This is a genomic window from Streptomyces sp. Sge12 (assembly GCF_002080455.1).
Classification (GTDB): domain Bacteria; phylum Actinomycetota; class Actinomycetes; order Streptomycetales; family Streptomycetaceae; genus Streptomyces.
This window is the reverse complement of sequence record NZ_CP020555.1, coordinates 5949066-6005667: the sequence shown is the minus strand read 5'-3', so window position 1 is coordinate 6005667 and position 56602 is coordinate 5949066. Positions and strand designations below refer to the sequence as shown.

At 73.3% G+C, this 56602-nt stretch carries 53 protein-coding genes and 1 riboswitch (2 of these 54 only partly in view); of the genes, 23 read left to right on the top strand and 30 right to left on the bottom strand.

Annotated elements, in window-relative coordinates; translation table 11 throughout:
• Positions 1–31, bottom strand: partial view of a sterol desaturase family protein gene (locus B6R96_RS26940; RefSeq protein WP_081525277.1) — the start only. Its footprint begins 941 nt before the window's first position; 31 of the gene's 972 nt are visible here — the first part of the coding sequence; its start codon is at positions 29–31; its stop codon lies beyond the left edge, outside the window.
• Between the two features lie 115 nt (positions 32–146).
• On the opposite strand from B6R96_RS26940, the gene B6R96_RS26935 reads away from it, so the two are divergent.
• Entirely contained in the window at positions 147–3203 is a 3057-nt protein-coding gene (locus B6R96_RS26935; protein ID WP_081523876.1) for an NACHT domain-containing protein, read from the top strand.
• 22 nt (positions 3204–3225) lie between these two features.
• Here the strand turns inward: B6R96_RS26935 and B6R96_RS26930 are convergent, their stop codons facing one another.
• From B6R96_RS26930 to B6R96_RS26915, 4 genes are read right to left on the bottom strand one after another with little or no spacing between them, the layout of a single operon-like run.
• Positions 3226–4449 (bottom strand): amidohydrolase family protein, encoded by a 1224-nt coding sequence (locus tag B6R96_RS26930; protein WP_081523875.1) that lies wholly within the window; start codon positions 4447–4449, stop codon positions 3226–3228.
• Positions 4446–5738, bottom strand: coding sequence for an amidohydrolase family protein (locus B6R96_RS26925; RefSeq protein ID WP_081523874.1), 1293 nt, complete (start codon positions 5736–5738; stop codon positions 4446–4448). Before B6R96_RS26925 ends, B6R96_RS26930 begins: the two co-directional genes overlap by 4 nt.
• 10 nt (positions 5739–5748) lie before the next feature.
• The gene (locus B6R96_RS26920; RefSeq protein ID WP_081523873.1) at positions 5749–6633 is read right to left on the bottom strand and encodes an SDR family NAD(P)-dependent oxidoreductase; all 885 of its coding nucleotides are present in this window, start codon (positions 6631–6633) and stop codon (positions 5749–5751) included.
• Between the two features lies 1 nt (position 6634).
• Positions 6635–7432 (bottom strand): acetoacetate decarboxylase family protein, encoded by a 798-nt coding sequence (locus B6R96_RS26915; protein ID WP_081523872.1) that lies wholly within the window; start codon positions 7430–7432, stop codon positions 6635–6637.
• 129 nt (positions 7433–7561) lie between these two features.
• Between B6R96_RS26915 and B6R96_RS26910 the strand changes: the two genes are divergently transcribed.
• The 5 genes from B6R96_RS26910 (at position 7562) to B6R96_RS26890 (ending at position 11224) form a co-directional block, all read left to right on the top strand.
• Positions 7562–8185: a TetR/AcrR family transcriptional regulator gene (locus tag B6R96_RS26910; protein WP_030386494.1), complete on the top strand. Its 624-nt coding sequence runs from the start codon at positions 7562–7564 to the stop codon at positions 8183–8185.
• A 37-nt stretch (positions 8186–8222) separates the two neighbouring features.
• Positions 8223–9200 carry a DEDDh family exonuclease gene (locus tag B6R96_RS26905; protein ID WP_081523871.1) on the top strand — a complete coding sequence of 326 codons (978 nt, stop codon included), beginning with the start codon at positions 8223–8225 and terminating at the stop codon, positions 9198–9200.
• 136 nt (positions 9201–9336) lie between these two features.
• Complete coding sequence (locus tag B6R96_RS26900; protein WP_078938101.1) at positions 9337–9570, top strand: hypothetical protein; 234 nt, start codon at positions 9337–9339, stop codon at positions 9568–9570.
• 97 nt (positions 9571–9667) lie between these two features.
• On the top strand, positions 9668–10459 hold the full coding sequence (locus B6R96_RS26895; RefSeq protein ID WP_081525276.1) for an SURF1 family cytochrome oxidase biogenesis protein: 792 nt from the start codon (positions 9668–9670) through the stop codon (positions 10457–10459).
• Between the two features lie 9 nt (positions 10460–10468).
• Positions 10469–11224 (top strand): SDR family oxidoreductase, encoded by a 756-nt coding sequence (locus tag B6R96_RS26890; RefSeq protein ID WP_081523870.1) that lies wholly within the window; start codon positions 10469–10471, stop codon positions 11222–11224.
• Between the two features lie 44 nt (positions 11225–11268).
• On the opposite strand, the gene amaP is transcribed toward B6R96_RS26890, so the two are convergent.
• The 8 genes from amaP to B6R96_RS26850 form a co-directional block, all read right to left on the bottom strand.
• Positions 11269–11826: an alkaline shock response membrane anchor protein AmaP gene (gene amaP, locus B6R96_RS26885; RefSeq protein ID WP_030386556.1), complete on the bottom strand. Its 558-nt coding sequence runs from the start codon at positions 11824–11826 to the stop codon at positions 11269–11271.
• A 4-nt stretch (positions 11827–11830) separates the two neighbouring features.
• Positions 11831–12394 carry a DUF6286 domain-containing protein gene (locus B6R96_RS26880; protein ID WP_203351661.1) on the bottom strand — a complete coding sequence of 188 codons (564 nt, stop codon included), beginning with the start codon at positions 12392–12394 and terminating at the stop codon, positions 11831–11833.
• Positions 12391–12804: an Asp23/Gls24 family envelope stress response protein gene (locus tag B6R96_RS26875; RefSeq protein ID WP_081523868.1), complete on the bottom strand. Its 414-nt coding sequence runs from the start codon at positions 12802–12804 to the stop codon at positions 12391–12393. Before B6R96_RS26875 ends, B6R96_RS26880 begins: the two co-directional genes overlap by 4 nt.
• Positions 12805–12811: 7 nt before the next feature.
• On the bottom strand, positions 12812–12997 hold the full coding sequence (locus B6R96_RS26870) for a hypothetical protein (protein WP_030386559.1): 186 nt from the start codon (positions 12995–12997) through the stop codon (positions 12812–12814).
• A 15-nt stretch (positions 12998–13012) separates the two neighbouring features.
• Positions 13013–13459, bottom strand: a complete 447-nt coding sequence (locus B6R96_RS26865; RefSeq protein WP_081523867.1) for an Asp23/Gls24 family envelope stress response protein — start codon at positions 13457–13459, stop codon at positions 13013–13015.
• Positions 13460–13586: 127 nt separating this feature from the next.
• Positions 13587–14366 (bottom strand): enoyl-CoA hydratase/isomerase family protein, encoded by a 780-nt coding sequence (locus B6R96_RS26860; RefSeq protein WP_030386561.1) that lies wholly within the window; start codon positions 14364–14366, stop codon positions 13587–13589.
• Positions 14367–14526: 160 nt separating this feature from the next.
• Complete coding sequence (locus B6R96_RS26855) at positions 14527–14748, bottom strand: helix-turn-helix domain-containing protein (RefSeq protein WP_030010789.1); 222 nt, start codon at positions 14746–14748, stop codon at positions 14527–14529.
• A 364-nt stretch (positions 14749–15112) separates the two neighbouring features.
• A complete protein-coding gene (locus B6R96_RS26850; RefSeq protein WP_030386562.1) occupies positions 15113–16711 on the bottom strand; it encodes an ABC-F family ATP-binding cassette domain-containing protein in 1599 nt (532 codons plus the stop codon).
• Between the two features lie 301 nt (positions 16712–17012).
• Between B6R96_RS26850 and ypfJ the strand changes: the two genes are divergently transcribed.
• Complete coding sequence (gene ypfJ / locus B6R96_RS26845) at positions 17013–17906, top strand: KPN_02809 family neutral zinc metallopeptidase (protein WP_030386563.1); 894 nt, start codon at positions 17013–17015, stop codon at positions 17904–17906.
• Between the two features lie 62 nt (positions 17907–17968).
• Positions 17969–18364: a VOC family protein gene (locus B6R96_RS26840; protein WP_030386564.1), complete on the top strand. Its 396-nt coding sequence runs from the start codon at positions 17969–17971 to the stop codon at positions 18362–18364.
• Between the two features lie 28 nt (positions 18365–18392).
• Here B6R96_RS26840 and B6R96_RS26835 read toward each other — a convergent pair whose 3' ends face one another.
• A complete protein-coding gene (locus B6R96_RS26835; RefSeq protein WP_384508743.1) occupies positions 18393–19817 on the bottom strand; it encodes a hypothetical protein in 1425 nt (474 codons plus the stop codon).
• Between the two features lie 226 nt (positions 19818–20043).
• Complete coding sequence (locus B6R96_RS26830) at positions 20044–21174, bottom strand: alpha/beta hydrolase family protein (RefSeq protein ID WP_081523866.1); 1131 nt, start codon at positions 21172–21174, stop codon at positions 20044–20046.
• A 310-nt stretch (positions 21175–21484) separates the two neighbouring features.
• Between B6R96_RS26830 and B6R96_RS26825 the strand changes: the two genes are divergently transcribed.
• From B6R96_RS26825 to B6R96_RS26795, 7 genes are all read left to right on the top strand, one after another.
• A complete protein-coding gene (locus B6R96_RS26825) occupies positions 21485–22753 on the top strand; it encodes an inorganic phosphate transporter (protein WP_081523865.1) in 1269 nt (422 codons plus the stop codon).
• Positions 22754–22801: 48 nt separating this feature from the next.
• A complete protein-coding gene (locus tag B6R96_RS26820) occupies positions 22802–23023 on the top strand; it encodes a hypothetical protein (protein ID WP_030386568.1) in 222 nt (73 codons plus the stop codon).
• Positions 23024–23123: 100 nt separating this feature from the next.
• A riboswitch (cobalamin riboswitch) is annotated at positions 23124–23288 on the top strand.
• 36 nt (positions 23289–23324) lie between these two features.
• Complete coding sequence (locus B6R96_RS26815; protein ID WP_081523864.1) at positions 23325–24287, top strand: cobalamin biosynthesis protein; 963 nt, start codon at positions 23325–23327, stop codon at positions 24285–24287.
• Positions 24284–25840: a cobyric acid synthase gene (locus B6R96_RS26810; protein WP_081523863.1), complete on the top strand. Its 1557-nt coding sequence runs from the start codon at positions 24284–24286 to the stop codon at positions 25838–25840. Before B6R96_RS26815 ends, B6R96_RS26810 begins: the two co-directional genes overlap by 4 nt.
• 100 nt (positions 25841–25940) lie before the next feature.
• Positions 25941–28073 (top strand): putative cobaltochelatase, encoded by a 2133-nt coding sequence (locus B6R96_RS26805; protein WP_081523862.1) that lies wholly within the window; start codon positions 25941–25943, stop codon positions 28071–28073.
• On the top strand, positions 28073–28672 hold the full coding sequence (gene cobO / locus B6R96_RS26800) for a cob(I)yrinic acid a,c-diamide adenosyltransferase (protein ID WP_030386572.1): 600 nt from the start codon (positions 28073–28075) through the stop codon (positions 28670–28672). The genes B6R96_RS26805 and cobO overlap by 1 nt, the downstream gene beginning before the upstream one ends.
• Positions 28666–30129 carry a cobyrinate a,c-diamide synthase gene (locus B6R96_RS26795; protein ID WP_081523861.1) on the top strand — a complete coding sequence of 488 codons (1464 nt, stop codon included), beginning with the start codon at positions 28666–28668 and terminating at the stop codon, positions 30127–30129. Before cobO ends, B6R96_RS26795 begins: the two co-directional genes overlap by 7 nt.
• A 29-nt stretch (positions 30130–30158) precedes the next feature.
• On the opposite strand, the gene B6R96_RS26790 is transcribed toward B6R96_RS26795, so the two are convergent.
• A complete protein-coding gene (locus tag B6R96_RS26790) occupies positions 30159–30884 on the bottom strand; it encodes a ZIP family metal transporter (protein WP_053702761.1) in 726 nt (241 codons plus the stop codon).
• Positions 30885–30994: 110 nt separating this feature from the next.
• Between B6R96_RS26790 and cobC the strand changes: the two genes are divergently transcribed.
• Together cobC and B6R96_RS26780 are read left to right on the top strand one after the other, a co-directional pair.
• A complete protein-coding gene (gene cobC, locus B6R96_RS26785) occupies positions 30995–32449 on the top strand; it encodes an Rv2231c family pyridoxal phosphate-dependent protein CobC (RefSeq protein WP_384508727.1) in 1455 nt (484 codons plus the stop codon).
• Positions 32450–32530: 81 nt separating this feature from the next.
• Positions 32531–33766 (top strand): CapA family protein, encoded by a 1236-nt coding sequence (locus tag B6R96_RS26780; RefSeq protein WP_081523860.1) that lies wholly within the window; start codon positions 32531–32533, stop codon positions 33764–33766.
• A gap of 244 nt (positions 33767–34010) precedes the next feature.
• Here B6R96_RS26780 and B6R96_RS26775 read toward each other — a convergent pair whose 3' ends face one another.
• The 10 genes from B6R96_RS26775 to B6R96_RS26730 all read right to left on the bottom strand — a co-directional run bounded on the left by B6R96_RS26775 (position 34011) and on the right by B6R96_RS26730 (position 44265).
• Positions 34011–34940 (bottom strand): SCO1860 family LAETG-anchored protein, encoded by a 930-nt coding sequence (locus tag B6R96_RS26775; protein WP_081523859.1) that lies wholly within the window; start codon positions 34938–34940, stop codon positions 34011–34013.
• 287 nt (positions 34941–35227) lie between these two features.
• Entirely contained in the window at positions 35228–36304 is a 1077-nt protein-coding gene (locus B6R96_RS26770; RefSeq protein ID WP_081525275.1) for an amidohydrolase family protein, read from the bottom strand.
• A gap of 108 nt (positions 36305–36412) precedes the next feature.
• Positions 36413–37474: an aminotransferase class V-fold PLP-dependent enzyme gene (locus B6R96_RS26765; RefSeq protein WP_053702757.1), complete on the bottom strand. Its 1062-nt coding sequence runs from the start codon at positions 37472–37474 to the stop codon at positions 36413–36415.
• Between the two features lie 84 nt (positions 37475–37558).
• On the bottom strand, positions 37559–38266 hold the full coding sequence (locus B6R96_RS26760) for a DsbA family oxidoreductase (protein ID WP_053702756.1): 708 nt from the start codon (positions 38264–38266) through the stop codon (positions 37559–37561).
• 68 nt (positions 38267–38334) lie between these two features.
• On the bottom strand, positions 38335–38835 hold the full coding sequence (locus B6R96_RS26755; protein WP_053702755.1) for a GNAT family N-acetyltransferase: 501 nt from the start codon (positions 38833–38835) through the stop codon (positions 38335–38337).
• A 63-nt stretch (positions 38836–38898) separates the two neighbouring features.
• Positions 38899–40347 carry a peptidoglycan D,D-transpeptidase FtsI family protein gene (locus B6R96_RS26750; RefSeq protein WP_081523858.1) on the bottom strand — a complete coding sequence of 483 codons (1449 nt, stop codon included), beginning with the start codon at positions 40345–40347 and terminating at the stop codon, positions 38899–38901.
• Between the two features lie 62 nt (positions 40348–40409).
• Entirely contained in the window at positions 40410–41105 is a 696-nt protein-coding gene (locus B6R96_RS26745) for a response regulator transcription factor (RefSeq protein ID WP_335755549.1), read from the bottom strand.
• Positions 41102–42409 carry a sensor histidine kinase gene (locus tag B6R96_RS26740; RefSeq protein ID WP_081523857.1) on the bottom strand — a complete coding sequence of 436 codons (1308 nt, stop codon included), beginning with the start codon at positions 42407–42409 and terminating at the stop codon, positions 41102–41104. Before B6R96_RS26740 ends, B6R96_RS26745 begins: the two co-directional genes overlap by 4 nt.
• Complete coding sequence (locus tag B6R96_RS26735; RefSeq protein ID WP_081523856.1) at positions 42406–43395, bottom strand: hypothetical protein; 990 nt, start codon at positions 43393–43395, stop codon at positions 42406–42408. Before B6R96_RS26735 ends, B6R96_RS26740 begins: the two co-directional genes overlap by 4 nt.
• Before the next feature lie 87 nt (positions 43396–43482).
• A complete protein-coding gene (locus B6R96_RS26730) occupies positions 43483–44265 on the bottom strand; it encodes an IclR family transcriptional regulator (RefSeq protein ID WP_030386586.1) in 783 nt (260 codons plus the stop codon).
• Positions 44266–44392: 127 nt separating this feature from the next.
• Here B6R96_RS26730 and B6R96_RS26725 point away from each other — a divergent pair, with 127 nt between their 5' ends.
• From B6R96_RS26725 to B6R96_RS37755, 3 genes are all read left to right on the top strand, one after another.
• Positions 44393–45916 (top strand): aldehyde dehydrogenase (NADP(+)), encoded by a 1524-nt coding sequence (locus tag B6R96_RS26725; protein WP_081523855.1) that lies wholly within the window; start codon positions 44393–44395, stop codon positions 45914–45916.
• Between the two features lie 237 nt (positions 45917–46153).
• On the top strand, positions 46154–47428 hold the full coding sequence (locus tag B6R96_RS26720; protein WP_081523854.1) for a TerD family protein: 1275 nt from the start codon (positions 46154–46156) through the stop codon (positions 47426–47428).
• Between the two features lie 104 nt (positions 47429–47532).
• Positions 47533–47709, top strand: a complete 177-nt coding sequence (locus B6R96_RS37755) for a hypothetical protein (RefSeq protein WP_184791926.1) — start codon at positions 47533–47535, stop codon at positions 47707–47709.
• A gap of 58 nt (positions 47710–47767) precedes the next feature.
• On the opposite strand, the gene B6R96_RS26715 is transcribed toward B6R96_RS37755, so the two are convergent.
• Positions 47768–49207 carry an alkaline phosphatase PhoX gene (locus B6R96_RS26715; protein WP_081523853.1) on the bottom strand — a complete coding sequence of 480 codons (1440 nt, stop codon included), beginning with the start codon at positions 49205–49207 and terminating at the stop codon, positions 47768–47770.
• A gap of 310 nt (positions 49208–49517) precedes the next feature.
• Positions 49518–51083 (bottom strand): hypothetical protein, encoded by a 1566-nt coding sequence (locus B6R96_RS26710; protein WP_081523852.1) that lies wholly within the window; start codon positions 51081–51083, stop codon positions 49518–49520.
• Between the two features lie 389 nt (positions 51084–51472).
• Between B6R96_RS26710 and B6R96_RS26705 the strand changes: the two genes are divergently transcribed.
• From B6R96_RS26705 to B6R96_RS26695, 3 genes are all read left to right on the top strand, one after another.
• Positions 51473–53314 (top strand): endonuclease/exonuclease/phosphatase family protein, encoded by a 1842-nt coding sequence (locus B6R96_RS26705; protein ID WP_081523851.1) that lies wholly within the window; start codon positions 51473–51475, stop codon positions 53312–53314.
• A gap of 71 nt (positions 53315–53385) precedes the next feature.
• A complete protein-coding gene (locus B6R96_RS26700) occupies positions 53386–53871 on the top strand; it encodes a GNAT family N-acetyltransferase (protein WP_081523850.1) in 486 nt (161 codons plus the stop codon).
• A gap of 144 nt (positions 53872–54015) precedes the next feature.
• Positions 54016–54270 (top strand): hypothetical protein, encoded by a 255-nt coding sequence (locus tag B6R96_RS26695; RefSeq protein ID WP_081523849.1) that lies wholly within the window; start codon positions 54016–54018, stop codon positions 54268–54270.
• 116 nt (positions 54271–54386) lie between these two features.
• Here B6R96_RS26695 and dapD read toward each other — a convergent pair whose 3' ends face one another.
• Complete coding sequence (dapD, locus tag B6R96_RS26690; protein WP_030388897.1) at positions 54387–55367, bottom strand: 2,3,4,5-tetrahydropyridine-2,6-dicarboxylate N-succinyltransferase; 981 nt, start codon at positions 55365–55367, stop codon at positions 54387–54389.
• Between the two features lie 9 nt (positions 55368–55376).
• Positions 55377–56602: the 3' portion of an MFS transporter gene (locus tag B6R96_RS26685; RefSeq protein ID WP_081523848.1), read on the bottom strand. Its footprint extends 16 nt past the window's final position; the window shows 1226 of its 1242 coding nt (coding positions 17–1242); its start codon lies beyond the right edge, outside the window — the gene reads right to left on this strand; the stop codon is at positions 55377–55379.

Here is a 56602-nt window from a genome sequence, read left to right as displayed (position 1 = left end):
ACCACAGCACGACATCGGGCAGGTTCGGCATGTCCCGCACCATAGAGGCGCTCTCGGGGGTGCCGCTAGGGGTTGTTACCGATCGGTATCCATCGGGGTTACCCGCGGTTCGCGAGATGATGTCCGAGCCGAGGGGAAGGCGGGGGATGACGGGCTTCGAGACGGTTCTCTTACGGGTGGCGGGCACGGCGGCGACGACGCTGGTGAGGTCCCTCCTGACCCGGGCCCCGGGCGCGGGCCTGACGGGGAAGCCGGTACGTCCGGCCGCGCCGTGGCGCCGGCCGGTGGAACTGGGCGACGCCGAGCTCCGGCGCCTGACCGAAGCCCTGGCGGAGCGCCTCGGCCCGGAATGCGCGGCACTGCCCGAGCACGAGCGGCTGGCGGCACTGGACGCGGTCGGCGACGCCTTCGCGGCGCTGGGCCCCCTGGACCCGGAGTCCCTCTTCGCGGCGGACCTCGACCCGGCGGCCGTGGCGGCGGCGGTCCCGTCACCCCCGGCGGGCCTGAGCGGGGCCGCGGAGGCCCTGTACGGACGGCTGGTGCGGCTGTGCTGCGCGCACGCGGTGGAGTACGTGACCACCCTGCCGGGCTTCGGCGCCCGGGCGGACGTGGAACTGGTCCGCCGGACGGGCGAGTTGGCGCGGGCGGTGGACCGGCTCGGCGCCGCCGGGGACGGGGCGGCGTACGCCTTCGAGGAGCGGTACGCGCGGTACGTCGCCGAGACCCACGGCCGGCTCCAGCTCTTCGGCCTCACCCTCAGCCGCTCCCGCCGGGAATGGCCGCTGGACGTGGCGTACATCAGCCTCGCGGTCAGCGGCGAGCAGGGGTTGCCGGGGGAACCGGAGCTCCACCGGACCCAGGTCCGGGCCGAGCAGGCCCTCGCCTCGGCCGACCGGGTCCTGCTGCGGGGCCCGGCCGGCTCGGGGAAATCCACCCTGGTCCAGTGGCTGGCGCTCCATGCCGCCCGGCAGACGGACGGTCCCTGGAGCACCTGCGTCCCGTTCGTCCTGCGACTGCGCTCCTTCACCGCGTCGGGCGACCTGCCCCTGCCGGAGGACTTCCTGCGCGCGGGCGCGGTCCCGTTGTCGGCCCCGCCCGGCTGGGTGGAGGACCTCATGCTGAGCGGCCGGGCGCTGGTCCTGGTGGACGGCGTGGACGAGGTCCCGCAACGACTGCGCGCCCGCACGGAGACCTGGCTGCTCTCGCTCGTCGCCGCCTACCCGAAGGCGCGGTACGTGGTGACGACGCGTCCGTCCGCCGTCCCGGAGGACTGGCTCGCGGGCCTCGGATTCGCCACCCGCACGATGCAGCCGATGGAGCGGAAGGACGTCCGGGCCTTCATCGGCCACTGGCACGCGGCGGCCCGGGCGCAGGGCCAGGAGGTCGACGCGTACGAGGCTTCGCTCCTGGCGGCGGTCGCCTCCCGGCGGGACCTGGCGCGCCTGGCCACCAACCCGCTGATGTGCGCCCTGCTCTGCGCGTTGAACCAGGACCGGCGCATGCAGCTCCCCCGCGCCCGCAAGGAGCTGTACGACGCGGCGCTGGACATGCTGCTGGTCCGCCGGGACACCGAGCGGGAGATCAGCGGGGTCGAGGGGGTCTACCTCACCCGGGAGGAGCAGATCGCCCTGCTCCAGCGGTTCGCGTACTGGCTGATCCGCAACGGCCAGGTGGAGGTGGGCCGTGACGAGGCCGCCGCCATGGTGGGCGAGTGGCTGGAGTCGATGCCGCAGGTGGGGGCCCAGGGCGGCGCGGAGCAGGTCTTCGCGCACCTGCTGATCCGCAGCGGTGTGCTCCTGGAACCGGCGCCGGGCTCGGTGGTGTTCGTCCACCGCACCTTCCAGGACTACCTGGGGGCCAAGGCCGCCGTGGAGTCCCGCGACTTCGGCCTGCTGGTCAAGAACGCCCACGACGACTCCTGGGACGACGTGGTCCGGATGGCCGTGGGCCACGCCCGCCCCGACGAACGCACCCGCCTGCTGCGCGGCCTGCTCCGCCGCGCCGACAAGGTCAAGGGCGCCCGCACCCGGCTGGTCCTGCTGGCCGCAGCCTGCCTGGAGCACGCACCGGAACTGGACCCCGGGGTACGGGAGGACGTGCGGGCGCGCACGGCGCACCTGTTGCCGCCCCGCACCCGCGAACAGGCGCGGCAGCTCGCCGACGTCGGCGAGCTCGTCCTGGAACTCCTGCCCCCGGAGGCCGATCTCGACGAGGACGAGGCAGAAGCCGTCGTCCGTACGGCGGGGTGGATCGGCGGACCGCGCGCGCTGGAGGTCGTCGCGCGCTTCCGCCACGACACCCGGTTGGGCGTGGCCTTCGCGCTGTCGGACGTCTGGGCCCACTTCCCCGCGCAGGAGTACACCGAGGCGGTGCTGTCGACCGCCACTCTGCCGGGGTCGTACCTGCTGGTGAGCACCGAGGAGCAGGCGGCCCGGGTCGGGCGGCTGACCCACCTGAAGCGGATCAACCTGCACTGGGCTCCCGGTCTCCCGGCGCTGGTCGCGCAACGCCCGGACCTCGAGCACCTCTTCGTGTACCGCAACGACGGGCTGACCGACCTCTCCCTGCTGGCGCCCATGGACCGGCTGGCCTTCCTGGGCCTGTCGATGTGCCCGAACGTACGGGACCTCGCGCCGCTGTCCCGGCTGCCGCTGCGCGAACTGAGTCTGGTCGGGCTGCCGGCCGGTCTCCCGCTGGAACCGGTGCGCGGGCTCCCGCTGGAGAGGCTGACCCTGGGCTACCGGACCTCCGCCGACCGGGTCGGCGACCTGCCGCTCCCCGAGGGGCTGCGGGGGCTGCACCTTCTGCAGGGAGCGGCCGCTCTGTCGCTGGAGGGCCTGGAGCGCATCCCCGGACTGACGAGCCTGTCGATCGTCGGCGACGACCGGTTCGACGAGGTCACCGAGGTGGCCGCGCCCGCGCTCACGCACTTGGCCGTCGCCGCCGCGGCGCCGGACCTCGGCCGGCTGCTCCGGTACCAGCAGTTGATCGCCCTGACGCTGAACGAGTGCACCGTCGGCGACCTCGCACCGCTGCGGTCCCTGCTCGGACTCAGGTTCCTCATCCTCAACCACTGCGAGGGGAGTCCCGACCTCACCCCGCTGGCCGACCTGGACCGCGTCACGATCACCCTGTTCGGCGGCGCGGCCGTCACCGGCGCCGAGCTCTTGCCTCCGGAGCGGCTCAGGCTGCGCGGGTCCTGAGCCGCTCCCGCGGGAGGCGGTGTCACCAGACGCGGACCGAGCCGCCGCGGGCGAAGGCCGGGCTCGTGGCCTGCGGGGGCACGGCCGTCAACGGCTCGGCGATCTCCGTGACCAGCGGGCCGTGCTTCGCCGCGACCGCGTCCAGCAGCGCGAGGTCGAAGCCGTACACGCGGGCCGCGTTGCCGCCGACCATCGCGGCGACCTCCTCGCGCGGCAGGCCCGCGTAGGCGATGCGGAGGCCTTCGCGGGAGAAGGGGGTGGTGCCCTCGTCGTGGGGGTAGTCGGCGCCCCACATGATCTTGTCGAGGCCGATCCGCTCCCGCAGCGGGACCTCGTGGGGGCGCATGAAGCTCGCCCCCACGAAGCAGTTGTCCCGCCAGACCTCGCTCGGGCCCCTGCCCATCGACTCCGCGAGGCCCGCGCCGAACTTGGACTCGGCCGTGGCCGACGCCGCGACCAGCCGGCCGTGGTAGTAGTCCAGCATCTCCAGCACCCCGGGGATCCACCCGGAGCCCTGCTCCGTCAGGACCAGCTTCAGGCCCGGGTGGCGGTGGAAGGCTCCGCCGAAGACGAGGTGCCACAGGGCGCGGTGCGAGAACCAGGTCGTCTCCACCATGAAGACGGCCCGGGCCGCCGGTTCGTCGCCCAGGGGCGGCGAGGCCGAGCCGCCGTGGTGGTTGACCGGGACGTCGAGCTCGTCGCACACCGCCCAGATCGGGTCGTAGGCGGCCGAGTACAGCTCGGGGACGGTGGAGCCGGGCGGCACGCCGGGCAGCAGGATGCCGCCCGTCAGGCCCGCCTCCTTCGTGCGGCGGATCTCCTCGACCGCCGCGTCGACGTCGTTGAGGAGGATCTGGGCGACCCCCGCCCGGCGCCCGGGCGCGTCCGCGCAGAAGTCCGCCAGCCAGCGGTTGTGGGCCTGGAGCCCCGCCCACCGCATCTCGTACTCGGCGGCCGTCGGCGGCTGGGCCATGAGGGAGGCCTTGGGGAAGAACGGCGGGATGGTGTTGGGGAAGACGACCTCGGCGACGATCCCGTCGGTCTCCAGCTCCGCGAGGCGCCGCGCGGAGTTCCAGTTGCGGTCGGCGGTGTCCGCGAGGAGGTCCTCGTACGGGTTCACGTACGTGGCGGCCCAGGCGTCGAAGTCCTCGTGGTGGCGCTTCTCCAGGTACGGCTTGTAGTCCAGCAGGTCGGCGCCGGCGTGGCAGTCCGCCGAGATCACCGTGTAGCGGTCCTCGGACGTCACGGGTTCACCCCCAGCACGGGGAAGTCGTTGTCCGTGAGCCAGTGGCGGCCCACCGCGCGGGAGCGGGACCAGGAGGCCTCCACCGCCGCCTGGTCCGGGGACTGGCCCAAGTCCGCCGGGGTGGGGCCGATCCGGCGGGCGATCGGGGCCAGTTTCGCGGTGTCGAAGCCGAAGACCTCGGCGGCCGCGAGCCCCAGCATCCGGCGGGTCTCGGAGACCGGGATGTCGTGGAAGGTGTTCTGCAGCCAGGTCCGGGTGTTCGGCCAGGTGCCCTCGGGGTGCGGGAAGTCCGAGCCCCACAGGATGTTGTCCACGCCGATCTCGTACCGCTGGGCCAGCTCGCGGCGCTTGGTGTTCGTCGCGCAGATGAAGACCTGGCGGTCCAGGTACTCGCTCGGCGGCCGCTTCAGCTCCTCGAACGGCGAGAGCTTCTTGCCGCCGTGCGCGCCGAGGTAGAGCCGGTCCATGAACCACAGCTGGTTCGGCAGCCACCAGCAGCCCGCCTCGGCGACGCCGAACCGCAGGCCGGGGTGCCGCTCGAAGACGCCCGACCAGAGCAGGAACCACAGCGGCCGGGCCGGCCACCAGGTGACCTCGGAGACGAAGATGCCCAGGTGGTCGCCGTACTCGTGGCGCGGCGAGGACCCGGAGTGGGTGACGATCGGCATCTGCGTCTCGGCGGCTGCCGCCCAGACGGGGTCGTAGCGCCGGTCGTGGTAGGGCGCCTTGTCCACCCACATCGCGGGGATCATCAGCGCGCCCAGCCCGGACGCCTTGGCCCGGTGGATCTCGGCGACGACCTTCTGCGGCTCGCCCGTGATGGGGAGCAGGGCGACTCCGCAGTGGCGCTCCGGGTTCTGGCCGACGAACTCGGCGAGCCAGCGGTTGTGCGCCTGGGCGCCCGCCATGCCGAGCTCGGGGTCCTGGTCGCCGGAGAGGCCGAGGCCCACTCCGAAGGGGGCGGCGGTCTGGCTGTCGACGGCGTCCGCGTCGGGGAAGACGACCTCGGCGGCCACGCCGTCGCCGTCGAGTTCCTTCAGCCGCCGGCCGGTGTCCCAGCCGCCCTTGAGGCCTTCCTCGTGGTCGTGGAACCACTTCTCGGCGAAGGCCTCGTTGCGGACGCCCAGGCGGGTGGCCTCGGCACGGCGGGCGTCGCGCTGGCCGAGGAACTCGTCGAACTGGGGGTGGAAGCGGGAGTCCAGGTAGGGCCGGTACTGCTCGGTGGGCAGGCCCGCGTGGCAGTCGGAGGAGATGATCAGATACGGGTCTTCGTACGCTGCGTCGGACACGTCGGGCCCCTCAGTCGAGGATGAAGCTTTCCAGGTAGGCGGGGTTGGACCGGTCGAGCATCGACTGCGACCGGGCGCGGATCTGCCGGTCGCTGTGCTCGCCGGCCGGGAGCATCCAGAAGCGGTCGGCGCGGATGCCGTCGACGACGTGCTCGGCGACCTCCTCGACCGGGGTGAACCGCACCTCGTGGCCGGCCTTCTTCATCGCCGCCTCGTACTGGTCGAGGCTGCGGTACGGGGCCTTGCGCGGCCGTTGCTTCGCATAGCGCTCGGGCCGGTTGCGGTGCGACTCCCACAGCCCGGTGCGCAGCATGTGCGGTCCGGGGAAGAGGACGGAGGCCCCGACGGCGGTGCCCTCCGCCTTGAGGTGGGCGTAGAGCGACTCCGTCATGGTGACCACGGCCGCCTTGGTGACGGCGTACACGGAGGCGGTGGGCAGGGGGGCGATGCCGCCGTCGCCGGAGGAGGTGTTGACGACGTGGCCGGGGCCGCCGGCGGCGATCATGCGGGGGACGAAGGCCTGGATGCCGTGGAAGACCCCCCACACGTTGACGGAGAAGGCCCATTTCCAGTCGTTGGGCTCGTGCTCCCACATCCGGCCCTCGGCTCCGGAGCCGACGCCCGCGTTGTTGCAGAGCACGTGCACGGCGCCGAAGGCCTCGTAGGCGGCGTCGGCCAGCGCGTTCACGGAGTCGCGGTCGCTGACGTCGACCACCCTGGCGAGGACCTGGGCCCCGTCCGCGACGAGTGCATCGGCGGCCTTGCGCAGGGCGGACTCCTCGACGTCGGCGAGGACCACCTTCAGTCCTTCGGCGGCGAAGCGGCGGGCCATCGCGAGGCCGATGCCGCCGGCGGCTCCGGTGACGACGGCCACCTGTCCTGGTTCGAGTCTCATGTCAGACACTTCCCTCGGGCGGTCCGTCCAGGATCTGCATGGGGTCGTCGTAGCGCTGGTGGATGTAAGGGAGCAGGGCCTGTGCGCTGACCCGCTCCACGACCCGGCCCTTCTGGTCGGTGGTCTTCTCGCCGATGGTGATCTCCACGATCCGGCGGACGGGAAGGTCGGCGATCGGGTCGAACATCGACTCGCGCAGCACGACGTCGCCGGTGATGTGCTCCAGCTTGCGGACCTTCTCGTTGCGCGTGCAGTGCACGAGCACCGGGTCGGCGTCGAAGCCCGAACCGTCCACCGCGGGAAGGAACTTGAAGTAGAAGTCGGTCTTCTGTGAGGGCTCGGGCAGCGACAGCGCGCGGTCCACCGCGCCGCGCACCTCGACGAAGGCGATGCCGTGCCGGGCGAGCGAGGCGTGCACGACGAGGCCGTCGCGCTCCACGGTGACCTCGCCCAGCTTCTTCGGCTCGCCGAAGACCTCGCGGCCGCCGGTCAGGGCGCGCTCATGGGTCATCGGCATGACCAGGGGGTACCAGCCCTCCACCCCGCCGTGCCGGGCGGCGACAGCCACCGAGCCGGCGCCGAGCGGGTAGCCGGGCAGGTCGACCTTGCTGATGTTGGCCCGTACGAGGGGCCGGTCGGCCGGCTTCAGCGGCGGCGGCAGGACGGCCGCCACCACGTCGGGGTCGCTCTCCCAGACGGCCACGACACCGGTGGACCAGATGTCGGGGAGCTTCGAGCTCTTCTCGCGCGACGCCGCGATCTCGGCCTCGGTCCGCGCTCCGTACCGTACGCGTGCCATCTCTCGCACCATCCCTCGTCTCGGGGGGTCGGGTCCGCTCTGTAACACAGTTACACCGCCACCGATGAAGGGTAAAGACCCCTGCACGGACCAGAACTGACGATCCGACAGATTGGTGGTGGGACGGCCGTGGCCAGAACCACGCTCACCCGCGACGAGGTGCTGGAGGCCGCCGCCTCGCTCGTCAAGCAGCACGGCCCGGCCGCCCTGACCATGCGCAAGCTCGCCGCTGAGCTGGGCACCGCGGTGACGTCCATCTACTGGCACGTCGGCAACCGCGAGTCCCTCCTCGACGCGCTCGTGCAACGCACCGTCGAGGAGATGGGCGCCATCCGGCCGTCCGGCCGCACCCCCGCCGAACGGATCCTGTCCGTGGCCCGGATCCTGCGCCGCGAACTGCGCGAGCGACCGCACCTGATCGCGATGGTCCACGAACGGGGGCTCACCGAGCGGATGTTCCTGCCCGCCCAGCAGGCGCTCGTCCACGAGGTGCACGCCGCCGGGCTGCGCGGCGCCCGGGCGGCGGACGCGGTGCGCGCCGTCCAGTTCCAGGTCGTCGGGTACCTCCTCGTCGAACGCAACCGCGAGCGCGCTCCCGCGCAGTCCCCGGCCGAGAGCGAGCTCTGGGACCCGGCCGCGGCCCCGCACGACCCGGCCCTCGCCCGCGCCCTGGCCCGGCCCGCGGACCCGGACCGGCTGTTCCTGCTGTCCGTACGGGCCCTGGTGCACGCCCTGCTCGCGCCCGGCAGGTAGAGCGGGCCACGGCTGTCAGTCGGGGCCGATATCCTCTGTGACCATGCTCGACGACCGTACGACCGCAGACACGATGTGGCCGACCGCGTACCCACAGGGGTACGCGGTCGTCGACGTGGAGACCACCGGACTCGCTCGCGACGACCGGATAGTCTCCGCCGCCGTCTACCGGCTCGACGCCCAGGGCAATGTGGAGGACCACTGGTACACGCTGGTCAACCCGCGGCGGGACCCGGGACCGGTGTGGATCCACGGGCTGACGAGCGCGATGCTCGCCGACGCACCTCTCTTCGAGGACATCGCCGAGGAGTTCGCCGACCGCCTCGCGGACCGGGTGCTGGTCGCGCACAACGCCATCTTCGACTGGCAGATGATCGCCCGGGAGTACGCGCGGGCCGCGGCGACCGCGCCGGTCCGTCAGCGGCTGTGCACCATCGCCCTGTCGAAGGAACTGAACCTGCCGCTGCCCAACCACAAGCTGGAGTCCCTCGCCGCGCACTTCGGCGTGGTCCAGCAGCGCGCCCACCACGCGCTCGACGACGCCCGGGTGCTCGCGGAGGCCTTCCGCCCCTCGCTGCACGCGGCCGCGGAGGGCGGCGTACGGCTCCCCCTGCTGGAGTGCCGTCCGCTGACGGAGTGGTCGGACTCCGCCGCCACCCCACGGGTGGGGTACCAGGCCTCCTACCGGGGCGGCAGCTGGCGGCCCTCGCGCAAGCGGCCGCCGTGCCCGCACCCCAATCCGGGGCGCTTCGAGGACGGCAAGCCGCTGAAGCAGGGCATGCGGATCGCCTTCTCCGGGGACACCTCGGTGGAGCGGGAGCTGCTGGAGGACCGCGCGGTCGAGGCGGGCCTGCACATCGCGACGAGTGTGTCGCGGCTCACCAGCCTGCTGGTGACCAACGACCCCGACTCGGCGACCTCCAAGACCGTCAAGGCGAAGAGCTTCGGCACCCCGGTCGTGGACGAGGCGGCCTTCACCCAGCTGCTGCGGGACGTGGCCCCGGCCGAGTCCTGACCCCGGTACTGACCCGGTCCTGACCCGGCCCCGCCCCGGCCCTGACCGAACGGGCGTTGCGCCGGCCGGGTGCAGGCGCGGCGACTCACCCCGCTGGATCTTGTTCCGTTCCTTCCCCGTGCGCAGCATTCGGCCCATGGCACGTTGTGAGGTCTGCGGAAACGATTACGGCATGTCCTTCGAGGTGCACGCGCAGGGCGCCGTGCACGTCTTCGACTGCTTCTCCTGCGCCATCCACCGCATGGCGCCCGTCTGCGAGCACTGCCGGGTCTCGATCATCGGCCAGGGCGTCGAGGTCGAGGGGCAGTGGTTCTGCGGGGCGCACTGCGCCCGGGCGGAGGGGAAGGTGGGCATCGTCGACCGCGTCTGACTCCGTCCGGCACCATCCGACTCGTCCGCCTCCCCTCCCGACCCCGGACGGCCACCCGGCTGCCGGGGTCCTTCGCACTGCGGGTACCGTCGTGGGCGTGTACCGCTTTGTGCTGACCCGGCAGTGGGTGTTCCTCACCCTGATCGCCCTCGCCCTCATCCCCGTGATGATCAAGCTGGGGTTCTGGCAGTACCACCGCCATGAGCACCGGGTCACGCAGAACCAGCTGATCGAGGCGAACCTGCGGGCGAAGCCGGTACCCGTGAACGAGGTCACCTCCCCCGGACACCGGGTGCCCCGCGCCGACTTCTGGCGCGCGGTCACCGCGACCGGTACGTACGACACCGCGCACGAGGTCGTCGTACGGATGCGCACCGACAACGACGACAAGGTCGGCTTCCACGTCCTGACCCCGCTGGTCCTCTCCGACGGCCGGGTGGTCCTGGTCAACCGGGGCTGGGTGCCCGGCGGCGACGACCCGCGCGCCTACCCGCCGGTGCCGGCCGCGCCCGCCGGCGAGGTCACCGTCACCGGCCGGCTGAAGGCCGACGAGACCAGCGGCGGCAGCGGCATCAAGGACCGCAAGGGCCTGCCGGACCGTCAGGTGATGCTGATCAACAGCGCGCAGCAGGCCGAGTACCTGGGCCGTACGGTCCTCGGCGGGTACATGGAGCTGACCGCTCCGCAACCGGCGGACGGCAGCCCGGAGACCATCTCCGACCCCGACCACGACTCGATCGGCCCACACATGGCGTACGCCGTCCAGTGGTGGCTGTTCACCGGCGCGGTTCCGGTGGGCTGGGTGGTCCTCGTACGCCGTGAGAAGCGCGAGCGCGAGGAAGAGGCGGCCGGCGCCGAAGCCTCCCGGCAGGAGCCGGCGACGGCGTAGCGTGTCGGCATGGATCTTGGACTGAAAGACCGTGTCTACATCGTCACCGGGGCCACGCGCGGCCTCGGTCTCGCCTCCGCCCGGGAACTGACCGCCGACGGCGCGAAGGTCCTCCTGACGGGCCGGGACGAGAAGCGGGCGGCCGACGCCGCCGCCGAGCTCGGCCCGAACGCGGCCGGGGTCGCGGCCGACAACTCCGACCCGGAGGCTGCCGCACGGCTCGTCGCCACCGCCCGCGAGCGCTTCGGCCGCCTCGACGGCATCCTCATCAGCGTCGGCGGACCGGCGCCGGGCTTCGCGGCCGACAACACCGACGCGCAGTGGTCGGCCGCCTTCGAGTCGGTCTTCCTGGGCGCGGTCCGCCTCGCCCGGGCGGCCGCCGCCGAGCTGGGCGAGGGCGGGGTCATCGGCTTCGTCCTGTCGGGCTCGGTGCACGAGCCGATCCCCGGCCTGACCATCTCCAACGGCCTGCGCCCGGGTCTGGCGGGCTTCGCGAAGTCCCTCTCGCTGGAGCTCGGCCCGCGCGGGATCCGGGTCGTCGGTCTCCTTCCGGCGCGCATCGACACCGACCGGGTGCGCGAGCTCGACGCCCTGTCGGGTGACGCCGCGGCGGCGCGGGCCGGGAACGAGTCCCGCATCCCGCTGCGCCGCTACGGCGCCCCGGAGGAGTTCGGCCGTACGGCGGCCTTCCTGCTCTCCCCGGCGGCTTCGTACCTGACGGGCGTCATGCTGCCGGTCGACGGCGGCTCCCGGCACGGCTTCTGACCCACCGGGCGCCCGGCGTGATCGACGGGACGCCCCCTACGCCCCTACGTCACGCGCTGGGCCCGGTGGGACGTCACCTTGAGGCGGGCCTCCGCGGGGAGTTCCGGGAGGCCCGCCGAGGTGCGGGCGTGGGTCAGGACCGGGCCGGCCACGGCGGCCAGGGCGTCGGCGGGAACCGCGTGGGGTTCCAGTTGCAGCGCGACCCGCAGTGCCGGCGACCCGCGGCGGCCGCGCAGGGCGACCCGGCAGCCGGCGACCCCGTCCACGGCGCCGGCCTCCGCGGCCACCGCTTCCTCCAGCGCGCGCCCGCGCAGCAGGGCGAACGCCCCGTCCCCGCTGTCGACGACCACCGCTCCCAGCCGGGAGCGCCGCAGTTGGGAGAGCAGCCACCACAGCGCCAGCAGCACCACCACGGCGAGTCCGGCGGCCACCGCCCACCACCACCAGCCGTCGGCGTGCCAGTAGCGGCTGCGGGTCTCCTCGCTCAGCAGCGGGGCGTGGCGGCCGTGCAGCGGCCACGCGCCCGTCAGCACCACGATCCCCACCGCCAGCAGGACCGCTCCGGCCACCGCCAGCAGGATCCGGTTCACCGTCCCGAGCACCCCGTCACCTCCTGACCCGTACGCGCGGCTGCGGCGGGTGCGCGAGCCCCAGTTCCTCGATGCCGACGGCCAGGACCTCGTCCAGGTCGGCCCGTACGTCGTCCAGCTCGCGGAAGTGCGAGGTGGCCCGCACCCCGACCCGGGACCGGCCCACCTTGACCCGCACGGACCGCACCCCGGAGACCTCCATGGCCCGGTCCCGCAGGACCTGCGCGGCGTCCTTGCGCCCGAGCCCGGCGCGGACCCGCGCCCCCGCGTCCGTCCCGTCCGGGGGCCGCATCGGCAGGATCCCCCGGAGTCCGGGGGCGAGCGCCAGCAGCAGGAGCACCGCCCCTGCCAGGGCGACGGCCCCGGCGATCAGCTGCACCTCCAGGTCCGCGGGGGTGTGCGTGGCGAGGGCGTCCGTGAGATCGCGGCGCCAGCCCATGGCGGGCCGGTCGGCCCGTACGGCGGCCAGGTCGTACAGGAACAGGCCCGCCACCCCGAGCAAGACCAGGGCGGTGAGCGCGGCGGGTACCCGCCGCGCGGAGCGGAACCGGTGGACCCGGTCGGACCGGGGGGCCTTCACCGCAGCCGCCGGTCCCGCCCGTGGGCGGTCCGGGTGTGGGTGGAGTGCAGGTGCTCGATGTCGATGTCCACCTCGGGTACGGACATCGACGCGCACTCCTCGACACGGAGCGCGACCTGGCGGCGTACGGCCGCACACTGTGCGGCCAGGTCGGAGGGGTAGTCCAGCTCCAGGCTCACCCGGACCCGCGCGATGTCGTGGTGCACGGTGACGGTGGCGTGCGCGGGCGTGCCCGAGGTCGTGTCGAGCACCTCCCGGGCGGCCTGGGCCGCGATCTTGGCGACGACCCGGTCGGCGATCCGGGTGGCACCGCGGTCGCCGGCGGCGACCCGGGACACGGCGGAGCGCGGCGGTCCGCTGCTGCCGCTGATGCTCTTGCTGCTGGTGCTGTTGCTGCTGGTGCTGCTCATCGGCGCCTCACCCGCGCCGGTCGTCGCGGCGGCGGAACAGGTCCCCCGGTTCCAGGTCCCCGTCGAGGAACCTGCCCACGAGGAAGCCGATGGCGCCGAGTGCCGCCACCAGGAGGAAGGCCCCGAAGCCACCGAAGTAGCCGGCGAACGCCAGGGCCATGCCGGCGAACAGTCCGGCGATCGCCATGCTCATGCGGACTCCTCTCGGCTACTGGAGACGGGATTCCGGTTCCTCGTCGGGCTCGTCGGGCAGCTTGACGTCGCTGACCGCGATGTTGACCTCGACGACCTCCAGGCTAGTCATCCGCTCGACCGCCGAGATGACGTTCTCCCGGACCGCCCGTGCCACGGCGCGGATCGAGACCCCGTAGTCCACGACGATCTCCAGGTCGAGGGCCGTCTGTGTCTCGCCGACCTCCGCCTTGACCCCGCGGCTGACGCCGGCCTTGCCGCCGCCGGGCACCCGGTCGCGGACGGCCCCGAAGGTACGGGAGAGGCCGCTGCCGCTGCCCATGGCGTGTACGCCGACCACCTCGCGGGCGGCCAGCCCGGCGATCTTCTCGACCACCCCGTCGGCGATGGACGTACGTCCCCGGTCGCCGGGCGCCTTGCCGGAGCCCCCGGATACGGAGCCCCCTGATGCGGTTTCGGTCATCGCGTGTCCCTTCACATGGATAGCGGACTCACTCCGCACCACGTTAGGCGCCGGGCCGCGCCGGCGCTCCGGGACTACGCCGGTCGGCTGGCCGGCTTGCGCCGGTGCGCCGACCGGAACGCGGCCGTCAGTCGGAGAGACCCGCAAGGTCGCGCAGGCGGCGGGCCTGCGCCGCGCGCTCGGCGGCGCGCTGGTCGTCGTAGGGGCGGGACGTGGCGGAGCGCAGCAGCGTCTTCGTCTCGATCACGGCGTCCCGCGCCGGGGCGAGCAGGGCCGTGGTGAGGTCCTGGACGGCGGCGTCGAGCTCGTCCGCCGGGACCACGAGGTTGGCGAGGCCGACCCGCTCAGCCTCCTCGGCGTGCACGAAGCGGCCCGTCGCGCAGATCTCGAGCGCGCGGGCGTAGCCGACCAGGGAGGTCAGGGGCTGGGTGCCGGCCAGGTCGGGGACCAGGCCCAGGCTGGTCTCGCGCATGGCGAACTGCACGTCGTCCGCGACCACGCGCAGGTCGCACGCGAGCGCGAGCTGGAAGCCGGCGCCGATCGCGTGCCCCTGCACGGCGGCGACGGAGATGATGTCGTTACGCCTCCACCAGGTGAATGCCTCCTGGTACTCGGCGATCGTGGAGTCGAGCAGTTCGTCCGAACCGCGTGCCAGATCGAGGAAGGACGGCTCGCCCTCGAAACCTTCGGGGGTGAACGCCTGCCGGTCGAGCCCTGCGGAGAAGGACTTGCCCTCACCGCGCAGCACGACGACCCGGACGGTGCCCGGCAACAACCTTCCGGCCTCGGCCAAAGCCCGCCAGAGCGCGGGGGATTGGGCATTTCGCTTGGCCGGATTGGTCAGTGTCACCGTGGCGACCGTGTCGTCGACGGTGAGTCGTACGCCGTCCTTGTCGAGCAGAGCCATCTTTCATGCCTCCGGTGTGCAGTCGGCCGCAAGCTCGGCCTAAGTGACTGCACAGTAACCACCCAGCCGACCGGAAGGCCGACCGGGGGGTCACCGAAGGAACCGTCGGATCATGATGAACCTTGAATCCGTTGGAGCGTCGGAACCGATGGGACCGGGGTCAGGCCGTAGCCGCCTTCTTGCCACGCGTCGCGCCTCCGCGACCACGCAGCGATACCCCGGACTCACTGAGCATCCGGTGGACGAATCCGTAGGACCGGCCGGTCTCTTCGGCCAGCGCCCGGATACTCGCACCGGAGTCGTACTTCTTCTTCAGGTCTGCCGCGAGCTTGTCGCGCGCGGCGCCGGTTACCCGGCTGCCCTTCTTCAGAGTCTCGGCCACCCGTGCCTCCTCATGGGAAGTGCGCTCTGGACTTCTCATGATCACCCCTCCCACGCTTCCTGGCCACCCATTCAGCAAGGTCGGTACGACGGCATTTCCCGAGGGGTGGACACCCGAGCAGAACGGAATCTTCTCTTCCGCCGCATGACTTCCGTCACACTCCGCTGCCCCCGCCGGGAATCACCAGGTCAGGGGCGCGGAACCGGAAAACGAACGGCCCCGGTCGCGCACCCTCACGGGCGCCGCCGGGGCCGTCGTACGACGCGCAACGGTACGAGACCGTCTCACTCAGATGATGGATCACCCGTGAGCCGAATGATCCATAAGGAATTGGATCAGAAGCGGAACGGGAACCGGAACCCGGTCAGGCGAGGGCCACCAGGTCCCGGTAGTCCGGTCCCCACAGGTCCTCGACGCCGTCCGGAAGCAGGATGATCCGCTCCGGCTCCAGCGCCTCGACGGCGCCCTCGTCGTGCGTGACGAGGATGACGGCGCCCTTGTAGGTGCGCAGCGCGCCCAGGATCTCCTCGCGGCTGGCCGGGTCGAGGTTGTTCGTGGGCTCGTCGAGCAGGAGCACGTTCGCCGAGGAGACGACCAGGGTCGCCAGGGCGAGACGGGTCTTCTCGCCGCCGGAGAGCACCCCGGCGGGCTTGTCCACGTCGTCGCCGGAGAAGAGGAAGGAGCCGAGCGTCTTGCGGACGGCGACCAGGTCCAGGTCGGGCGCGGAGGAGCGCATGTTCTCCAGGACCGTGCGCTCCGGGTCCAGGGTCTCGTGCTCCTGCGCGTAGTAGCCGAGCTTGAGGCCGTGGCCGGGGACGACGGTGCCGGTGTCCGGCTTCTCGGTGCCCGAGAGCAGCCGCAGCAGGGTGGTCTTGCCGGCGCCGTTGAGGCCGAGGATGACGACGCGCGAGCCCTTGTCGATCGCCAGGTCGACGTCGGTGAAGATCTCCAGCGAGCCGTACGACTTCGACAGGCCCTCGGCCGTCAGCGGGGTCTTGCCGCAGGGCGCCGGGTCCGGGAAGCGGAGCTTGGCGACCTTGTCGGAGACGCGGACGGCCTCCAGGCCCGCGAGCAGCCGGTCGGCGCGCTTGGCCATGTTCTGCGCGGCGACGGTCTTGGTGGCCTTGGCGCGCATCTTGTCGGCCTGCGAGTTCAGGGCCGCGGCCTTCTTCTCGGCGTTCTGACGCTCGCGCTTGCGGCGCTTCTCGTCCGCCTCGCGCTGCTGCTGGTAGAGCTTCCAGCCCATGTTGTAGACGTCGATCTGGGAGCGGTTGGCGTCCAGGTAGAAGACCTTGTTGACGACGGTCTCGACGAGGTCGACGTCGTGGGAGATGACGATGAAGCCACCGCGGTAGGTCTTCAGGTAGTCGCGCAGCCAGACGATCGAGTCGGCGTCGAGGTGGTTGGTGGGCTCGTCGAGGAGCAGGGTGTCGGCGTCCGAGAAGAGGATCCGGGCGAGCTCGACGCGACGGCGCTGACCACCGGAGAGGGTGTGCAGCGGCTGGCCGAGCACCCGGTCGGGCAGGCCCAGGGCGGCCGAGATGGTCGCGGCCTCCGCCTCGGCGGCGTACCCGCCCTTGGTCAGGAACTCGGTCTCCTGGCGCTCGTACTGCTTCATCGCCTTGTCGCGGGTGCCGCCGGTGCCGGTGGCGATGCGCTCCTCGTTGGCGCGCATCTTCTTGATCAGTACGTCGAGACCGCGCGCGGACAGGATCCGGTCGCGGGCCAGTACGTCGAGGTCGCCGGTGCGCGGGTCCTGCGGGAGGTAGCCGACCTCGCCCGAGCGGGCGATGGAGCCGGCGGCGGGCTGGCCCTCGCCCGCGAGGCATTTGGTGAGCGTGGTCTTGCCCGCTCCGTTGCGGCCGACCAGGCCGATGCGGTCGCCCTTGGCGACGCGGAAGGAGGCGGACTCGATGAGGACGCGGGCGCCGGCGCGCAGCTCGATGCCGGTGGCGGTGATCACGGAAATACTCCAGGGCGGGTGGGGACGGCGGAAGGGGGGCAGGACGCGAAGCTTCGACGCCGCTAATCCGCGAGGAGATTTGCCATGAGAGACATTCTACCGGGGGTGTGCAACTGGTTTCCGGGCGCGGGCCGGGCCGCCCGCAGGCCTGCCGCCGCTCCCCCGCACCCCCCGTCCGTCCCCCGTCCGGATCAGTGGCTCTCCGGGGTGGCCGAGGCGCGTACCGGGATGAATGGGTTGATACTCGCCGCATGGGCGGAGACGCGACCGCACCTGTTTCACGCGTGGAGGGCGGTGCGGGATGCAGTTCGACGACGACGCCAGACTCGACGGCTCCGAGGTCGAGGACAGGCGCGGCGGCAGCCGCATCCCGGGCGGGAAGGCCACGGTGGGCGGCGGCATCGTCGGTCTCATCGCCCTGGTCATGGGGCTGCTGTTCGGTGTGGGGCCGGACCAGCTGGGGCTGTCCCCCACGGAGACGGAACCGGCGCCGGCCTCCTCGTCGCTCAGCGAGGTGCAGCAGGCCTGTACGACGGGGCAGGACGCGAACACCCGCGAGGACTGCCGGCTCGTGGCGGTCGTCAGGAGCACCCAGGCCTTCTGGAAGCAGGAGTTCGCCCGGCGCGGTGGCCAGTACACCCCGGCGAACACGGTGTTCTTCGAGAACCGGGTGAACACGGCGTGCGGGATGGCGACCGAGGCGGTGGGCCCCTTCTACTGCCCCGCGGACCGCAAGGTCTATCTGGACCTCGACTTCTTCGACGACCTGCGGACGAAGTTCGGCGCGACCGGCGGCCCCTTCGCGCAGGCGTACGTCATCGCCCACGAGTACGGGCACCACATCCAGAACCTGACCGGAACCCTCCAGCGGGCCCAGGACGGCCGGCAGGGCGCGAACAGCAATGCGGTCAAGGTCGAGCTGCAGGCCGACTGCTACGCGGGGGTGTGGGCGCACAACGCCACGAACGTCGCGGACGCGTCCACGGGGCGGCCGCTGATCAAGACGCTGACCGAGGACGACATCAGGGACGGGCTGGACGCGGCCGCCGCGGTCGGCGACGACCGGATCCAGGAGAAGTTCCAGGGCCGGGTGACCCCGGAGTCCTGGACGCACGGCTCGGCCGAGCAGCGGCAGCAGTGGTTCTACCAGGGCTACCGGACCGGCGACATGGCCCAGTGCAACACCTTCCGCTGACTGTCGGCGGCGCCTGCCATGCTGTGTGACGCGGGTCACCGTCACGAGAGGGAGTGATCGTCATGGCAGGCGTTCCGTCCATCTGTCCCACGCTGGTCTACCGCGATGCGAAGGCTGCCATCCGGCTGCTGACCGAGGCGTTCGGCTTCACCCAGGTCGCCGTCTACGAGGGTGAGGACGGCGCGGTGATGCACGCCGAGCTGGCGTACGGCAACGGCATGGTGATGCTGGGCAGCTCGGGCAGCGGCGGGGCCTTCGACAAGGCCATGCAGGGCGCCGGCCCCTCGGGGGTCTATGTCGTGGTCGAGGACGTGGACGCCCACCACCGGCGGGCGGTCGAGCACGGCGCGGAGATCCTGATGGAGCCCACCGACCAGGACTACGGCTCCCGCGACTACATGGCACGCGACGCCGAGGGCAACGTCTGGAGCTTCGGGACGTACGCGCCGCAGGTCTGACCCTGCCGACGCGCACGCCCCTGCGCCCTCACTCGCCGCCGGTGTGGACCTGGAAGGCGGCCCTGCGGACGGCCTTGGCCAGCGTCGGGTCGGGGTGGGCGGCGGCCAGCGCGACCAGCACCTGCACGGTGCGCGGATGGCCGACCGCGCGGACCTCGTCCAGCAGCCGGGGGACGGTGGTCCGGACGGCCGAGTCCAGGTGGCGGGCCAGCAGCTCGGCCTCGCCGTGGTCGGCGATGGCGGCCGCGGTGTCCACCCACAGCCAGGTCGACTCCTCCGCGGTCAGGACGTACTGCGCCTCGTCGGGGTCGATCCCGTCGTGCTCGGCGAGCCAGAGCAGGGCGTAGGGGCGCAGAGCGGGCTCGCGCACGGCGGCGCGCACCTCGGGCTCGGCGGGGGCGCCGACCACGCGCAGCGCCTCGAAGGCGAGGCCGCGCAGCAGGGCGTCCTCGCCGCGGGCCGCCTGCAGCAGCTCGGCCACGGCGTGGCCGACGGGCCGGGCGGCGAGCCAGGCCCGGTACTCGGCGCGGGCCGGGCCGGGGGTGAGCCGCGCGCAGCCGTGCAGCATGGCGGCGGCGGACTGCTCGATGTTCCCGGCGGGGCTCTGCGCCGCGACGCAGATCTGCTCCAGCTTGACCCAGACGGCCCAGCTTCCGAGCGGGGTGAGCGTGGCCCGGGCGGGGCCGAGGGTGACGGCGTCCACGGCGGCGAGTCCGCCGAGCGCCCAGCGCAGCAGCCGGGCGAGCGGGACGGGGCGGGCCTCGGCGGAGCCGGCCGCGGAGGTCAGGGCCGCCGCGGGCTCGGCCTCGTAGGGGATCTCGCAGCGCTCGTCGCGCAGTTCGGTGACGCGCTGCCCGAGCAGGTCGAGCAGGTCGGGAACGGTCACCGGGCCGGCGGAGAGCTGGAGCAGGGAGAGGAGCTGGGGCATCGCCTCGACGACCTCGGCGACGGCCGAGGGCGCGATGTCCGCGGGGGCGGGATGGACCAGCGACCAGGCGTCGAAGAGCGCGACCCAGCCGCGCAGTACGGCGGTGTCGTCGCGGTCCCAGGCGCGCAGCCGCCAGCCGGGGCGGGCGTGGCCGCCGTGCACCTCGACCAGTCCGGCGAGTCGGGCGCGGTCCCAGCCGACCCGGATCTGGCCGTGCGTCAGTCCCAGTTCTCCGGCGGCACGTTCGACGTCGGCGGCGGGCAGGGCGCCCGTGGGGGCGGGCCGGCCGCCGTCTCCGGCACCGAGGTTGAGCTCGGCCCAGCGGGTCAGGCGTACGGCGTCGGCGAGCGAGGCCCTGGCCCGGTTCGCGAGGTCGGCCGTGGCGGGCGTACCCGCCGGGGGCCGGGGCGCGGGCCGGGTACGTCGGTCGGTCACCGCCTTGCGGGCCGCGGCGACGGAGCGCGGCGAGACGAGTCGGAGTCTGGAGTCGCGAGCCAACTGCTCATCAGGCTTTCGGGACGTCACGGAAGCAGTCTCGCCCGTCACTGGCCGAAAGCCCAAACGGAACCGGTCGTTGCCGCCGGCCACCCGCAGTGCAGACCGGGACAAGCCGCCCGCAGGGCTCGGCCCGTCACAGGGCCTTCACATGACGGGGCCTTCGCACCTGGCTGTTCACGGCCGTTCGCGTGGCCGTTCGCCCTGATCCACCCCCCGGCCCCGGCCGGGCCCCCACCCGGCCTTCGCCGCGTCTTCACATAAGGGGAGTGAGGAAGCGGCGCAGGGCCTCCTCGTAGCCGGCCGGGTCGGCGTTCCACATCGCGCCGTGGCCGGCCCCGCCCACGGTGTGCAGGGTGACGAGATCGGGGCGGGCGGCGGCGAGGCGGCGGGAGGGCCCCCAGGGGGCGAGCGCGTCGTCCGGGCCGTGGAAGATCAGTACGGGGACGCGCAGTGCGCCGGGGTCCGCACCCGCCGGCCGGCGGTCGGCGCGCAGGCCCGCGCGGCCCTCGGCGGCCCGGACCGCCAGCGGCAGCACCACGGCCGGAGTGCCGCGTGCGGCCGCGAGTCCGCGCAGGGTGGTGTGCCAGTCGAGCACCGGCGAGTCCAGCACCAGCCCGGAGATCAGATGGGCCAGCGCCGAGCGCTCGGCCGCGTGCAGGGCCATGGTGGCGCCGGTGGACCAGCCGTGCAGGATCACCCGGCGGGCTCCGTAGCGCACGGCGTAGCGGATGGCGGCGTCCAGGTCGCGCCACTCCGATTCGCCGAGGTGGCCGAGGCCGTCCGGGGAAGCGGGGGCGCCGAGGTCGCCCCGGTAGCCGAGGTCCAGTACGGGGAGCCGGTGGCGGTGCAGGAAGGGCATGACCACCATCGGGTGCTCGCGGCTGCTGCCGAGCCCGTGCACGGTGATCACCCAGGTGTCGCGGACCGCGGGCACGAACCAGGCGGGCAGGGCGCCGAGCTCCCCGGGGATGTCCACGTCGGCGTGGTCGAGCCCGAGGGCGGTGCCCGGGTTGCCGACGTACACCTGGGGGGTGAGGGTGACGCGGGCGCCGGGGTGGAGGGTGCCGTGGGTGACGGATACGAGCTCCCGCACGACGGCGTCCGGGCCGGGGTCGGCGTCGGGGAGCACCGGGCCGACGACGGCGTGCACGCCGGGTGCGATCAGGCCGTAGGTGCCGGGGCGCAGGGAGGCGAGCGAACGGGTGAGGGTGATCCGGCCGGCGGCGGTGGAGTGGACGCTGAGCTTCGGCCCGCCGGGGAGCGGACGTCCGGGTTGGGGCCGCAGGGCCGCGTCGGCGGCGTACCGGCCGACGGCGACGGCGGCCGCGCCGGCACCCAGAAGGGTCGTGGTGACGGCCGCAGCCGTTGCTGTCGCGGTTCGCACGGCTCCAGTGTCGGGGCGCGACCGCGGGCGGGCCACCGGAGGAGATCCCTCCACCTCGGGCGCGGAGGAAGTGATCTAGGTCTCATTCGGGGTCCGGGAGGCGGGATCGCATACACGGCGACCCTGCTGCGGAGGGGTTCATTCACCCGGCTTTGACGTGCATTAATGGCGTTATCTACGCCAGAATCAGGACGAATGGCCCGATCGCACCCTGTCCCAGTACACCGGTCCGCCCGAGTCAGTTCACCTTCCGTTCATCCAGGTTGCCTACGGTCGCCGAGCCACTGACGTCAAACAGAAGCCTGGGTAAATGGAGCACATAACGCTTCTCCTCGGGATCGTGATCATTACCGCTCTCGTGTTCGACTTCACGAACGGTTTCCACGACACGGCCAACGCGATGGCCACCACCATCTCGACCGGCGCCCTCAAGCCCAAGACGGCGGTGGCCATGTCCGCCGTGCTCAACCTCGTCGGCGCGTTCATGTCCGTGGAGGTCGCCAAGACGATCTCCAAGGGACTGGTCAACGAGGAGGGCATCCAGCCAGAGGTGATCTTCGCCGCCCTGGTCGGAGCGATCCTCTGGAACCTCGTCACCTGGCTGGTCGGTCTCCCCTCCAGCTCCTCTCACGCCCTGATGGGTGGCCTGATCGGTGCCGCGGTCGCCTCCGCCGGCATCGGCGCGGTCAACGGCAGCGTCGTCGTCACCAAGGTCCTCATCCCCGCGATCGCCGCCCCGCTGGTGGCCGGCATCGCCGCGTACCTGGCCGCCAAGCTCACCTACAAGCTGGGCGACAAGGTCGGCGAGAAGACCTCCGCCAAGGGGTACCGCGCCGGTCAGATCGCCTCGGCCGGTCTCGTCTCCCTCGCGCACGGCACCAACGACGCGCAGAAGACGATGGGCATCATCACCCTGGCCCTCATCGCCGGCGGCGCCATCGCGCCCGACGCGAACCCCCCGGTCTGGGTCATCGTCTCCGCCGGTCTGGCCATCGCCATGGGTACCTACCTGGGCGGCTGGCGCATCATCCGCACCATGGGCAGCGGCCTGACCGACCTGCACCCGCAGCAGGGCTTCGCCGCCCAGACCTCGGCCGCGTCCGTCATCCTGGCCTCCTCGAACCTGGGCTTCTCGCTCTCCACCACCCACTCGTGCTCCGGTGCGGTCATGGGTGCGGGCCTGGGCCGCAAGGGCGGTGTGGTCCGCTGGTCCACCGCGACCCGCATGTTCGTCGCGTGGGGCCTGACCCTGCCGGCCGCCGCGCTGGTCTCGGCCGGTGCCGAGCTGGTCATGCGCATCGGTGACGTCGGCATCGCCGCGGTCACGCTCTTCCTGATCGGCTCCTGCCTGGCCATCTGGCTCATCTCGCGCCGCCAGGTCGTCGACCACAACAACGTCAACGAGGTGGAGCCGGCCGGCGCCGAGGAGCCGGGTGTCGTCACCACGGCGATCGCCGCGGTCACCGTCCCGCCGACCGTTGCCGCCGCCGGCACCATCGCCGCGGTCACGGACGAGGACCTCAGGGCCACCATCCCGGCCGCGACGCAGACCCCGGCCGCTCCGGCCGCCGCGGTCTGACCGAGACAGAGACCACGCAGAGACCCGCACCCTTCAGAAAGCGGCAGTATGAAGATCGACTGGGAAGCGCTCGGCTCCGTCTTCGGGGTCAGCCTCCTCGCCACCGTCGCCCTCGTGGCCCTCTTCACCCTGGGCCTGGTGGGCCTGTCCAAGCACGAGACCGCGACCGAACAGGGCGGCACCGCCACCCTCGCCCGCAGCGGCGCGTACGCCTGCTTCGCGCTCGTCGCGGCTGCCGTGGGCTACGCGATCTACCTGATCGTCGCCTGATCCGCCGCTCCGCGGCCGATCGGGCGTGAAGGCTCCCTCCGGGTTTGTCCCGGAGGGAGCTTTTCGCATCCCGCGCCCCTACCGCGCCGCAGGTCAACGGCGAGTTGACGGGCTTCGCGGTGCATGGTGGACTGCCCGAGCCAATACGGCGGCATGGAGAGGAAGTCCGGTGCGAATCCGGCGCGGTCCCGCCACTGTCACCGGGTGCGCACGCCGCGCGTGCGTCCCGGGAGCCAGGAACTCTCGCCGCCGGACACGTCGAACCAGGGCGCGGACCCTGAGTGAGGACATACCTGCCACCATGCGTGCCGATCGCGTCTTCGCGTACGGCGTCACGGCGGGCCTGATCGGCGACCGGATCCTCGGTGATCCGCGCCGAGGGCACCCCGTGGCCGCCTTCGGACGAGCCGCCGCCGCCGTCGAGCGCTCCCTGTGGCGCGACGACCGCGCCCGGGGCCTCCTGCACACCCTGGTGTGCGCCGGGGGCGCGGCAGCCGTCGGAGCGCTGGGCGCCCGCGCCGTGCGCTCCCGGCCCGCCGCCGTCCGTATCGCCCTGACCGCCGCCGCCACCTGGGCCGTCGTGGGCGGCACCTCGCTGGGCCGGGAGGCCCGCGCCATCGGCGGCGCGCTCGCCGCCGGGGACACCGAGGTGGCCCGCGAGCGGCTGCCGCACCTGTGCGGGCGCGACCCGCAGTCCCTCGACGGGCAGCAGATGGCCCGCGCCGTCGTGGAGTCCGTCGCCGAGAACACCTCCGACGCGGTGGTCGGGGCCCTGGTGTGGGGCGCCGTCGCCGGGGTCCCCGGGCTGCTGGCCTTCCGCGCCGTGAACACCCTGGACGCGATGGTCGGCCACCGGTCCCCCCGCTACCTGCACTACGGCTGGGCCTCCGCCCGCCTCGACGACCTGGCCGGCTGGCCCGGAGCCCGGCTGACGGCGGTCGCCGCCGTACTGGCCGGACCCGACCGGCGGGGCGCCGTACGGGCCTGGCGCGCCGACGCCGCCGCGCACCCCAGCCCGAACGCCGGCCCTGTCGAGGCCTCGTTCGCCGGGGCGCTCGGCGTCCGGCTGGGCGGGACCCTCGCCTACGGGGGCCGGGTCGAGCACCGGGCCGTGCTGAACGGCTCCGCCGGGCGTCCGGTGGAGGTCGCGGACATCGAGCGCGCGGTCCGGCTGTCGCGGCAGGTGACCTGGCTGGCACTGGGCGCCTGCGTGGCCGCCCGGCTGCTGGTATCCCGTACGACACGGAGGGGGCGGCGCGGATGAGCGGCGCGAAGCGCGGCGGGGGTCTGCTGGTCGCGGGCACCACGTCGGACGCGGGCAAGAGCGTGGTCACGGCGGGCATCTGCCGCTGGCTGGCCCGGCAGGGCGTGAAGGTGGCGCCCTTCAAGGCACAGAACATGTCGCTGAACTCCTTCGTCACCCTGGAGGGCGCCGAGATCGGCCGCGCCCAGGCGATGCAGGCCCAGGCGGCCCGAGTGGAGCCGACCGCGCTGATGAACCCGGTGCTGCTCAAGCCGGGCAGCGACCGCAGCAGCCAGGTGGTGCTCCTGGGCAAGCCGGTGGGCGAGATGAGCGCCCGCGGGTTCTTCGGGTCCGAGGGGTCGTCCCCCGGGAAGGCGCTGCACGGCGGGCGCCAGGAGCAGTTGCTCGGCATCGTCACGGACTGCCTGGAGCAGCTGCGGGGCACGTATGACGCCGTGATCTGCGAGGGGGCGGGGAGTCCGGCCGAGATCAACCTGCGCCGGACCGACATCGTGAACATGGGGATCGCGCGGGCCGCGCGGTTCCCGGTGGTCGTGGTCGGGGACATCGACCGCGGCGGGGTCTTCGCGTCCTTCTTCGGGACGACGGCGCTGCTGTCCCCCGAGGACCAGGCCCTGATCGCCGGGTACATGGTCAACAAGTTCCGCGGCGACGTATCGCTGCTGGAGCCGGGCATGGAGATGCTGCGCGGCCTCACGGGCCGGGCCACCTACGGGGTGCTGCCGTTCCGGCACGGGCTGGGCATCGACGAGGAGGACGGCCTGCGGGTCTCGCTGCGCGGTGCGGTACGGGAGTCCGTGGTGGCGCCGCCGGTCGGCGCGGACGTGCTGCGCGTCGCCGTGTGCGCGGTACCGCTGATGTCGAACTTCACGGACGTCGACGCGCTCGCGGCGGAGCCGGGGGTCGTGGTGCGGTTCGTGGACCGGGCCGAGGAACTGGCCGACGCGGACCTGGTCGTCGTACCCGGCACCCGGGGCACGGTGAAGGCCCTGCAGTGGCTGCGCGAACGCGGGCTCGCTGACGCGCTGTTGCGGCGGGCCGCCGAGGGGCGGCCGGTGCTGGGCATCTGCGGCGGCTTCCAGGTGCTGGGCGAGCGCATCTCGGACGAGGTCGAATCCCGGGCGGGCGAGGTCGACGGCCTCGGGCTGCTCCCCGTACGGGTCCGCTTCGAGCGGGAGAAGACCCTGGCGCGGCCCTCCGGGACGGCGCTCGGCGAGGAGGTCACCGGCTACGAGATCCACCACGGCGTGGCCGAGGTGCTGGGCGGCGAGGCCTTCCTGGACGGCTGCCGGGTCGGATCGGTGTGGGGCACCCACTGGCACGGCTCGCTGGAGTCGGACGGCTTCCGCCGGGCGTTCCTGCGTGAGGTGGCGGCGGCCGCTGGACGCGCCTTCGTCCCGGCGCCGGACACCTCGTTCGGTGCGCTGCGGGAGGAGCAGCTCGACCTGCTGGGCGACCTGATCGAAGAACACGCCGATACGGATGCGCTGCTGCGGCTCATCGAGGACGGCGCCCCCGCGGGCCTGCCGTTCCTCCCCCCGGGCGCACCGTGACGGGCCGGGCCCAGCGGGGGGCCTTCCCCCACCCCGCCCCTTCCCGAAACCGGGGCGGAGCCCCGGCAACGGTCCGCACCTTCCAAGGAGTGAGCAACGCATGAGCACGCCCTATCCGTTCACCGCAGTGGTCGGCCAGTCCGACCTGCGGCTGGCGCTCCTGCTCAACGCCGTGAGCCCGGCAGTCGGCGGGGTGCTCGTGCGCGGCGAGAAGGGGACCGCCAAGTCCACCGCCGTCCGCGCCCTGTCGGCACTCCTGCCGAAGGTGGACGTCGTGTCCGGCTGCCGGTTCAGCTGCGCGCCCGCCGGGCCCGACCCGGCCTGCCCGGACGGCCCGCACGAGCCCGGCCCCGGCGCCCTGCGGCCCGCCCGCATGGTGGAGCTGCCCGTCGGCGCCTCCGAGGACCGCCTCGTGGGCGCCCTCGACATCGAACGGGCCCTGGCCGAGGGCGTGAAGGCCTTCGAGCCCGGCCTGCTCGCCGACGCCCACCGCGGCATCCTCTACGTCGACGAGGTCAACCTCCTCCACGACCACCTGATCGACCTGCTGCTGGACGCCGCCGCGATGGGCGCCTCGTACGTGGAGCGCGAGGGCGTCTCCGTCCGGCACGCCGCCCGCTTCCTGTTGGTCGGCACGATGAACCCGGAGGAGGGCGAGCTGCGCCCGCAGCTCCTCGACCGGTTCGGGCTGACCGTCGAGGTGGCCGCCTCCCGCGAGCCCGCCCAGCGCGTCGAGGTCGTCCGCCGCCGGCTCGCCTACGAGGACGATCCCGCGGGCTTCGCGACCCGCTGGGCCGGTGACGAGCACGAGATCCGGGCCCGCGTGGTGGCCGCTCGGGCGCTGCTGCCGAAGGTCTCGCTGGGCGACACCGCGCTGCTGCAGATCGCGGCGACCTGCGCCGGGTTCGAGGTCGACGGAATGCGCGCCGACATCGTGATGGCGCGGACGGCGACCGCGCTGGCCGCCTGGGCCGGGCGCACGGAGGTGCGCAAGGAGGACGTCCGGCAGGCCGCCCTGCTGGCGCTCCCCCACCGGCGGCGCCGCAACCCCTTCGATGCGCCCGGGCTCGACGAGGACATGCTCGACCGGATCCTGGACGAGTTCCCCGACGAGGAGCCGGAGCCCGACCCGGAGCCCGAGCCGCAGGGCCCCGACGACGACGGGGGCCCCGAGGACGGCGGCCCGGACGGCGGCCCCGGCGGCACTCCCCCGCAGGGCGGCGGCCCGGACACCCCCGGGACCGAGCGGCAGCCCGAGTCCGATTCCGCGGACGCGCCGCAGGCACCGGAGTCGCCGGAGTCGCCCGAGCCGCAGCCCTCCGCCCAGGAGAGCACCGGGCCCGAGCAGGCCGCCGTACGCGCCGCCGAGCCGTTCCGAACCAAGATGCTGAGCGTGCCCGGCCTCGGCGAGGGCGCGTCGGGCCGCCGGTCCCGCGCCCGCACCGCCCACGGCCGCACCACCGGCGCCCAGCGCCCGCGCGGGCACCTGACGAAGCTGCACCTGGCCGCCACCATCCAGGCCGCCGCCCCGCACCAGAAGGCGCGCGGCCGGTCCGGGCGCGGTCTGGTGATCCGCAAGGACGATCTGCGCCAGGCCTCGCGGGAGGGCCGCGAGGGCAACCTCGTCCTGTTCGTCGTCGACGCCTCCGGTTCCATGGCCGCCCGGCAGCGCATGGGCGCGGTCAAGGGCGCCGTGCTCTCGCTGCTCCTGGACGCCTACCAGCGCCGGGACAAGGTCGGCCTGATCACCTTCCGCGGGGCCACGGCCGAGCTGGCCCTGCCGCCGACCTCCTCGGTGGACGCTGCGGCGGCCCGGCTGGAGCAGCTGCCGACCGGTGGCCGCACCCCGCTCGCCGCCGGGCTGCTGAAGGCCCACGAGGTGCTGCGGATCGAGCGGCTGCGGGATCCCTCGCGCCGGCCGCTGCTGGTGGTCGTCACCGACGGGCGGGCCACCTCCGCCGGGAACGCCGGGGGCCGTACGGACAGCACCCCGCGGGAGCTCGCCGGGCACAGCGCGCGGCTGCTGCAGGCCGGGGGCGTCGCCTCCGTGGTCGTGGACTGCGAGTCGGGGCCGGTGCGGCTGGGGCTGGCCGGCGTACTGGCCCGGGACCTCGGCGGTCCCGCCGTCACGCTCGACGGGCTGCGGGCCGACTCGCTGGCCGGGCTCGTGAAGAACGTACGTACGGCAGTGGCAGCCACTGCCTCACCCAACAGCAACAGGAGGGCCGCGTAATGCCTCAGGGACAGCCGTCCGTCGTTCCGGACGACGGACTCACGACGCGTCAGCGCCGCAACCGTCCGCTGGTCTTCGTCCACACCGGCCCCGGCAAGGGCAAGTCCACGGCGGCCTTCGGGCTGGCGCTGCGCGCCTGGAACCAGGGCTGGCCGATCGGGGTGTTCCAGTTCGTCAAGTCGGCGAAGTGGAAGGTCGGCGAGGAGAACGCGCTCAAGGTGCTCGGCGCCTCCGGGGAGGGCGGCTCCGTCGTCTGGCACAAGATGGGCGAGGGCTGGTCCTGGGTCCAGCGGGACGCGCAGCTCGACAACGAGCAGGCGGCCAAGGAGGGCTGGGAGCAGGTCAAGCGCGATCTGGCCGCCGAGACGCACAAGCTGTACGTGCTGGACGAGTTCGCCTACCCGATGCACTGGGGCTGGATCGACGTCGACGAGGTCATCGAGGTGCTGCGGGGCCGCCCCGGCACGCAGCACGTGGTGATCACGGGCCGCAACGCGCCGGAGAAGCTGGTGGAGTTCGCGGACCTCGTCACCGAGATGACCAAGGTCAAGCACCCGATGGACACGGGGCAGAAGGGCCAGAAGGGCATCGAGTGGTGACTTCGTTCAACGTTCCCCGGCTGGTCATCGCCGCTCCCTCGTCCGGGAGCGGCAAGACCACCGTGGCCACGGGCCTGATGGCGGCCTTCTCGGAGCGCGGCCTCGCCGTGTCCCCGCACAAGGCCGGGCCCGACTACATCGACCCCGGGTACCACGCGCTGGCCACCGGCCGGCCGGGGCGCAACCTCGACGCCTTCATGTGCGGGCCGGAGCTGGTCGCGCCGCTGTTCGCGCACGGGGCGGCCGGCTGCGATCTCGCCCTGGTCGAGGGCGTGATGGGGCTCTACGACGGGGCCGCGGGCCGGGGTGAACTGGCGTCGACGGCGCAGGTGGCGAAGTTGCTGCGGGCGCCGGTGGTGCTGGTGGTCGACGCCTCCTCGCAGTCGCGGTCGGTGGCGGCGCTCGTGCACGGCTTCGCGTCCTTCGACCCGCAGGTGCGGCTGGGGGGCGTGATCCTGAACAAGGTCGGCTCCGACCGGCACGAGGTGATGCTGCGGGAGGCCCTGGAGGAGGCGGGGATGCCGGTCCTCGGCGTCCTGCGGCGGGCTCCGCAGGTGGCCACGCCCTCGCGGCACCTGGGGCTGGTCCCGGTGGCCGAGCGGCACACCGACGCCCTGGCCTCGGTGTCGGCGCTGGCCGCGCAGGTCCGGGCGGGCTGCGACCTGGACGCCCTGATGGCCCTGGCCCGCACGGCCCCGCCGCTGGACTGCGAGGCCTGGTCGCCGGCCACTGCGCTGACGCACGGCCGGGACCGTGCCTCGGCCCCGCCGGCGTTCGGGGCGCTGGGGTCCGGGGGCAGCGCCCCCGGCAACGGCGCCGCACCCGCAGACCCCACCGGAGCCCTCGGCGGGCCGCCGGTGGTCGCCGTCGCGGGCGGAGCCGCGTTCACCTTCTCCTACGCCGAGCACACCGAGCTGCTCACCGCCGCCGGGGCGGAGGTCGTCACCTTCGACCCGCTGCGGGACGAGGCGCTCCCGCCCGGCACCACCGGCCTGGTGATCGGCGGCGGCTTCCCGGAGATGTACGCGCCCGAACTGTCCGCCAACGAACCGCTGCGGGCGGCCGTCGCCGCCTTCGCCGCGGCCGGTGGCCCCGTCGCCGCCGAGTGCGCCGGACTGCTGTACCTCGGGCGGTCGCTGGACGGGAAGCCCATGTGCGGGGTGCTGGACGCCGACGCGCGGATGTCGGACCGTCTGACCCTGGGCTACCGCGAGGCCGTGGCGGTGTCCGACAGCGCGCTCGCGCGGGCCGGGACCCGGCTGCGCGGGCACGAGTTCCACCGGACGGTGATCGAGCCGGGCGCCGGGGCGGCCCCGGCGTGGGGGTTCACGCACCCGGAGCGCAGGGTCGAGGGCTTCGTCCAGCAGGGTGTGCACGCCAGCTATCTGCACACGCACTGGGCGGCGGAGCCGTCCGTCGCGCGCCGCTTCACGGAAGCCGCGGCAGCACGGCGGTGACCGCCGTCGCCTCCGTCCCCGGCCGGCACTCAGTCCGCGATGCCCACCACCAGCCAGATCCCGGCCACCCCGCCCACCGTGCACATCAGCGTGGACAGGGCGGGGTGCTTGTGGTGGGCCTCGGGCAGGATCTCGGCGGACGCGAGGTAGAGCAGCACCCCTCCGAAGAACCCGAGGTACGCGCCGAGCGGTTCCTCCGGAAGGGTGAACAGCAAGGTGGACGCCGCGCCCACGACCGGCGCGACGGCGTCCGCGAAGAGCATCAGCAGGGCCTTGCGGCGGTCGTTGCCGTAGAGACTGGTGAGCGTGTACGTGTTGAACCCGTCGGCGAAGTCGTGGGTGATGACGGCCAGCGCCACGGCCACCCCCATGCCCCCGCCGACCTGGAAGGCCGCGCCCAGGGCCACGCCGTCGGCGAGGCTGTGGCCGACCATGGCCGCGGCCGCGGTCAGTCCCACCTGGGGGACGCGGGCGCCGTCCTCGGCCCCGTGTGCGGCCTGGCGGACGGCGAGCAGCCGTTCCACGACGTGCGCGACGAGGAAGCCCCCGACGAACAGCAGCAGGGCGAGCGGTACGCCGAACACCTCGTCGCCCGCGGCGTGGAGGGCCTCCGGGAGCAGGTCGAGGCCCACGACGCCGAGCATCAGCCCGCCGGCCAGGCCCAGCACGAGGTGGCGGCGGTCGGTGACGCGCTGCGCCGCCCATCCGCCCGCCAGGGTCATCAGGAACGCACCCAACGCCACGATCACGGCCATGTGCCCCTGAATACAGATTCCTCGCCGCGCGTGCACGTCCGCGCGCGAGTGGCGGGCGGCGGACTGTTGACGACGGACCGACCGGGGCAGGTGATGTTCCGGTGGCGGTGATGGTGACGATGACTACGGAGGGAGGACCCCCGGTGGGCGAGTACACGACGCAGGTGGTGGTCGGGGTCGGCGGACGCGCGGGGGTTTCCGTCGCGGAGGTCTGCGCCCTGGTCGAGGAGACGCTGCGGGGGGCCGGGCTGACCGTGGAGGCGGTGAAGTCGCTGGCCACGGTGGAGTCGAAGGCGGACGAGCCCGGGATCGCGGGTGCGGCGGAACGTTTCGGCGTCCCTCTGGTGGGCTACCCGCCCGAACGGCTGGCCGCCGTCACCGTGCCGCACCCCTCGGAGGCCGTGCACACCGCCGCCGGGACTCCCTCGGTGGCCGAGGCCGCGGCCCTCGCGGGCGGCGGGGAACTCCTCGTGCCCAAGCGGCGGTCGATGGCGGCGACCTGCGCGGTGGCCACGGCGCACGCGCACGACCTGCGCCACCACGGGGACGCCGAGGTGATCGACGCGGGCTCCGCGCTGGTGGACCTGGCGGTCAACGTACGTGCGCACACGCCCCCGGACTGGCTCAAGCAGCGGATCGCCGACTCCCTCGGGGATCTCGCCGCGTACCCCGACGGGCGGGCCGCCCGCGCGGCGGTGGCGGCCCGGCACGGGCTGCCGGTCGAGCGGGTGCTGCTGACGGCCGGGGCCGCGGAGGCCTTCGTACTGATCGCGCGGGCCCTGGGAGCCGTACGGCCGGTCGTGGTGCATCCGCAGTTCACCGAGCCGGAAGCCGCCCTGCGGGACGCGGGGCACCGCGTGGAGCGGGTGGTGCTGCGGGCGGCGGACGGCTTCCGGCTGGATCCGGCGGACGTGCCCGAGGACGCGGACCTGGTGGTGATCGGCAATCCGACCAACCCGACGTCCGTGCTGCACCCGGCGGGGACACTGGCGGCGCTGGCCCGGCCGGGCCGGATCCTGGTCGTGGACGAGGCGTTCATGGACGCCGTCCCGGGCGAACGCGAGGCCCTGGCGGGACGGATGGACCTGCCGGGGCTGGTGGTGCTGCGGAGCCTGACGAAGACCTGGGGGCTGGCGGGGCTGCGGATCGGCTACGTACTGGCCGAGCCCGAGGTGATCGCGAAGCTGGCGGCCGCACAGCCGCTGTGGCCGGTGTCGACGCCCGCGCTGGTGGCGGCCGAGGCCTGTATGGCTCCGGAGGCGCTGGCCGAGGCCGAGGAGGCGGCCCGGCGGATCGGCGTGGACCGGGCACACCTGCTGGCCGGGCTCGCGGAGTTCGACGAGGTGACGGCCGTCGGGGTGGCCGAGGGGCCGTTCGTCCTGATCCGGGTGGCGGGCGGGGCCGAGGTCCGTACCCGGCTGCGCGCCCTCGGTTTCGCCGTCCGGCGCGGGGACACCTTCCCGGGGCTGGACCACTCCTGGCTGCGGCTGGCGGTGCGCGACCGTGCGACGACGGGCCGGCTGCTCCAGGCCCTGGACCACGCCCTGACGCTCGCCTCGCGCTGAACCGGGCGGGTGGCCGGGTCGCCGGGCCGGGAGCGCGGGCCGCGCCTACGATGGCGGGACAGCCGATGACGGGGGCGGTCCATGAAGGTGGCGGGGCGAATAGGGGCCGGCCTGGCGGGGCTGGCGGTGATCGGCGGCGGAGTCCTCGCCGCGCCGCGGCTCCTCGGCGACGGCGGCAGGGCGACGGCTCCGGAGCAGCGGCTGCAGGGCGGGGCCGTACCGGAGCCGAGCGCCACGTCCCCCGCCCCCACCGGACCGGGGCACGGGCCGTTCACGCTGGTGGCGACGGGTGACATCATCCCGTACCCCTCGATCATCCAGCGGTCGGCGGCCGACGCGGACCGGGCCGGGGAGCACGACTTCCGGAAGATACTCGCAGGGGTCAAACCCCTGGTCTCCGCCGCCGACCTGGCGATATGCCACCACGAGATACCGTACGGGCGCCCCGGCGGCCCCTATACGGGCTATCCCACCTTCAAGGCTCCGCACCAACTGGCGGACGCCCTCAAGGACGCCGGGTACGACAGCTGCTCCACCGCCTCGAACCACACCCTGGACGACGGCTACGAGGGCCTCGCCCGCACCCTGGAGCACCTCGACCGGGTCGGCATCCCGCACGTCGGCTCCGCCCGCAGCGCCGAAGAGGCCAAGGCCCCGGCCCTGCTCTCGGCGGGCGGTGCGAAGGTCGCCCAGCTCTCCTACACGTACGGCACGAACGGCATCCCGCTCCCGCAGGACAAGCCGTGGGCCGTGAATCTGATCGACCGGAACCGGATCATCGCCGACGCCCGGGCGGCCCGGGCGTCGGGCGCGAACGTGGTGGTGCTCAGCGTCCACTGGGGCACCGAGTGGCAGACCCCGCCGGACGAGCAGCAGAAGGAGCTGGCGCAGGCGCTGACCGCCGCCCGCTCGGCCGACGGCCTCCCCGACATCGACCTGGTCATCGGCACGCACAACCACGTACCGCAGCCCTACGAGAAGATCAACGGCACCTGGGTGGTCTTCGGCATGGGCGACCAGGTCGCCAGCTTCGTACCGGCCGACAAGCTGCGCGGCAACCAGTCCTCGGTCCCCCGGTTCACCTTCGCCCCGGCGGCGGGGCATCCGGGCCGCTGGGAGGTGGTGAAGGCCGAATACCTCACGCAGTACTCGGACATGGGGCCGCCGTTCCGTGTCGTCTGCGCCTCCTGCGCGGCCTCGGACACCTCGCTCCCCGCCGCGAAGCGCAGCGAGTACGCGCGGATCGACCAGCAGGTCACCGAGGCCGTGATGTCCCGTGGCGCGGGCGGGCAGGGCCTGGAGCACGCCACGCGCTGAGCCCCGCCGCCCCTGCCGAACGCCGGGCCCGCCGCCCCCGCCGAGCACTGTGCACGCCGCCCCCGCCGAGCACTCCCCTCCGGTGCTCCGCGGGACGGCTGCTCCCGGGACGGCTGCTCCCGGGACGGGCACAACACCACCCGCCCGTGCCCGCCCCGCCCGTGCCCGCCCCCCCTTGAGCACTCCCCTCCGGGTGCTCCTCGGGGCGGGCGGGCCGGGCGGCGGCCCGGGGCTCCCGCCCGCCCTACGAAGCGGCCTTGCCCCGCCGGGTGAGCAGGAGCGCGCCCCCGCCGATGGCGAGCAGGGTCAGCGCCCCGCCCGCGACGTAGGGAGTGAGCGAACCTCCGCCGGTCTCGGCGAGGTTGGCGTTCGCGGTGGTACCGGACGCCTGGGCGCCGGTCCCCGTCGCGGCCTGGGGCTTGATGTCCTGGTCGGCGGGCGGGGTCGACGCCGGGGCCGCGCCCTTCGGGGACTCGCAGTGCGCCTCGGCGAGCACGATCTCGCCGTCGACCTGCGCCACGTTCAGGTTCAGCGGGTTCACCGCCACCTTCAGGCGGAGCGCGGCCGCGGCGGCCGTGGTGGAGGTGGTCCGGGTACCGGACAGCTCCAGCAGGACCTGGCCCACGCCGGGGACGTCGACCTTGGTGGGACCGCCCGCCGTCAGGGTGACCTTCTTGCCGAGTGCCGTCACCTTCCCGAGGACGTTCGCGCTGGCCACCGGCTTCTTGCCGGCCTCGCAGACGGCCTTGGAGGTGACCTTCTCGACCTCGATGAGGGAGAGCAGCGGCAGGCCCGGTACGTGGACGGAGGCCTTGGCCAGGTTCGCCTCCGCCTCGGCCCGGGTCTTGTCGGCGGTCGCCTTGGACGTGGCCACGTCGGCCCGCAGCACGCTGACCGGCTTGTTGCCCTCGACCCCGTCCAGGGTGACGGTCAGGGCCGTCTTCTCGGCCGTCGCGGGGGCGCTGACCTCGTTGAGGGTCGTCTTCAGCGGGACGTGCACGGTCTTGTTGAGCAGGCCCACGTCCAGTCCGGCGCGCAGGACGACGGCTCCGGCCTTCCCCTCGCCCCCGGCTCCACCGCCTCTCGTGGCGAAGGCGGGCGGCGCCGTGAGCAGGGCCACCGCTCCCGTGGCGAGCAGGACGGCCGCGGGCATGCGGAAGGTATGGCTGTTCAAGGTGGTGGAACCCCCGGGGAGTTGGGTACCGTCACGCCGCCAATGGGGGACATCGCGCGCGCCGACGGTCTCGACCCCGGAATCTTTACGCACTGTGGGTGAACGAGGGGCAACCTGACGTTACTTCACCCCAAAGGGTGGTTTCCGGGCGCATATTCGAATCATTGCGCCTCATGAAGAACGCGAGTTCTCCCCTGCCACGGACACCCGGCCCGCGCGGCCCTCTTCAACGACCGGCGGGCCCCGATGTCACGCGGCGTCAACAGGGCAGGGCGCGGGTGCCCGGCTCAGGCCCGGATCCCGCCGTTCACGACGACCCTGAGCGGCTGCGCGAGTGGGCGTACGTCGGCCCGCGGGTCGGCGGCGTAGACGACGAGGTCGGCGGGCGCCCCCTCGATCAGCCCCGGCCTGCCGAGCCACTCGCGGGCCGCCCAGGTCGTCGCGGAGAGCGCGTCGATCGCCGGGATGCCGGCCTTGACGAGCTCGGCGACCTCCGCCGCGACCAGGCCGTGCGGCAGGGAGCCGCCCGCGTCGGTGCCGACGTAGACCCGGATGCCCGCGTCGTGGGCGGCGCGGACGGTGTCGTACCGCCGCTCGTGGAGCCGTCGCATGTGGGCCGACCAGCGGGGGAACTTCGCCTCGCCGCCCGCCGCCATCTTCGGGAACGTCGCGATGTTCACGAGGGTGGGGACGATCGCGACCCCGCGCTCCGCGAACAGCGGGATGGTGTCCTCGGTGAGGCCGGTGGCGTGTTCGACGCAGTCGATGCCCGCCTCGACCAGGTCGCGCAGCGAGTCCTCGGCGAAGCAGTGCGCCGTGACCCGGGCGCCCAGCCGGTGGGCCTCGGCGATGGCCGCCTCGACCTCGGCGCGCGGCCAGCAGGCCGCGAGGTCCCCGGCGTCGCGGTCGATCCAGTCGCCGACGAGCTTGACCCAGCCGTCGCCGCGCAGCGCCTCCCGGCCGACGTACTCGACGAGGTCGGCGGGCTCGATCTCATGGGCGTAGTTGCGGATGTAGCGGCGGGTGCGGGCGATGTGCCGGCCGGCCCGGATGATCTTCGGCAGGTCCTCGCGGTCGTCGATCCAGCGGGTGTCCGAGGGCGATCCGGCGTCCCGGATGAGGAGGGTGCCGGCGTCGCGGTCGGTGAGGGCCTGCCGCTCGGCGGTCCCGGCGTCGACCGGGCCGTGGGAATCCAGGCCCACGTGGCAGTGGGCGTCGACCAGCCCGGGCAGGACCCAGCCGGTCACCGTGGTGGTCTCGCGGGCGCCGCGCGGGCGCTCGTAGGAGATCCGGCCGCCGACCACCCAGAGCTCGTCGCGGACCTCGTCGGGCCCGACCAGCACCCGCCCCTTCACGTGCAGCACGTCGTTCGCGCCGCCCACGCCGCCCACGCCGCCCACGTCCCCCACGCCGCCCGCGCGCACATCGCTCACATCACTCATGGCGGCACTGTACGCGCGGGCCCCGCGGCGTCAGGAGGCGGAGAGGACGTCCAGCAACCGGTCCACGTCCGCCTCCGTGTTGTAGAGGTGGAACGAGGCCCGCAGGAGGCCCGCACGGGCGGAGGTGGCGATGCCGGCGGCCTCCAGGGCGGGCTGGCGGCCCGCGAGGCCCGGCACGGAGACGATGGCCGCGTCACCGGGAACGGGCTCGTGGCCGAGGCGCGCGAGTCCGGCCCGGTAGCGGGCGGCCAGGGCGGTGTCGTGGGCGTGGACGGCGTCGATGCCGATGCGCTCCAGCAGGGCCAGGGAGAGCTCGGACGCGTGGTAGGCCAGGAAGGCCGGGGACTCGTCGAACCGCCAGGCCCCGGGGGCGAGCCCGGACATCGGCCCGTAGGTGGCGTCCCCGTCGGCCACCGCCGGCACCCAGCCGGCGTGCAGCGGGGTCAGCGTGTGCTGGGCCTCCCGCGACACGGTCAGGTACGAGGCCCCGCGCACGCCGAGCAGCCATTTGAAGCCCACGGCGACCGTGTACTCGTACGGCGAGGCGTCGAAGGGGAGCCAGCCGGCCGCCTGGCTGGCGTCCACGAGCATCCGGGCCCCGTGGGCGGTCGTCGCCGCGCGCACCGCGGCGAGGTCGGCGGTGCGGCCGTCCGCGGACTGCACGACGCTCACCGGGACGAGGGCGGTGTCGGGACCGACGGCCTCGGCGAGCGACTCCAGCGGGGCGAAGCGCATCTTGAGGTCGCCGCGCGCCACGAAGGGGTTGATCAGGGAGGAGAACTCGCCCTCGGGGCAGAGGACTTCGGCGCCGGACGGGAGCGAGGCGGCGACGAGGCCGACGTGGGTGGATACCGCCGAGCCGACGGACACCCGGTCGGCGCCCACCCCGACCAGGCGGGCGAAGGCCGCCCGGGCGGCGTTGACCCGGTCGAAGTCGCCGAAGCCGGTGGGGAGCCCGGCCCCGGCGGCCTCGGCCAGCTCGTGTACGGCCGCCACGGCGGAACGCGGGACGACCCCGCACTTGGCGGTGTTGAGGTAGGTGGTGGTGTGGGCGAACTCGGCACGGGTCGCCTCGGCGAGCGGAAGATCCATGCCTTCAACTCTGCGCCAGGAGCGACCCAAAGTCCATTGCCGAGTTCACTGGGCCCACCCCAAGAAACCCTTATGCCTGAGGGGTTATGCCTGAGGGACCGCGCACGCCCCGTCGGGCTCGCACGCCTCGGCGCCGGCGGCCGGTTCCTCGACCTCGCGCCCGGCCCACGCCTGCTCCAGGGCTCGGGTGAACACCTCGGCCGGCTGCCCGCCCGAGATCCCGTAGCGGCGGTCGAGGACGAAGAACGGCACGGCGTTCGCACCCAGCTCGGCGGCCTCGCGCTCGTCGGCACGGACCTCGGCGGCGTAGGCGGAGTCGTCGGCGAGGACGGTGCGGGCCTCGGCCTCGTCCAGCCCGGCTTCGACGGCGAGCGCGATCAGCACCTCGGGGTCGAAGACGGAGCGCTCCTCGGCGAAGTTGGCCCGGTAGGCGAGGTCGAGCAGCTCCTCCTGGCGGCCGCGGGCGGCGGCCAGGTGCAGCAGCCGGTGGATGTCGAAGGTGTTGCCGTGGTCGCGGCCCTCGGTCCGGTAGGTGAGCCCCTCGGCGCGGGCGCTGGCGGCGACGTGCTCCTCCATGCCGCGCGCCTCGTCGAGCGTGCGGCCGTACTTCTTGGCGAGCATCTCCACGACGGGAGCGGTGACCCCCTTCGCACCACCCGGGTCGAGCTCGAAGGACCGGAAGACGACCTCCACCTCGTCACGGTGCGCGAAATCGGCCAGGCCCTTGGTGAAACGGGCCTTTCCGATGTAGCACCAGGGGCAGGCGATGTCGCTCCAGATCTCGACGCGCATGATCCTTCTTCTCTCCGGGTTCGGGTGGGGATGAAACGGTTTGTGGTTCAACCATCCATCCATCCGTCTCATTCCCCGGACGCGGCCGGTATCCGGTCCACCTGCAGCCAGAGGGTGCGGTGGCTGCCCGAGCGGGGGGCCGAGGGGTCCGCGAGCCAGCCCTGGGTGGCGTAGAACGCCTGGGCGCGCAGGTTGTGTTCGTAGACCTCCAGGCGGACCCGGCTGATTCCGGCCCGGCGCCAGAGCTCCAGGCAGGCGGCGTGCAGCGCCGCGCCGGTGCCGCGGCGCCAGTGGACCGGGTCGACGTGGAGCTGGGTGAGGGTGGTCTCGCCGTCCTGCGTGCGGTACGCGGCGACCCCGGTGAGCTCGCCGTCCTGCTCGGCGCAGAGCACTCCGCCCTCGGCGGCGTCCCGTGCCACGGCGATCGCCCAGCCCTCGCGGGTCCGCTGGATCTCGGCGTCGCCCAGGTAGGCCTCCACCGGGATGTGGCCCTCGTAGTAGGTGGCGCGGGCCCTGGTGTGCAGGGCGGCGATCGCGGCGAGGTCGGCGGCACGCGCAGTTCTGATCATGGGCATGAAAACGCGCCGGGGCCCTCGGCGGTTCCCGGCGCGTCGGCCCTGCGGCCCGCGCGGCTACTTCTTCAGCCACGCCTCCATCATCTTCTGGGCGATGGGGGCGGCCAGCTTGCCGCCGCCGATCTCGGACCGGTCGGTGTCGGAGTTCTCGATCACCACCGCCACCGCGACCTGCTTGCCGTTCAGCTTGCCGTACGAGGTGAACCAGGCGAGCGGCGCGAGGCTGTTGTTGACACCGCGCTGGGCGGTACCCGTCTTGCCGCCCACCTCGGCGCCCGACACCTGGGCCGGCTTGCCGCCGCCCTCGGTGGCGACCGTGCGCATCGCGTCGCGGATCATGGAAGCGGTCCTCTCGCCCATGACCTGCTGGGACTTCGGGTCCTTGAAGCTCTCCAGCGCGTTGCCGCCCGCGTCGGTGACCTCGGAGACCATGTGCGGGGCGACGAGCCTGCCGCCGTTCTCGATGGCGGCCGTCACCATCGCCATCTGGAGCGGGGTGGCCTGGACGTCGAACTGGCCGATGCCGGTCTGCGCGACCTGGTCGATCGACATCTTCTTCGACGGGTACTTGCTCGACGGGTTGGTGCGGACCGGGGTGTCGATCTGCACGTTGAAGCCGAGCTTCTCGGCCGTCGCCCGCATCTTGTCCTGGCCCAGCTTGGAGGCGAGCTCGGCGAAGACGTTGTTGCAGGACAGGCGCAGGGCGGTGCGCACCGACACGTTGTTGCAGGCCGCGGAGCCCGCCTCGCTGGGCAGCTGGGTGCGGGTGCCGGGGATCGTGTACGGGTCGGCGATGCCGGTCTGCCGGTCGATGTCGGTGACCAGGCCGTTCTCGATCGCCGCGGCGAGGGTGACCAGCTTGAAGGTGGAGCCGGGGGCCTGGGGCTTGCGCAGCGCCACGTTCTCCAGGGCCTTGCCCTTGTCGGCGGAGAGCTCGTCCCAGGCCTTCTGGTCGTTGGCGCCGGCGATGGTGCCCGGGTCGAAGGAGGGGTTGTTGACCACGGCCAGGATCTCGCCGGTCTTCGGGTCCAGGGCGACGGCCGCGCCCTGCTTGCCCTGGAGCGCGTCGTAGGCGGCCTTCTGGACGTCCTTGTCGATGGTGGTCACGACGTTGCCGGGGGCGGCCCGCTTGTTGGTGAGGGTGTCCATCACCGTCTTCAGCCGGCTGTCGGAACCGTTGAGGACGTTCTTGTAGATGCCCTCCAGCTGGGTGGTGCCGTAGGCCTGGGAGCTGTAGCCGGTGACGGGCGCGTAGAGGGGGCCGTCGACGTACGTCCGCTTGTAGCCGAAGTCCTTTCCGCCCGTGGCCACCGAGCCGGTGACCGCCTCCCCGCCCACGATGATGTTGCCCAGCGGGTTCTCGTACTGCCCGATGAGATTGCGGCGGTTGTGCTTGTCGTCTGCGAGGGCCCGGCCTTGGTATGCCTGCACCCAGGTGACGCGGACCAGCAGGGCCAGCACCAGGAGCAGACAGAAGACCGACGCACGCCTGATCGTCTTGTTCATCCCCCAGAAGGACGTCCCAGCGGTCCCGGCCGTTCCTCTCTGCCCCGATTGTGGCGGGGTTCTCAGCTTTTCTTCATGACGAAGCCTCCCTCGTAGGCCGCGATGACCGCCTGGGTGCGGTCGCGGGAACCGGTCTTGGTGAGGACCGAGGCGACATGCGTCTTGACGGTCTGCGGCCCGACCCCGAGGCGCTCGCTCATCTCGTGGTTGGACAGCCCGGTGGCCATCAGGCGCAGGACGTCGGCCTCGCGGTCGGTGAGCCGGGCCACCCAGGGCGCGTGTGCGGGCGGGGCGCCGGCCGTGTGGGTGGCGGCGAGGGAGCGGACGGCGGCCGGGAAGAGCAGGGAGTCGCCGCGGGCGACGAGCCGGACCGCGCCGATCAGCTCGTCGGGGTCGGCGCGCTTGAGGAGGAAGCCGACGGCTCCCGCGCGCAGCGCGTCGTAGACGTAGGCGTCGTTCTCGAAGGTGGTGACGACCACGATCCGGGGCGGCTCGGCCATGGTGGCGAGGATCTGCTCGGTGGCGCGGATGCCGTCGATCTCGGGCATCCGGACGTCCATCAGGACCACGTCGGGGGCGAGGGAGCGGACCAGTGCGACGGCCTCGGCCCCGGTGGCCGCCTCGCCGACGACCTCCAGATCGGCTTCGGCCTCCAGGATGACCCGCAGTGCGGTGCGGACCATCCGCTCGTCGTCGCAGAGCACGATGCGCAGCGGCGGCCGGCCCGCCGGCGCCGTCCCGTTCGCCTCCCCGGTCACCGGTCGCCCCCGGCGAGCGGGAGGACGGCCCGCAGCCGCCAACGGTCCCCGCGCGGGCCCGCCTCGACGCTGCCGCCGAGCAGCGCGGCCCGTTCCGCCGCGCCCCGCAGTCCGCGGCCGCCGCTGCTGCGGGGCTCCCGGTCGGCGTCGGGGGCGGCGGGCGGATTGGTCATGGTGATCTCCAGTTCGCGTGGTCCGGTGTCGTGAGCGGTAGCGGTAGCAGCAGCGGTGCCGGTGCCGGCCCGTACGCGGATCCGCAGGTCCACCGGGCCCGCGCCGTGGCGCAGCGCGTTGCTGAGGCCCTCCTGGACGATCCGGTACGCCTCGCGGGAGGCGATCGCCGGGAGCGCGGCCCAGTCCCCGACGGGACCGGGGTCCTGGTGGGCGGTGACGGTGGTGCCGCCGGCCCGGGTGCGGGCCAGCAGCCCGTCCAGGTCGGTGGCGAGGGTGGGTGCGGGCGCGGCGTCCGGTCGGGCCGGGTCCCCGTCCCGCAGCAGGCCCAGTACGGCGTCCAGCTCGCCCACCGTCCGCCGGGTGGTGTCCTCGATCGCGGCGAGCGCCTCCCGTACGAACTCGGGATCGCGCTCCAGCATCCGCCGGGCGGCGGCCGCCTGGAGGGTGACGGCGCTCAGCGCGTGCCCGACCGCGTCGTGCAGTTCGCGGGCCAGCCGGTTGCGCACGGCCAGGTCGGAGGCCCGCTCCTCGGCCGCCGCCAGCCGGTCCGCCGGCGTCGGCCCGAGCAGGACGGGCGCCGTCCGGGCCAGCAGCCACCCGGCCCCTGCTGCGCACAGGACCAGCCCGGCCAGCAGCCCGATCCCGGCCAGGGGAGCGGCGTAGGGGGTGGCGTCGGTGGTGAACCAGCCGTATCCCAACCGGACGTCCCGCAGCCGTCCCACGAACGGCACCGCGATCAGCGCGACCGCCATGGGCGGCACCGCGAGGGTCATCCCGCTGATCAGTGCGCCGGTCCCCAGATGCAGGGTCCACCAGGCCGACGCCCGCCCCCGCGCGGCCCAGGACGTCGCCGGCCCGTCGGCCAAAGCCTCTCCCGGCACCCCGCACATGGCCCGGACAGCTGCCACCGACATCGGACGGACCGGCCCGAACAGCGCCGTGGCGGCGACGAGGGGCAGGCAGAGCGCATAGGCGAGGAGGCTGAGCGGGGCGGAGTCGAGTGCGTTGACCCCGCCCGCGACGACGCCGACCACCACCTGCATCAGCAGGAAGTACGGCATCAGCAGGGCGCCGCCGAGTATCTGGTGCACCCAGCGCCACCTGGCCCGCGCCCCCAGCAGCCGGTTCATGCCGGGCGGCGCGCGGTGAGGAAGCGTATGAGGACGGCGCCGGCGAGCAATCCCGTGATCATCTGGCCAGCGTAGATCAACAGTGTTGCGGCGGGAGGCCCTTCGCCGCCGTCCAGCTGCGGACCCAGCGCGGCGATCATCACCCACGCCCCCCAGCTCAGCGTGGCCGCCCCGCCGATCCAGGCGAGGCCGAGCGGCCACCGTGCCGGGATCGTCCCGCCACGGGCCAGGAGCAGGGCCCCCGCCCCGGCAGCGAGCGCGCATATCGCGTCGACCGCGGTCACCACGGCCCTGTCCGCGGACTGATCCGCCGTCCCGGCGCCCAGCCCGGCGCTGCCGCCGAAGGTCCAGTACCCGTACACCGCCGCGACCGCCAGGCCGACGGCCGCCGCGGCTGCCGCCACCACCCCCGTGGACGGCGGCAGCCGCTCCCCCGTCACGCCCTGCCACCGCCGCCCCCAGCGCTCCCGCGCATAGGGCACGAACAGCCCGGCCAGGGCGAGTCCTTGGACGATGAATCCGGTGTAGACGACCATGAACACCCAGGAGTCCAGGAACGGCTCGCGCGCCGCCTCCACCGCGGGATCCGACCCGAACCCGAGTGCCCGTACCACCAGTTGGCCGGGGAACGCGAAGACGATCGGGGTCAGCAGGCCGGTGGCCGCGAACACCGGGACGGTCAGCAGCCAGCCGGGCACCCGTATGCCCCAGGGCCTGGTGAGCACCAGCGCGAGCAGGATCACGCAGGCGTCCATGGCCAGCGTGACCGAATTGGCCGCCACGAAGAACGGGCCCGGCTCCCGCAGTACGCTCCCCTCGGGTATTCCGAGGTGGCTCCCGGCCAGCCAGGCCGCCTTGAGCCCCACATACGGCACGGTGGCGACCACGGCCACCGCCCGCAGGATCCGCCGCCCGGCCCCCGGGCGGGAGGGTGACGGCCGCCTCGCGTCCGCCACGCCACTCGACTGCACCTCTCGCGTGTTCATGCCTCAACGTTCGCGGCTGCGCGGCCCCGCCACCTCCCCCTTGATGGGGAACCGCCTCCCCCGCGCGGGGGAGGACGCACCCCCGCCTCACATGCGGCGCGTGACCACCGACAGCCGGTCCCGCGCCTCGAACAGCGCCGCCTTGATGAGCTGCTCGTGCTCCCCCGTCAGCCGGGCCACCGGCACCGAGCAGCTCACCGCGTCCCGCGCCGGCGTCCGGTACGGCACCGCCACCCCGAAGCAGCGCAGCCCGAGCGTGTTCTCCTCCCGGTCCACCGCGTACCCCTGCTCCCGCACCAGCGCCAGCTCCTCGATCAGCTGCTCCCGGTCGGTGACGGTGTGTTCGGTGACGGCCTCCAACCGCCGCGGCAGCAGGCCCCGTACCTCCTCGTCCGTGTGCGTCGCCAGCAGGGCCTTGCCCAGCGCCGTCGAGTGCACGGGCAGCCGCCGCCCGACCCGGGTGAAGGGCCGCAGGTAGTGCTGGGACTGCCGGGTGGCGAGGTAGACCACGCTCGTCCCGTCCAGCCGGGCCAGGTGGATGGTCTCCGTCGTGTCGTCCGAGAGCCGGTCCAGGGTGGGCCGGGCGGCCGCGACGACCTCGTCGCCGTCGATGTACGAGCTGCCGACCAGCAGGGCCCGTACGCCGATGCCGTACCGCGTGCCGGTCGCGTCCGTCTCCACCCACCCCAGATTCACCAGCGTGCGCAGCAGCATGTACAGGCTGGACTTGGGCAGCGAGAGGTCGCTCTGGATGTCGGCCAGGCTGTGCAGCCCCGGACGCGCCGCGAAGTGCTCCAGCAGGAGAACGGTCCGCACCGCCGATTTGACCGGCGCCGCCTGGGCCGGAATCCCCGACTCGGCCGTCGTCATACGCCTGCTCCCCCTCTGATCGCCTCTTGTCACGCCGAGGACGCGGAAATAGAGTCCACAGCAGATGTGATCATTCATCCACCGGAACAGCGTTCAGAATACTGAACGATCCAGGAGGCAGCGGGCCATGACAACGACATCAGTCTGGAGTGTGGACCCCCGCACCGGGAAGCAGCGCGAACAGGTTGCGGTGGAGGCCACACCCCAGGAGGTGGACGAAGCCGTACGGGCCGCCCACACCGCACGCGGCGCGCTCGCCGACGCCACCGCCCGCGCCGCCTTCCTGCGCGCCGCCGCCGCACTGCTCGACGAGGCGGCCGCCCACGTGATCGAGGCCGCCGACGCCGAGACCGCGCTCGGCCCGGGCCGGCTCACCGGCGAACTGGCCCGCACCACCGGCCAGCTGCGCGCCTTCGCCGACGCCGTGGACGCCGGGGCCTACCTCGACATCCGCATCGACCGCGCCGACCCGGACCTCAGCCCGCCGCGCCCCGAACTGCGCCGCTACAAGGTCCCGCTCGGCGTGGTCGCGGTCTACGCCGCCTCCAACTTCCCGCTCGCCTTCTCCGTCCCCGGCGGCGACACCGCAAGCGCGCTGGCCGCCGGCTGCCCGGTGGTCGTCAAGGCGCACCCCGACCACCCCGCCACCTCCGAGCTGTGCGCCTCGCTGCTGCGCCGGGCCGCGGTCGCCACCGGGCTCCCGGCCGAAGTGGTGAGCGTGGTCCACGGTTTCGACGCCGGCCTGGAGCTGATCCGCCATCCGCTGGTGGCGGCCGCCGGCTTCACCGGTTCCATCCGGGGCGGGCGGGCCCTGTTCGACGCGGCCGCCGCCCGGCCCGTGCCCATCCCCTTCCACGGCGAACTGGGCTCCCTCAACCCCGTCGTGGTCACCCCGGCCGCCGCCGCCGAACGCGCCGAGGAGATCGGGTCCGGACTCGCCGGCTCGGTCACCCTCGGCGTCGGCCAGTTCTGCGTGAAGCCCGGCCTGGTCCTGGTCCCCGAGGGCCCGGACGGCGACCGGGTCGCCGACGGGCTCACCAAGGCGCTCGGGGAGACCGAGCCGGGGGTGCTGCTCGACCACCGGATGCGGGAGAACTTCGTCTCCGGCGTCCGCGAGCGGGCCGCACTGCCCGGCGTCGACGCGCCCGTCACCCCCGGATCCGGCGGGGAGCACACGGTCGGGGCGGGCTACCTGACCGTACGGGCCGAGAACCTCCTGGAGGGCGGCGCCTACGACCTCCTCCTGGAGGAGTGCTTCGGCCCGGTCACCGTCGTCGTGCGGTACGCCGACCAGGACCAGGCGGGTGCGGTCCTCGGGCGCCTCGGCGGGAACCTGAGCGCCACCCTCCAGCTGTCGGCCGCCGAGACCGAGGGTGCGCCGGGCCCGGCCGCCGAGCTGATCGGGCAGGTCACGGGGCTGGCCGGGCGGATCGTCGTCAACGGCTGGCCGACCGGGGTCGCGGTGGCCCCCGCCCAGCACCACGGCGGCCCCTACCCGGCGGCCACCTCGCACTCCACCTCGGTGGGCGGCACCGCGATCGAGCGCTGGCTGCGGCCGGTGGCGTACCAGTCCGTACCGGACGCCCTGCTGCCGGCGGAGCTGCGCGAGGCCAACCCGCTGGGGCTCCCGCGCCAGGTCACCGGGGGCTGAACGGCCCGGCGTCCCGGCGTCCCGGCGTTGCAGTGACCAGGTGAGCAGATGACCCGCTGACCCGGCGGAGGGTCCCAGCAGACGGCCCCGGCAGGTGCCCGCCGCCCGCCGGGGCACCGGAAACCCCGGGCCCACCGGCGTGACCGACCGAGCGATCAGCGCTGAAACCTACCGAAATATCCCGCGAGGGTAAGGGAACGGCAAAGCACCTCCGGTCGTTCTCCGGGCATGACCGCTATGACCCCTGGATCCAACCTGCCGCTCAATGCCGTCCGCGTGACGGTCGACGTGGCTGCGCCGGTACGGCTCGACGTATCGGCCCTGCTCCTCACGGCGGACGGCAAGGTGCGCTCCGACGCCGACTTCATCTTCTTCAACCAGCCCACCGGGCCCGGCGTCGGCTACCGGTCCGGCGGCGGTGCGTCGCCGGACTCGATCACCGTGGACACCGGCGCGCTGCCCCCGGGCATCGAGCGGATCGTGGTCACGGCCAGCCCCGACGCCGCCGGGCAGACCTTCCAGGGCATCGAGCCCACCGCCACCGTGCGCAACGCCGACGGCGGAGCGGTGATCGCCGCCTTCACCCCGCCGCAGCTGGGCACCGAGACGGCGCTCGTCGTCGTCGAGATCTACCTGCGCGGTGGCGTGTGGAAGGTGCGCGCGGTCGGCCAGGGGTACGCGAACGGCCTCGCGGGCATCGCCACCGACTTCGGCGTCTCCGTGGAGGAGGAGCCCGCTCCGCCGCAGGCCGTGGCCCCTCCCGCGGCTCCGGTGGCCCCGGCGCCCCCCGCGCCGCCTGCGCCCCCGGCCGCGCCGGCCTCGTACCCGGCCTCCCCCTGGCTCGGGGGCCCCACCACCCCCGCGGCTCCCGCCCCGGCCGCCCCGGCCCCGGCGGCCCCCGCCACACCCCCGGCCGCCGCCGCGCCCGGCTCCGGAAAGATCAACCTCGACAAGGGCCGGGTCAGCCTCCAGAAGAACCAGACCGTCTCGCTGGTCAAGGGCGGCCGCCCGCTGCTCTCCCAGGTCAAGATGGGCCTCGGCTGGGAGCCCGCGTTCCGCGGCAAGGACATCGACCTCGACGCCTCCGTCATCGCGTACGGCCCCCAGCGCAACCACATCGACAGCTGCTACTTCGGCAAACTGTCCATCCTCGGCGGCGCCGTCAAGCACTCCGGTGACAACCTCACCGGCGAGGGCGCGGGCGACGACGAGGTGATCGTCGTCGACCTCGGCCGGATCCCCGCCGACGCCACCGGCCTGGTCTTCACCGTCAACTCCTTCTCCGGGCAGAAGTTCACGGAGGTGGCCAAGGCCTACTGCCGGCTGATCGACGCGGCGAGCGGCGAGGAGCTGGTGCGCTTCGACCTCACGAGCGCCGAACCCCAGACCGGCGTGATGATGGCCAAGCTGATCAAGCAGTTCTCCGGCGAGTGGGAGATGACAGCCATGGGCGAGTTTGTGAAGTCGCGCACAGTGCGCGGCATGGTCAAGCCCGCCGCGCAGGCCCTCTGAGCAGGTGGGCGGGCACATACGGCCGCGGCCCACGGATACGCGGGTGATGGATGCCACGCGTAATCCGTGAGTGGCTGTCAGTGCCCGCCCGTAGCCTTGGAGGCATGCACAAGACCTTCACACCCGCGGGGCCCGCCCGCCCGTCCGCCGCCGAGGCGAACGAGGCGATCCGGCACCTTGTGGAGACTCGGGTGGACGGCGAGTGGCCCTCGGAGGCGTACGAGTTCCTGCTCGCCGAGTGGGCCGAGGCCTCCCGCGCGGACGTTTCCCCGGCCCAGTGAGGCGCGGGCGCCCGAGCGGCGCCGGCGCCCCCACCGGTGTGGCCCGTGGCCCCCGCCGTCAGTGCGCGCGCCGCCACGGCCCGGTGATGGCCAGCATGATGCCCGGGTCCTGGATGTTGGCGTAGAGCGTGCGCCCGTCCGGGGAGAAGCAGACACCCGTGAATTCGGAGTATTCGGGCTCCTCGGCCGACCCGTTGTTCAGCTCGTTGCGCGCCAGCGGGTAGGTGCGGCCCGATGCCGTCGCGCCGAACAGGTGCTGCAGGCCCGACCCGTCCTCCGCGATGATCAGACCGCCGTACGGGGACACGGTGATGTTGTCGGGACCGTCGTAGCCGCCGTCCACCGACGGGTCGGTGTTGACCCCGATGAGGACGGTGAGCCGGACCGTGCGCCGCTTGGGGTCGTAGAACCAGACCTGGCCGTCGTGGGCCGCGCCCGGGCTCTCCTCACGGGCGTAGGACGACACGAAGTACGCGCCGCCGTCCGCCCACCACATTCCCTCCAGCTTGCGCCCCCGCGTCACCACCCCGTCCGCGAACTGCTTGCGCACCGGCACGGTCCGGGCGTCGCGGTCGGTGACGTCCACCCAGTCGACCCCGTACACGGTGCCGATCTTCGTGGCGCGCGAGAAGTCGTCGACGAACCGGCCGGAGCTGTCGATGCACTTGGCCGCCTGGAGCACACCGGCGTCGGCCGCGAGCGTACGGAGCCTGCCGCGCCCGTGGCGGAAGCCGCGGGGCGGGGTCCAGCGGTAGAGCAGCCCGTTGGGGCCGGAGGCGTCCTCGGTCAGGTAGGCGTGGCCCTGGCGCGGGTCGATGACCACGGCCTCGTGGTCATAGCGCCCGAAGGCCTTGATGGGGCGCGGGTCGCGGTTGGCGCGCCGGTCGTGCGGGTCGACCTCGAAGACGTAGCCGTGGTCCTTGGTCATGCCGTTCTTGCCGGCGAGGTCCGAGTTCTCCTCGCAGGTCAGCCAGGTGTCCCAGGGGGTGGCGCCGCCCGCGCAGTTGGTCGACGTACCGGCGATGCCCACCCATTCGGCGACCTCGCCGCCGCGCCGGACCTCGACGACCGTGCAACCGCCGGCCGCGGCCGGGTCGTAGACCAGGCCCTCGGTGAGCGGGACCGGGTGGGCCCAGCCCTCGCGCTTGCCCTTGAGCTCGTGATTGTTGACGAGGAGGGTGACTCCGCGGTGGCCCTCGAAGGCGGCGGTCCCGTCGTGGTTGGACGGCGTGGTCTCGCCGGAGTCGAGCTTGGTGACGCCGCTGTGGGTGATCACGCGGTACGTGAACCCGGCGGGGAGGGCGAGGATTCCGTTCGGGTCGGGGACGAGGGGGCCGTAGCCGGGCTCGCAGGGCCGACCGTGCTCGTCGCGGTCCGTGCCGTCCTCGGCGGCGAGGGCACCGGGGGCGGTGGCGAGGGCTCCGACCGTTCCGGTGAGCGCGACTCCCGCGCCGGCGATGACGGTGCGAGCGGTGAAGTCTCTACGGCTGAGCGGCATCGGGGCTCCAGGGGTGGGGAGGTGGTGCGCCTGTCGTGCGGTCGTCGGCGCACACGCTCTCGCCCGCACGTGAACGGCGGCTGAACTACCCACCAAGAGGAACCGACCCCTTGCCCCTCCCCGGAATGGCCAACTCCGGCCCCAGGAACGGCGCATAGTCGCCACCCGCCCCCGGGGTCCGCAGGGACGCGGCAGAGGCGGTGAAGGAACTGCGCCGGAGCCAGGAGCCGACCGGGACGGCCCAGTAGCTCCGGGGTTCGGCCGTAAGGCAACTGCGGGGGCCGCAGGACGGCCCCCGGATCGGAACGGTCTAGGCCGGGCGGCGGGAGCGGGCCTTGAAGGCGGCCTTGCGGGCCTCCTTCGCCGCCTTGCGGTCCGGGTGCAGCCGGCCCATCGCCTCCAGGACGTACGCCGTCGACGGGTGCTCCACCCGCCACACCTGCTCGAAGAACCCCGCGTGATGGGCGGTCAGGGTCTCCATCAGGAGCGGCAGCTCCTCCGTCTCCCCGTCGGCGGCGAGCTGCGCCGCGATCGTGTCGACGGTCAGCCAGAACACCATCTCCGGGTCCGGCGCCGGTACGTCGCTCACCCCGCGCTCCGCCAGCCAGACCCGGGCGAGCCCGCCCAGCTCCGGGTCGTCCAGCACCGAGCGCACGGCGGGCTCGGCCTCCGGGCCGGCCGGTGCCAGGGCCTGCTGGCAGCGGAGCCGGCGCAGCGGGCCGCCCTCGTCGTCCCCGCGGGCGGCGGCCAGCAGTTCGGCGGCCGCGGCGGGCTGTTCCCGGCCCGCCAGCCACTGCTCGATCTCGGCCTGGGCGGCGTTCTCGGAGTAGAGGGAGACGGCGTCGAGCAGTACGTCGGCGCCCTTCTCGGCCAGTTCGCCGACGGCGGGGGCGTCCACCCCGGCCTCCAGCATGCGGGCCCTGATCCCGTACAGGCCGAGCGGGGTCAGGCGGACCATCCCGTACCGGGAGACGTCTTCGTCGTCCGCCTCGCCGGCACCGCCCGTACTGCCCGCACCGCCGCCGGTCTCCGCGTCGAGGGGGCCGTCGGCCTCGGCCATCAGCTCCTCGTCCACGGGCCGGAACTGCACGAGTCCGATCGGCTCCAGCTGCCGGAACTGGTCGTCGAGGCGCATCATCGCGTCCGAGACCTGCTCCAGCACGGCGTCGGTCGGTTCGCCCATGTCATCGGGCACGACCATCGACGCGGCGAGCACCGGCAGCGGAATCGGCCCGTCCGCTGCGCCGCCCTCCGTGACGGTGAGCAGGTAGAGGTTGGCGAGGACCCCGTCGAGGAAGTCCGCCTCGCGCCCCGGGTTCCAGTCCAGCCGGTCGAAGTCGATCTCGCCGCCCGCGTCCAGCGCGTCGACGAGGTCGTCCAGGTCGGGCACGGCCGCGTCGGCGAGCACGGTGTCCAGGGCCGCCAGCCAGAGGTCGAGCACGTCGCCGGGCGCGCCGCTCGTCACGAGCGCAAGGTCCTCGCCGGGCGCGGCCGTCCCGAACCGCCCCTCCGCGCCCTCCGCGCCCTCCGCGCCCTCCACGCCCTCCATGCCCTCCGCGCCCTCCGCGCCGCTCTCGCCGCCGTCGTCCTCCGGCTCGGTCACGTCCACCAGTCCGGTGTCCACGGCCACGCGCCAGGCCTGGCTCGCGCACCCGGCCGAGTCCGCGTCGTCGGCGTCCAGGCCGAGCACCGCGGCGGCCTCGGGCAGCTGGTCGGCGGCGAGCTCTCCGCCGACCCCGACGCGGGTGCCGGGTCCGGCCCAGCGGGCGAGCCGTACGGCGCGCGCGAACAGCGGGGCGCCGAGGGCGTCGCGGGCCAGCTCCGCATCGGAGTGCAGCCGTACCGGCGGCAGCGTGGGGTGCGAGTCTGCGGACATGGGGCGGTTTCTCCTCGCGGACGCGGCGGAACAGGTGGTTCCGGTGTGTGGCGTTGGTGACACGGGCCGTGCGGCGGCCGGACCGTCAGGTGCGCCCGGATTTCGATGACATGGCCGACATGACGGGCGGTGCGGGCATGGCGGATGTGGCGCAGATGACAGATGTGCCTCCGTACGGCGCTCCAGCGTAGACGCATTTCGGGCGCGCCCGGCGGGTCATCCCCTTTGGTTCATCCCACAGTCAGCTGTCGTATTCCCTGGAGGGCTTGACAACTTTGCTGGCCACACAGGAAATTGACGCGCGTAGATGTATCGGGGGCGGTAAGTCGGCCGCAGATCCCGCTGCCGCACCCCCCTCCTTTCCCTCTCCCACACCGGAGTTCCTGCCCATGCGCTCCTCGCATCCCCGTTCCGCCGCCGTCGCGGCCCTCGTCGCCACCGCACTGGCCACCGGCCTGCTCGCGGGCTCCGCCGACGCGGCCGAAGGCGCCGTGTCCGCCGATCCGATACGCATCCACGACATTCAGGGCACCACCCGGATATCCCCGCTCAACGGCAAGCAGGTCACGGACGTCGAGGGCATCGTGACGGGCGTGCGTACGTACGGCTCGCGCGGCTTCTGGATCCAGGACCCGGACGCCGACGACAACGACGCCACCAGCGAGGGCGTCTTCGTCTTCACCAACTCGGTCCCGACCGTCGCCGCGGGCGACGCGGTCAAGGTCTCCGGCACCGTCGGCGAGTACATCCCCGGCGGTCTGGCCTCCGGCAACCAGTCGGTCACCCAGATCTCCAAGCCGACCGTGACCGTGGTCTCCTCCGGCAACGCGCTGCCCGAGGCCACCGCGATCAACGAGTACACGGTGCCCGCCGAGTACGCCCCGGCCGGCGACCCGGCCGCCGCCGGCAGCATCAACGGTCTGGCGCTGGAGCCCTCGCGCTACGCCCTCGACCTCTACGAGTCGCTGGAGGGCATGAACGTCAAGATCGGCACCTCCCGCGTGGTCGGCGCCACCGACCCGTACTCGGAGCTGTGGGTCACGGTGAAGGGCTGGGAGAACACCGCCAAGCGCGGTGGCACCATCTACGGCTCCTACGAGTCCCAGAACACCGGCCGCCTCCAGATCCAGCAGCTCGCGCCCATCGCGCAGCAGCCCTTCCCGGTGGCCAACGTCGGCGACAAGCTGACCGGCACCACCGAAGGCCCGCTGGACTTCAACCAGTTCGGCGGCTACACGCTGGTGGCCCGCACCCTCGGCACCGTAAAGGCGGGCACCCTCGCCCCCGAGAAGACCAAGCCGCAGGTCGAGCAGGAGCTCGCGGTGGCCACGTACAACGTGGAGAACCTCGACCCGACCGACCCGCAGGAGAAGTTCGACGCGCTGGCGAAGGCCGTCGTCGAGAACCTGGCCGCCCCCGACATCCTCGCCCTGGAGGAGATCCAGGACGACAACGGCGCCAAGAACGACGGCACCGTCTCGGCCGAGCAGACCCTCGCCAAGTTCACCGCGGCCATCTCGGCCGCCGGCGGCCCCGCCTACCAGTGGCGGACCGTCAACCCGGAGGACAAGAAGGACGGCGGCGAGCCCGGCGGCAACATCCGCCAGGTGTTCCTCTACAACCCGGCGCGGGTCTCCTTCACCGAGCGCGCCCCGGGTGACGCGGTCACCGCGACCGGCGTGGCCAAGGTGAACGGCAAGGCCGCCCTGACCCACTCCCCCGGCCGTGTCGACCCCGCCAACCCGGCGTGGGCGGACAGCCGCAAGCCGCTGGCCGGCGAGTTCGTCTTCCGCGGCAAGACGGTCTTCGTGATCGCCAACCACTTCGGTTCCAAGGGCGGCGACGAGGGCCTGACCTCGCACCACCAGCCGCCGGTCCGCTCCTCGGAGGCCAAGCGACTGCAGCAGGCGCAGGCCGTGAACGGCTTCGTGAAGCAGATCCTGGCGGAGGACAAGAACGCCAACGTCCTGGTCCTCGGCGACATCAACGACTTCGAGTTCTCGGCGACGACGGACGCGCTGGCGGACGGCGGCGCGCTGTACCCGGCGATCAAGTCGCTGCCGAAGGCGGAGCGGTACTCGTACGTCTACCAGGGCAACGCGCAGGTCCTGGACCAGATCCTGACCAGCCCGGCGATCAAGAAGTTCACGTACGACAGCGTGCACATCAACGCGGAGTTCGCGGCGCAGAACAGCGACCACGACCCGCAGGTGATCCGCTTCCGCCCGTAACACCCGCGGGCTCGAAGCCGCAGGGGGTCCGGCCGCCGTTCGCGCCGGGCCCCCCTGCCACACTTTCGGCCATGATCTTCCGTGAGGCCACGCGCCAGGACCTGCCCGCCGTACTCGCCCTGCTCGCGGACGAGGAATCGGTCCTCGACCCGGCTTCGATCGTGGTGGGCGAGGCGCACGAGCGTGCCTTCGCCGCGATTGCGGCGGACCCGCGCAACGAGATGCTGGTCCTCACGGACGACGCCCACGACCCCGACGGCGACCCCGCCCGCGCCGGCGGGGTCGTACTCGGCTGCCTCCAGCTGACGTACATCCCGGGCCTGGGCCAGAACGGGCTGGAGCGGGCGCTGGTGGAAGCGGTACGGATCCGCGCGGACCGGCGGGGCGCCGGACTCGGCGCCGAGCTGATGCGGCGAGCCGCCGAGCGGGCCCGCGAGCGCGGCTGCGGCCTGGTCCAGCTGACCAGCAGCAAGCGGCGGACGGCCGCGCACCGGTTCTACGAGCGGCTGGGCTTCGCCCGCAGCCACGAGGGCTTCAAGCTGCACCTGGCACCGTAACGGGCCTTTCCGGGGCAAGGTGGGGACTTTCGGCCCTGGCGTGACGCTCGACACATCCCTACCGAATCGCCCGGTTGTGGTGTTGAGTATTTCCACGCCCGATCTTGCTACCGGTTCGTACCGACCGCACTCCGGAGGATCCTCGTGTTCCCCTCCATCTCCCTCGCCCAGGAAATCGGCCTCGCCGTCCTGCTCGTGGCCGCGATCGTCTGGGTGACCGGCCTCGGCCACATGCTGTGGGACAGCCGCTTCCAGCAGCCGGAGCCCGCGGCCGCCGAGGGCCTGCCGATGATCCCGGCCCAGCGCGGCTCCGCCGGGCACCCGATGGAGTCGGTGGAGCTGACGGAGGCGGAGAAGCAGGCCTTCGCGGGCCTGGTCCGCACGATCCCCCTGAACTGACCCCCCGCCCGGCCCTCCGCCAGGCCCCGCAGGCCCGCAGACCCCGCCCGGAGAACGCGAGAACGCGAAGAGCGCCCTCCCCGGCCTCGGGAGGGCGCTCTGTGACGCGGTGGGCGTCAGTTGTGGCTGTGCAGGACCTCGTTCAGGCCGCCCCAGGCCGCCTTGTACGGGCGGGCCTCGACGGCGCCGGTGACCGAGTTCCGGCGGAAGAGGATGTTGTTGGCGCCGGACAGCTCCAGGGCCTTGACGATCTGGCCGTCCGGGAGGGTCACGCGGGTGCCCGCGGTCACGTAGAGGCCGGCCTCGACGACGCACTCGTCGCCCAGGGCGATGCCCACGCCCGCCTCGGCGCCGATCAGGGTGCGCGCGCCGATCGAGATGATCTGCTTGCCGCCGCCCGAGAGGGTGCCCATGGTGGAGGCGCCGCCGCCGATGTCGGAGCCGTCGCCGACCACGACGCCCGCGGAAATGCGTCCCTCGACCATGGAGGTGCCGAGGGTGCCGGCGTTGAAGTTGACGAAGCCCTCGTGCATGACGGTGGTGCCCTCGGCGAGGTGCGCGCCGAGGCGGACGCGGTCCGCGTCGGCGATGCGGACGCCCTTGGGGGCGACGTAGTCCGTCATCCGCGGGAACTTGTCGATCGAGGTGACCTGGAGGTGCAGGCCCTCGGCGCGCGCGTTGAGGCGGACGGTCTCGACCTGGTCGACCGCGACCGGGCCCAGCGAGGTCCAGGCGACGTTGGTGAGCAGGCCGAAGACACCGTCGAGGTTCTGGCCGTGCGGCTTGACCAGGCGGTGGCTGAGCAGGTGCAGGCGCAGGTACGCGTCGTGCGCGTCCAGCGGCTTGTCCTCCAGGGAGGAGATCACCGTGCGGACGGCTACGACCTCGACGCCGCGGACCGCGTCCGTGCGGATCGCCTTGGCCGCGGCGGCGCCCAGCAGCTCCACGGCCCGGTCGGCCGTGAGGCGCTCGGTGCCGGCCGGGCCGGGCTCGGCGACCAGCTCGGGGGCGGGGAACCAGGTGTCGAGGACGGTGCCGTCGGCGGTGATGGTGGCAAGTCCGGCGGCGACGGCGCCGGTGGTACGCGTAGCAGTCATATCCGAAACCTAACCGGCGACGGCCTTCGGTTGCGAACCGGTCTCATGTGCCGGTCGCGCGGGTCGCGCCGCCCTCCGCTGCTGCTCGGCGTGGGCCCACAGGACCGCCGCGCCCGCCCCCGCCGCCAGCACGACGCACAGCGGCCACAGCAGGCCGGGCGCGGCGGAGTACAGCGCTCCGCCGAGTGGCGGGCCGAGTACGACGCCGCTGACCGACACCCCGGCGTACAGGCTCTGGTACAGCCCGATGGCGTGCGCGGGCGCCTGGTCGGCGACGTAGGCCGTGGCGGGGGTCTTGTAGAGGATCTCGCCGAGGCTCAGCAGCACCATCATCACGACGGCCGTCGCGACCCCGGTCCCGAGCAGCAGCGCCCCGTACCCGGCGCCGACGAGCAGGAGTCCGACGCCGACGACGCGCAGCGGCGGGCGGGCCCGCAGGGCGACGGCGGCCGGCAGTTCCAGGACGAGGATGACGGCGCCGTTGAGGGCGAGGATCAGCCCGTAGGCGCCGGTGTCGAGGCCGTGGTCGGCGAGGTGGACCGGGAAGGTCGAGTACTGCTGGCGGTAGACGACGTCGACCACCAGGATCGCGCCCAGCAGGACGAGGACGGCGGGCCTGGCCCTGAGTTCTCCCCATGCGCCGCGGCCCAGACCCCCGTCCGGGGCCGCGGCGGGGGCGCGTGCCGCGCTGCGCGCCGGAACGACCCGGGCGGTCCACAGCGCGAAGAAGAGGGTGCCGACGCCGTCGGCGACGAAGAGCCAGTCGTAGGAGAGGCCGGTCGCGATCAGCGCGCCGAGCGGCGGGCCGAGGGTGAAGCCGCCGTTGGAGACGCAGCGGACGACGGCGAAGGCCTGGCGGCGCGCCCCTTCCGGGACGATCACGGCGACGAGCGCCGCGTTGGCGGAGCGGATCGCCCCGAGGGCGTACTGGGCCAGCGGCAGGGCGGCGTAGAGCGCGCTCGTGGGCATCAGGGGCAGCAGGGTGAGGGCGCCGCCGGCGAGGGCCGAGGCGATGAGCAGGACACGGCGGTGGCCGAAGCGGTCTCCGTAGCCGCCGCCGGTGAAGTTGCCCGCGATCAGGCCGATGCCGCCGATTCCGGTGACCAGGCCGGCCTCGGTGACGGAGAGGCCGCGCGGGCCGGTCAGGTACACGAAGACGAAGACGAAGGTGAAGCTGGACACGGCGTTGACGAACACGCCCGGCGAGAGCATCCAGACCGCTCTCGGCACCCCTT

Coding starts and splice junctions, on each gene's coding strand:
- B6R96_RS26935 (WP_081523876.1), top strand. CDS start 147: ATGACGGGCTTCGAGACGGTTCTCTTACGGGTGGCGGGCACGGCGGCG.
- B6R96_RS26920 (WP_081523873.1), bottom strand. CDS start 6,633: ATGAGACTCGAACCAGGACAGGTGGCCGTCGTCACCGGAGCCGCCGGC.
- B6R96_RS26915 (WP_081523872.1), bottom strand. CDS start 7,432: ATGGCACGCGTACGGTACGGAGCGCGGACCGAGGCCGAGATCGCGGCG.
- B6R96_RS26900 (WP_078938101.1), top strand. CDS start 9,337: ATGGCACGTTGTGAGGTCTGCGGAAACGATTACGGCATGTCCTTCGAG.
- B6R96_RS26890 (WP_081523870.1), top strand. CDS start 10,469: ATGGATCTTGGACTGAAAGACCGTGTCTACATCGTCACCGGGGCCACG.
- B6R96_RS26875 (WP_081523868.1), bottom strand. CDS start 12,804: ATGAGCAGCACCAGCAGCAACAGCACCAGCAGCAAGAGCATCAGCGGC.
- B6R96_RS26870 (WP_030386559.1), bottom strand. CDS start 12,997: ATGAGCATGGCGATCGCCGGACTGTTCGCCGGCATGGCCCTGGCGTTC.
- B6R96_RS26865 (WP_081523867.1), bottom strand. CDS start 13,459: ATGACCGAAACCGCATCAGGGGGCTCCGTATCCGGGGGCTCCGGCAAG.
- B6R96_RS26860 (WP_030386561.1), bottom strand. CDS start 14,366: ATGGCTCTGCTCGACAAGGACGGCGTACGACTCACCGTCGACGACACG.
- ypfJ (WP_030386563.1), top strand. CDS start 17,013: ATGCAGTTCGACGACGACGCCAGACTCGACGGCTCCGAGGTCGAGGAC.
- B6R96_RS26840 (WP_030386564.1), top strand. CDS start 17,969: ATGGCAGGCGTTCCGTCCATCTGTCCCACGCTGGTCTACCGCGATGCG.
- B6R96_RS26825 (WP_081523865.1), top strand. CDS start 21,485: ATGGAGCACATAACGCTTCTCCTCGGGATCGTGATCATTACCGCTCTC.
- B6R96_RS26820 (WP_030386568.1), top strand. CDS start 22,802: ATGAAGATCGACTGGGAAGCGCTCGGCTCCGTCTTCGGGGTCAGCCTC.
- B6R96_RS26815 (WP_081523864.1), top strand. CDS start 23,325: ATGCGTGCCGATCGCGTCTTCGCGTACGGCGTCACGGCGGGCCTGATC.
- B6R96_RS26810 (WP_081523863.1), top strand. CDS start 24,284: ATGAGCGGCGCGAAGCGCGGCGGGGGTCTGCTGGTCGCGGGCACCACG.
- B6R96_RS26805 (WP_081523862.1), top strand. CDS start 25,941: ATGAGCACGCCCTATCCGTTCACCGCAGTGGTCGGCCAGTCCGACCTG.
- cobO (WP_030386572.1), top strand. CDS start 28,073: ATGCCTCAGGGACAGCCGTCCGTCGTTCCGGACGACGGACTCACGACG.
- B6R96_RS26790 (WP_053702761.1), bottom strand. CDS start 30,884: ATGGCCGTGATCGTGGCGTTGGGTGCGTTCCTGATGACCCTGGCGGGC.
- cobC (WP_384508727.1), top strand. CDS start 30,995: ATGGTGACGATGACTACGGAGGGAGGACCCCCGGTGGGCGAGTACACG.
- B6R96_RS26780 (WP_081523860.1), top strand. CDS start 32,531: ATGAAGGTGGCGGGGCGAATAGGGGCCGGCCTGGCGGGGCTGGCGGTG.
- B6R96_RS26765 (WP_053702757.1), bottom strand. CDS start 37,474: ATGGATCTTCCGCTCGCCGAGGCGACCCGTGCCGAGTTCGCCCACACC.
- B6R96_RS26760 (WP_053702756.1), bottom strand. CDS start 38,266: ATGCGCGTCGAGATCTGGAGCGACATCGCCTGCCCCTGGTGCTACATC.
- B6R96_RS26755 (WP_053702755.1), bottom strand. CDS start 38,835: ATGATCAGAACTGCGCGTGCCGCCGACCTCGCCGCGATCGCCGCCCTG.
- B6R96_RS26750 (WP_081523858.1), bottom strand. CDS start 40,347: ATGAACAAGACGATCAGGCGTGCGTCGGTCTTCTGTCTGCTCCTGGTG.
- B6R96_RS26740 (WP_081523857.1), bottom strand. CDS start 42,409: ATGAACCGGCTGCTGGGGGCGCGGGCCAGGTGGCGCTGGGTGCACCAG.
- B6R96_RS26735 (WP_081523856.1), bottom strand. CDS start 43,395: ATGAACACGCGAGAGGTGCAGTCGAGTGGCGTGGCGGACGCGAGGCGG.
- B6R96_RS26730 (WP_030386586.1), bottom strand. CDS start 44,265: ATGACGACGGCCGAGTCGGGGATTCCGGCCCAGGCGGCGCCGGTCAAA.
- B6R96_RS26725 (WP_081523855.1), top strand. CDS start 44,393: ATGACAACGACATCAGTCTGGAGTGTGGACCCCCGCACCGGGAAGCAG.
- B6R96_RS26720 (WP_081523854.1), top strand. CDS start 46,154: ATGACCCCTGGATCCAACCTGCCGCTCAATGCCGTCCGCGTGACGGTC.
- B6R96_RS37755 (WP_184791926.1), top strand. CDS start 47,533: ATGCACAAGACCTTCACACCCGCGGGGCCCGCCCGCCCGTCCGCCGCC.
- B6R96_RS26715 (WP_081523853.1), bottom strand. CDS start 49,207: ATGCCGCTCAGCCGTAGAGACTTCACCGCTCGCACCGTCATCGCCGGC.
- B6R96_RS26710 (WP_081523852.1), bottom strand. CDS start 51,083: ATGTCCGCAGACTCGCACCCCACGCTGCCGCCGGTACGGCTGCACTCC.
- B6R96_RS26705 (WP_081523851.1), top strand. CDS start 51,473: ATGCGCTCCTCGCATCCCCGTTCCGCCGCCGTCGCGGCCCTCGTCGCC.
- B6R96_RS26700 (WP_081523850.1), top strand. CDS start 53,386: ATGATCTTCCGTGAGGCCACGCGCCAGGACCTGCCCGCCGTACTCGCC.
- dapD (WP_030388897.1), bottom strand. CDS start 55,367: ATGACTGCTACGCGTACCACCGGCGCCGTCGCCGCCGGACTTGCCACC.